This window comes from Lysinibacillus sp. HST-98 (assembly GCF_016757845.1).
Taxonomy (GTDB): domain Bacteria; phylum Bacillota; class Bacilli; order Bacillales_A; family Planococcaceae; genus Lysinibacillus; species Lysinibacillus capsici.
This window is the reverse complement of the sequence record NZ_JAENHX010000014.1, coordinates 57,672-107,559: the sequence shown is the minus strand read 5'-3', so window position 1 is coordinate 107,559 and position 49,888 is coordinate 57,672. Positions and strand designations below refer to the sequence as shown.

Below are 49,888 nucleotides of genomic sequence, written 5' to 3'. Positions count from 1 at the left end.
AGTCTGGGCCGTGTCTCAGTCCCAGTGTGGCCGATCACCCTCTCAGGTCGGCTACGCATCGTCGCCTTGGTGAGCCGTTACCTCACCAACTAGCTAATGCGCCGCGGGCCCATCCTATAGCGACAGCCGAAACCGTCTTTCAGTCTCTTGCCATGAAGCAAAAGAGATTATTCGGTATTAGCCCCGGTTTCCCGGAGTTATCCCAAACTATAGGGTAGGTTGCCCACGTGTTACTCACCCGTCCGCCGCTAACGTCAAAGGAGCAAGCTCCTTTTCTGTTCGCTCGACTTGCATGTATTAGGCACGCCGCCAGCGTTCGTCCTGAGCCAGGATCAAACTCTCCATAAAAGAAATTTGATTAGCTCAAATTGTTTTGCTGGCATCATGTTTGATGTCCAAAATTGTGTTTCGTTCACTAGTAAAACTAGCTACTTAAAACTTTATTGATTACGTTTTGCTTGTTCAGTTTTCAAGGTTCATTTACTAGTTACACTAAGTAACTTTTTATAATTTAACATAATGTCAACTTGTTGTCAACTGTTTATGTTAATATTTTTAAGTTGTTCGTTTGTTTCGTAACAACGTTTTTAAATATATCATCACAAACTTAAGTTTGCAAGTGTTTCATTAAAGTAAAACTATTCACATTATTTAAAACCGAGTTTCTTCTATAATAAATGTAAAAATAATAACTTCTTTTATTTTGGATCAACTCAATAAAAAACACCTCTAATTGTTAGCAACTTACTAACAATTAAAGGTGTCTGTTTAACTATCGTACCCAAATGAAGTATGCAAGGAAAACAAAGAAGAGACCATACATCATTGGATGAATTTCTTTTTTACGACCTGCTAATAACATTGTAATTGGGTAGAATACAAAGCCAATTGCAATACCAGTAGCAATTGAATAACCAAGTGGCATCATTAACACTGTAAAGAATGCAGGTACTGCTATTTCGAATTTGTCCCAATCAATTAAACGTAAGGACGATACCATTAGTACCCCTACGATGACTAAAGCTGGAGCAGTAACTGCTGGTGTTACCACCGCTAGTAATGGTGAGAAGAATAAAGCAACTAAGAACAGTACTGCTGTTACCACTGCTGAAAATCCTGAACGAGCGCCTGCAGCAACTCCAGAAGTTGACTCTACGTACGCTGTTGTTGTTGACGTACCAAATAAAGAACCTATAGTTGTTGCTAGTGCATCTGCCATTAAGGCACGTCCTGCACGCGGTAATTTATTATCTTTTACTAAACCTGCTTGTGTCGCTACAGCCATTAAAGTACCAGCTGTGTCAAAGAAATCAACAAACAAGAATGTTAACACTACTACTAAAAACTTCACGTTAAATAATGTACCGAAGTCACCAAGTGGTTCTAGTGCTACCATGAATGTAGAATCTACACTTGGAATAGCTGATACCACGGCTGTCGGAGGATCGATGATACCTGTGATCATCCCAATAACTGCAGTAATCACCATTCCTAAGAAAATACCGATACTGCGCAATTTAATAATAAGAATAACTGAAAGAATAATTCCGAATACCGCTAATAATGTAGCGCCTGTGAAACTTCCTAAAGTGACTAAAGTAGCTGGGCTATCAACAATGATCCCTGCTCCTTGTAAACCAACAAAAGTGATAAATAAACCAATACCTGCAGAAACTGCATATTTAAGTTGTACTGGAATAGCATTAATAACAGTTTCGCGGATACCAGTTAAAGATAAAATAATAAAGATAATCCCTGAGAAGAACACACCTGTTAAACCAGTTTGCCACGGAATACCGTATGCTCCGACTACAGTAAATGCAAAGAATGCATTTAATCCCATCCCAGGAGCAAGTGAAATCGGGAACTTAGCGAAAATCCCCATAATCAAAGAACCGACTGCTGCTGCTAATGCTGTTGCTACGAAAACAGCACCTTTATCCATCCCTGCATTTTCTAGAATACCTGGGTTAACAGCTAGAATATATGCCATTGCAAGGAAGGTTGTAATACCGCCTATTATTTCGCGGCGATAATTAGTTCCTAATTCATCGAACATGAAATATTTTTTCATTATCAAAAAATCCTCCGTGTGGTCGTCTTCAATATCGAAAACAAAAAAGACACGCTGACTACTCTACTAGTCGCATGTCTACGATATATTTCATCACAATTAGTGTGTGAAACAAATTAGTGTTTATACGTTTATGTATAAACCTAAATCGTAGTCAAGTTATTTACGGTAACTTGGTAGAAACTCACGGGCCTTATCCCCGACATTATACGACGACGTATTTAATTTACATTCGTAATATATCATTTCGTTTTTTAGATTTCAACCCTATTTCCGAACATTTTTCTAAAAAGAAATACGAAAGTTCGTGTAAAATCCTTATTTAATGTTCAGGTTCTATTAAATATATTACTAAAGAGGCTTTGTGCTGAATATTCCACCAATCAGTTTAAAGAAAAAATCCCCTAGGAATTCTAGAGGATCCTCCTTTTGAGCTTATGTTTTAACTCATCACTTTACTTTGCAAGACTTGAATTCTTTTTTCTAATTTTTCTTTCCAATCGTCTGCTAATGCATCTACTGCTTGTATTTGTTTCATAGCGATTGCATCATTGTTTTTGAAGTACACTTCATTGCAATACAAAACAGAGATACGTGCAGGATGCTTTTCTACAAGCTCAATTGTTGAATCTGCACAGATTGCCCCTTCTTCAAGAACACGCGCAAGGAAACCTGTATAGCCAGTTTCGATTAAACGTTTGAGTAATATGTTTGCCTCCGTATATCTATCAATCGTACTACATGGAATACGTCCCTGTGTAATTTGAATGACAGCATCCCCAATTTTATAAATATCACCAATACAAACATCTGCTTCTAACATATTTGTTACGGTTAAATTTTCGCCAAATGCAGCAATGGGTAACGTTTTTCCAAGTTCCTGTTCCCATTGTATGTAATGCTCCGCAGGATATAAACAAACTGCTCGATCAGGGCCACCATGATGTTTTTTATCAGCTACATCATCCCCTTCAAAGCCTTGAGAGGATAAATAAACTTCTTGCACTCGTTGCTTTTCAATCCCTGTAATCATTGAACGTCCTTTGCTATCAATCAATTCTTTTGGCATCCCAACCGTTAATGTATGAATCATTGGTTTATTTTTCTCCATTTAAATCCCCCCTAATCTGAATAGTATAAATTCTTGTGCATTCATTTAGTTTACTACATACAACACTTTACCAGCAATTTTTGCAGTTGAGATACTTCATTTAGCAATAAATTCAGAAGGAATTAAATCAAAAAAAGCCCTAAAAACCTCTCAGGGCTTTTAGGGCTTTTGCTATTATTCCCACTCAATCGTTGCTGGTGGCTTAGATGTAATATCATATAGCACGCGGTTCACGTGTTTTACTTCGTTTACAAGGCGGACAGAGATTTTCTCTAGTACATCCCAAGGAATACGTGCCCAGTCAGAAGTCATACCATCGATAGATGTAACGGCACGGATACCGATTGCATAGTCATACGTACGAGCATCGCCCATTACACCAACTGAACGGATATCAGGTAATACCGTAAAGTACTGCCAAATGTCACGATCAAGGCCAGCTTTGGCGATTTCTTCACGTAGAATGAAATCAGATTCGCGAACGATTTCTAATTTTTCTTCTGTTACTTCACCAAGTACACGGATACCTAATCCAGGACCTGGGAATGGTTGACGCCAAACGATTTTTTCGTCAAGTCCAAGCTCTAAACCTAGCGCACGTACTTCATCTTTAAATAAAGTTTTCAGTGGCTCGATTAGTTGGAATTGCATATCTTCAGGAAGACCACCAACGTTATGGTGTGATTTGATTGTTTGTGCAGTTGAAGTACCAGATTCAATAATATCTGTGTAAAGAGTTCCTTGTGCTAAGAAATCCATACCTTCAAGTTTAGATGCCTCTTCATCAAATACATAAATGAATTCATTACCGATAATTTTACGTTTTTTCTCTGGATCAGAAACGCCAGCAAGTTTGTCCATGAATCGTTTACGTGCATCAATTTTAATAAGATTCATGTCAAAGTCTTCTGTAAATGTTTTCATTACTTGCTCAACTTCACCTTTACGGTTTAAGTTGTGGTCTACGAACATACAAGTTAATTGATCGCCGATTGCTTTATGGATTAACACCGCTACAACTGATGAGTCTACACCACCAGAAAGCGCACATAATACTTTTTTATCGCCAACGATTTCACGAATTTTTGCAATTTCAAGCTCAATGAAGTTTGCCATTGACCAATCGCCTTTCGCTTCACAGATGTCGAATACGAATTGACGTAATAGATCACTACCATATACAGAGTGACGTACTTCTGGATGGAATTGTACAGCATATAGTTTACGTTCAACGTTTGCCATTGCAGCAATCGGACAAGATGCGCTAGTTGCGATGACTTCAAATCCAGCTGGAACTTCTGTTACATGGTCGCCATGGCTCATCCAAACGATTTGTTCTGTAGGTAACTCACCAAATAATTTGTTTGGTGTTGTTACTTGAATTTCAGCTTTACCATACTCGCGTGTTTCAGCACCTTCAACTTTACCACCGTTTGTATGTGCCATTAATTGCATACCATAGCAAATACCTAAAATCGGTAAACCTAATTCGAAAATAGCTGGATCCACATGAAAGGCATTTTCATCATAAACAGAGTTTGGACCACCTGAGAAAATAATACCTGTTGCGTTCATATCTTTAATTTCTTCTGCAGTTACCGTATGTGGATGTAATTCACTAAAAACACCAAATTCACGAATACGACGTGTAATTAATTGGTTAAATTGGCTACCGAAGTCTAGTACAACAATTTTTTCTTGCTCTCTTAATAAAGGGCTAGCTGTCAAAATTTCCACCTCTTCTATTATTTTTAAAGGATATTTTCATGTGTTCAAAGAAAAACGCGAAGAAAGTAAAAAAACTTTCTACGCGTTCATAAGCTCTAGAATATTGATAAAGGCGAATGCGTAGCAAAGTAAAGTGATTTACTATACTTTTCACCTAACGAAAACATCCGCCTTCATAGAGAAATCATTTAAGGTGATTTCGTAGAAACATCCGAACCCTATTATCGAACTTATATGAAAGCAATCCTTGCATTTAATTTTTTTCATTTTACTCTTTGTCTACGTTAAAATCAACTGATAGTGCGATTGATTAAATATTCCCAACTTTCTTTCAGCTTCATAAAATCAACATCTTCTTTGTCTTTCCCATAAATATGTTGCTCGTAGACTACCGTTAGCTTTTGCATTTCATCTGTTTCTAATGCTGCGTCCACACGCTCTGCGAATGCACTTAACGTTTCTCCATCTTTTCTGCGCAAGCCAATACGAGATAATTGCCTCAATAAAACATGGTAAGAAGAATCGAAATTTGACCAATCTGCTACTTTTTTACGGTATGCTCGAACATGCATCTTCGGAATCCACGTTTTACGCTGTAAGAATAAAGAAATACCCATGATTATTAATAATACAACAATTATCACCCAAACATAGGCAAACTTTTTCATCCATAACCACATTGCATCAAAGCTAAATGTTGAGTTCGGTTGTTCCTTCTCGGTTACCTGTTCTTGTGGTTGTGGCTGCTCAGGTTTTTGTTCTGGCTGCAATACTTCTTCCTCGTCAGACGTATCTAACGGGATATCATAATCAATGTTGACATTGCCGGAAAAGCCGATTGTCGGTTCAAACTCCATCCATCCCGTTCCAGGTATAAAAGCTTCTACCCATGAGTGCGCATTGTCATTCGTGATGCGATATTCGCGTAATCCATCTGACATGGGGCCTGCAGTTCCTGGTGCAAAACCCTTTACCCAACGAGCTGGGATCCCTACTGAACGTAAAAGAACCACCATTGACGTGGAGAAATTATCACAATACCCTACTTTTGTATCGAACAAAAATTGATCGACATAATCTTGATTTTCAGCAGGAATAGCGGCTTGCGTTTTATCGTACTTAAAACCATTTGTTCTAAAATAACTTTCTACAGCCTTAATTTGTTCATAAACGGTATCTTTCTTTTGCGTTATTTCAGACGCTAAGTCCCTTACACGCTGGGGAAGTTGGTTTGGTAACTGCAAAAATCGGTCAAAGGAAGAATCCATTGTTTCAAGTGTTGCTGGATATGACAATTGGAGCTGCTCCATACTATAAACAGGCTCGCTATAAGACAATGAATAGTTTGATAATGATTTCGATTCCCCTACCTGTTGTTCTATATTCATTCTTTCAGTCTGCTCATCTTGAATAAATAAAGTGGAATCCTGAGCCGAAACAGCAAGCATACCATATGTTTGAATTAAATATGGCATTGGAACAGCAATATCTAATTGAATCTGACGTTCATTTTCGGGTGGCCCAACTTGTAAAGAAGTCAGAATGGGTGTATTTGACTCATAAACATTTTTCCCAAAGTTCCCCTCTGAAACAACCCAACCTTTCGATGTATACGTATCTTTTGTTTCAATGCGCCAGTAATGGCGATCACGAGAAGAGGCAGTGAAAATTAAAGTATTATCTCCTTGGAACGGACCACCTAACTGACTATCATCTTGGCTATAACCAACTGATTTTTGACCATTTCCATTTCTATCTTGTCCAGTAACCCCTTGGATAAACGGCACAGGATCTGCCCATGTTGGTCCAGTCTTTGGTAAAAAGAATGCTACAGAACTAATGAGCAATACAGATACTAGCATGGGAATAACAATTTTCCATTTCTCCATTGCCGTACTTGTAGTTTCCACTTGAAGCCATAGACGCTTGACAAAAAGAACACCTGTCATGATTAACCCTAAAACAACAACTTTTACAATTGCCGCTTTACCATCATAGTCACTAAATGTATCCAAAGTAGCAATAAAGAATACGGTCATGGCAAAGAAGTAGAATATATTTTTTCGCACCGAAACCCAATGGTGAATTAAATAAACTAGCATCCAAATCAACACAAGGAATAATACTGTTCTGAAAACATCTGAAACCTGTCCAAAGTCACCTGTTAGAATCGTGGCCATGTTCCCTTTCCATTCAGCCAATAAAAAAGGCAATGTATCACCAGATAATACAGGACTAGGGCTATAGATAAAAACGATAAACCAGGTAATATAACCAAACTTCACTAATCCTGATAACAATGGATGTACGCGGAAAAGACTTAGCGCTAAAGACATACCGATAAACACTAAGAAAAGATGCATCCCACCTGTATTCGTTAATTGCATAATGGGAATAAGCCATTCACGCAAAATGAAAAATACAATAACATAAGCTATGGCTAATTCTAAAAATTCTCCTAATGATTGCTTCACGGTCTCATCACCTCCGTGAATAAATGATAGAAATCTGCTGGCTTCACATAAATAACTTGAATATGTTTATACCGCATCGCAAGCTCAGATTGCACTGGTGGCTGCTTTGCCACTACAAAACAAATACAGCTTTTCACTATATTTGCAAGAGTATGTAGTAATTCATCTGAAACATCACTTGTCACGTAAAGCATTGTTGCAACTTGCTTAAAGGCTTGTTGATCATGAAATCGAAACTTGACATTCTCCGTAGGTTTTATCGCAGCTAAATGATACATTACTTGATCTAAATGCTTGTCCCCCTGTATAGCAGGGAATACTTTCGTCATTTCTCCAGCAGAAATAAATGATAAATCTCCTCGTTCTTGAACGATCATCTGTAGCATTGAAGCTACTATTTCCACTTTTTCTTCAAACAATGAGGATTTCGTAGCGTCCAGCACTAACAGTAGTTCTGATGATTGTCGATCCTCAAATTCCTTAGACTGCAACTTTTGCGTACGGGCAAATGATTTCCAATGAATCCAAGAAAAACGATCTCCTGGAACGTACTCTCTTAATCCAACAGCCATGGATGTGTCCTTCACTATAGAGTATGGTGACATCATCGGGCCAACATCATATTTTGTTTGAAGCGCAGCATATTTCATCTCTTGTATTCTTGGGTAAACTAAAATAGTTTGGTCCTTTTCTGCTACGACAACCTTTTTAGCCCAGCCAAAAAAATCGTAGAAAACAATTGTAACACCTAGGTAGCGATGTTCACCGCGTGGCATATTTTCCAATTCATATTGCCAGCTAAAGTTTTTTTTAAATCCAACGAACTTTATGGCATTCGCATTTTGGATTTTAGCTTGCACTAATCCCTCACTATCCACAAGTTCCTCCATTACGATATAGGCAAATGGAAAACGTGTTTTACGTTCTATCGTAATAAGCACCTTCGCTGATTGACCTCGTTCTATATGAATCGGGTCGATCTTGCGTTCGATTAGTAAAATATCTTCTTTAACGACAAAGAACATGAATGCATATACTAAAAACGGACTAACCGTAAAAAATACAAACCAGCTAACAAATCCACCTTGGAACATTGCATAACAAAATGTTACGATCATCAAGAAAGCAATTAATAGGAAATGTTTACTTTTTTCTACAAAAGCTTTCCATTGCCTCATTGTTCTGCAAACCTCTTTGTCGGAACTGGTGTTTTAGCAATGATACGCTGGATAATTTCGTCTGCTGTCACGTTATCATAGCGTGCATCTGGTTTTAAAACTAAACGATGGCTAAAAACAAATGGCACTAAATATTGAACATCATCAGGGGTAACATAGCTTCGTCCTTTCAAAAATGCGTAAGCCTGCGAAGCTTTCATTAGCGCTATTGTGGCACGTGGACTCACGCCTAAAAAGACATAATTATTTTCCCTTGTTAGGGTAGCAAGCTCCACCATATAATTTTTAACAGAATCTTCTACATACACACCTTGAACAAGCTCCTGTAATTCGATTAATTGAGCTACTGTTAATACTGCTTCGATTTTTTCAATGGCTTTACCATTCTCAGCTCTTCGTAAAATTTCAACTTCCTGCCACCTAGATGGATAACCCATTTTTATCTTTAAGAGAAAGCGATCTAGTTGTGCTTCGGGTAAAGGATAGGTACCTTCATGTTCAATGGGATTTTGTGTAGCCATAACAAAAAATGGCTGATTGATCATCAGCGTTTTCCCATCAATTGTAACAGAAGCCTCTTCCATCCCCTCTAACAAGGCTGATTGAGTTTTCGGAGACGTTCGGTTAATTTCATCGGCTAATACCACATCCCCCATAATTGGCCCTGGACGAAATTCAAACTCCATTGTCTTAGGATTATAAATTGAAATACCGACTACATCTGATGGCAATAGATCTGGCGTAAATTGAATACGCTTAAATTGTGCATCAAAAGATTTTGCAAGTGCTCGCACCATCATTGTCTTTCCTACTCCAGGTACATCCTCCAACAAAACATGTCCCCTTGCTAATAATGCGACAATACTGAGCTCAGCAACTTCTCTTTTACCAATCATTACTTTTTCTATATTTTCTAAAACGTTCTGTATTTGAGCATTCATTAATCAAAAAGCCTCCCATTCCATCAAGCAATTGTGTGAATTGCAAGCAAACTTAATCTAAGCATAGCGAAATCTGTCCTGTAAAACAATTATCTGAAACTTCTACTTCCTACGAACATTCATAAAAAAGGCTTGTTTGACAACATTCAAACAAGCCTAATCCTTATTATATAACGTCATTATCCATTAGAATGTTACAAATTCAATCTTTTTAACCATATTTCTTCTAAGGATGTAGAATTTTCTTGTAAGAAAATTTCAGTTATCGCCCCAGAAATAATAATTTCACCTTCATGTAAAACTAATAGATCATCTGCTATTTCTTCAGCAAATGACAGCAGATAGTAGAGAAGATAACTGTATTACCTTTTCCCTTCTCCTCCAACATCATATTTTTCAACTGTGCTATCCATATTCTGCATATACCGTTTGACTTGTAATTAGAAAAAACAAAAAGAACAACATGATTTGCTTCATCACTTTCCACCTCCTCATTGAGCAAGAAAAGACTAGAGGATTTCCCCTAGTCTTTGATTTAATGACTGTGCCCTTCTTCATTCATTTCATTCGAATGCATAGAGCCGGATGCATCTTTTTCATCCTCAGCCTTTTTTTGCATCTTTTTCTTACGTCTCTCCAATGCATCATCTTTAATTTTTTGTAGTTCCTCCACATAAGCTTTCGAATTTTCTTGCATATATTTATCTGCTTCAGCCTTGTCCACGAAATAAATATAGCCCCAGTTCATGGGAGATTTCAGCTCCGTTTTTATAATTGTTACATCTTCAATCTTTGCCCAATCTTTCGTTACAAAATCACGTACAAACTTTTCGTTTTTTTCTTCATTAGCAACCTCTGCATTTAATAAACAGCCAATATCGTCATAAAAAGCGATTGTTCCATCTTCTTTTATTGCCTGTGCTGAAAATACACCCATCTCATGGTCTTTCATATAAACTTTCATATTACACATTTCACAAATTGTATCTTCTCCTGGCTCTTGTAACCGTGTATCTACTAGTGAAGCAACTTGTACGGTTTCTGATTCATTTTTCGTAGTTTCTTGCTCCATTCCCTTTTCTTCTACCTGTTTTTTTTCGCTACCACAAGCTGCAAGTACAAATAATAATATTAGTGCAGGTAACCATAATTTTTTCACAACTTTATCCTCCTAAGTTTAGTTTAGTTTAGTTTTTTATTGCCATCTCCTACATTACAGATTAGTTGTGAAATTAGTTGAAAATCGCTGTGAAGAAATGGAAAAATTACCTTGAACATTCCATGAACATCTTCACTTCAAATATTTTGAACTTAGTGCTTTCACTTACTTCTCCTCAATAATAAAAAAACTCCCCACACTGATGTGGAGAGTTTAGCTTATATGGAAGAACGATAACTATTGAGTCGCTTCTTTTGTTTGTTTAAACGACTGAGCTTTAGTGCCGTTTCATTTAATTCACGGCGAATTTCCAAATCACTAGCGCTATCTACATGGATAGGTGCAATCGGTTGCTGCTGTTGTGAATTTACAGAAATAGCTGTTGAATTGTACGTCTTCTCTTTATTTTTTTGTAATCTATTTCGAAATTGCTTTTGTGGATTTTGCCCAAAGTTATGGCTGAGATCACCAGCATGTAAATACTGTTGTTCCTGCCGAAAAACACTACTTGTCGTTGCACTCACTCTAGAAGTCCTCATAAAAAGTTACCCTCCTCTACATTTTACTATCCTTATAGGTAATTATATCGACATTATATGCTGACAATTAACAACATAGAACCATAATTCATAAAAAAAGAGTGAAAAGAGCTATTTTTAAAAGTGTAAACACTTTCCTTATAACCCTTTTCACTCATCTTACTTCCAAAAATCGTCAAATATTGTTATTGGCATATGACGCTTATGTTGGGAACGCAAATAATACCCTTCTAATCTTTGGCGAGGTTCTTCTGGAATTTCTTTCCCCTCTAAATAATCATCTATTTGATCATACGACACACCTAGCGCCACTTCGTCTGGCAATGAGGGACGATCTTCTTCTAAATCTGCTGTAGGCACCTTTTTATATAGATGCTCAGGGCATTGAAGTTCAGCTAGCAATTGCTTTCCTTGTCGTTTATTTAAACGAAAGATTGGCATCAAGTCTGCTCCACCATCTCCAAACTTTGTATAGAAGCCTGTAACAGCTTCCGCAGCATGATCTGTTCCTAATACAACCGCTCCATTCATTGCAGCAATGGAATATTGGACCTTCATACGCTCACGAGCCTTTTCATTCCCTTTCACAAAGTCATTCAGCTCAACACCTGCATTTGTTAGAGCTCTCACACTAGCATCCACTGCGTCTTTTATATTTACTGTATAAACCTTCGTTGGCTTTATATAATCAATGGCATCTTGGCAATCTTGTTCATCAGCTTGTACGCCATATGGTAATCGTACAGCGAAAAACGAATACTTCATTTCTCCCTCTTCTGCATTTAATTCATCAATCGCCAATTGCGCTAGTTTACCTGTTAATGTTGAATCTTGACCACCAGAAATACCAAGAACAAACCCTTTTACAAAACTATAGCGTTTTGCATATTCCTTTAAAAAATCAATGGATTTACGTATTTCCCCCTGTACATCAATGTTAGGCAATACGCGTAATTCCTCAATAATTTGTTGCTGTAAAGTCATTGCACCTGTCACTCCTTTTTACATTCGTTTAACCATCGCATGCACTTCTTCAATATTACGCATCTTATTATCCCAGCATTTTTGACTGAGATCGACTGGATATTCTTCAGGATTCATCGCACGCTTATATTCATCCCATAACAGCTCTAAATTCTCCGCCGCGTAATCACGCATTTCCTCTAATGTAGGGTTTTGATAGTTGATCGCTCCAGTTTTAATAACATGCTGATGTAAATTCTTGGCATCAAAATTTGTAACAAACTTTGAGACAAACGTATGAATCGGATGGAACATTTTGATACGTTCCTCAGCTTGAGGATTTTCATCGTGCATTGTGATGTAGTCTCCTTCTGCCTTTCCGTTCTTTTTATCGATAATACGATAGACATTTTTCAAGCCTGGCGTTGATACCTTTTCCGCATTAGCTGAGATTTTTATCGTATCTTCAAGTTGCCCTTCGCTATTCTCGATGGCCACCATTTTATATACTGCACCTAACGCAGGTTGGTCATAAGCTGTAATAAGCTTTGTACCGATTCCCCAAACATCCACTTTTGCTCCTTGAGCTTTTAAATTTAAGATGGTGTATTCATCTAAATCGTTTGAAACAATGATTTTAGCATCATGGAAGCCTGCAGCATCCAACATACGGCGAGCTTCTTTCGACAAGAAAGCAATATCGCCGCTATCTAAACGTATGCCAATAAAGTTAATTTTGTCTCCTAGCTCTTTAGCTACTTTAATAGCAGTTGGCACCCCTGATTTCAATGTATTATAAGTATCTACCAAAAACACACAATCGCGATGACGTTTAGCATAAGCATGGAATGCATCATAATCATTTTTATAAGCTTGTACTAATGCATGGGCATGTGTACCAGAGACAGGAATTTTAAAAAGCTTACCTGCCCGCACATTACTTGTGGAAGCAAAACCACCGATAAACGCTGCACGTGTTCCCCAAATAGCAGCATCCATTTCTTGTGCACGCCTTGTACCAAATTCCATCGCCACTTCATTTTTAATAATTTGTTTGATACGGCTAGCCTTTGTAGCAATTAATGTTTGATAGTTAACAATATTAAGTAATGCTGTTTCAATTAGCTGCGCTTCTACTAATGGAGCTTCGATTCGGACAATTGGTTCATTTGCGAAAACTAGTTCCCCTTCTACCATGGAATACATATCTCCTGTAAATCGGATGTTCTTTAAATACTGGATAAAGTCCTCTTTATAACCTACTTCATCACGTAAATACGCAATATCCGATTCACTAAAATGAAAATCACGTAGATAATCAAGCATTCGCTCTAACCCAGCAAATATGGCATAGCCATTACCAAAAGGTAATTTTCTAAAATACAATTCAAAAACTGCTTTTTTATTATGTATGCCATCCGCCCAGTAGGATTCTGCCATATTGATTTGATATAAGTCTGTGTGTAGCGCTAAGCTATCATCTGCATAGTTTGATCTCAAAAGAAACCCCTTCTTCCGCTTTGATAATTAGTCCTAGTATACACTATATACCCAAATTCTTGCGTATTACATTCCCTCTTATAGATGTTAGGTTTTCTAACATAAATAGTCAGAAAATTTAGAACTGTACACATTTTAGACACAAATTTTAATACCGCTTTCATTCCCTTTATAAAAACCTTTTTTCCAAAATATTTCGGGACTAGAAATAATTAATGTAAACTAACCTTACATATAATCTAAAAAAACAATTGCACTGTTTTTAATACCGTTTTAACATGTAAATTAAATTCACGCAAGGAGCTGGTACACATGAAAAAAATTGAAGTAATCATTCGTCCTGAAGTTTTTGGAGCAGTTCGGGATGGTCTTGCACAGGAAGGAATTGCAGGGTTAAGCGTTTCTGAAATCGCTGGTTGTGGACGTCAGCTAGGTCGAACAGGACTCTTCCGCGGCAATACGTATGAAATTGAATTTTTACCTAAATTAAAATTAGAAATGATTGTAGACGATGGCAAAGTTGATGCCATTGTAGAGATTTTATTGCGTGAAGCAGCAACCGGTAAAGTTGGGGACGGGAAGATTTTCATTTATCCAGTAGAACAAGCAATTCGTATCCGAACAAAAGAAGTCGGATCGATTGCAGTAGAATAAAGGGGGCGATATAGATGGATGAAGTACTATTATCTGTTAATTTAATTTGGGTGATGCTTGGCGCTATTTTAGTATTCTTTATGCATGCAGGTTTTGCTATGGTTGAGGCTGGATTTACCCGCTCAAAAAATGCAGTCAATATCATCATGAAGAATTTTCTTACTATTTCTCTTGGTGGGATCGTCTATTTTTTATGTGGCTATGCCATTATGTTCGGAGACTCAGTAGGTGGCATTTTCGGCACAAGTGGCTTTGCTTTAAAAGGAGTAGATGATCTTTCTTTCTTTATCTTCCAAACAATGTTTGCTGCAACTGGAGCAACTATTTTATCGGGGGCTGTTGCAGAACGTACTAATATTTTCGCTTATGTTGGAGTTATTATACTTATGTCTTTAGTTGTTTATCCTGTAGTAGGCCACTGGGTTTGGAGTGGGCAAGGTTGGTTAACAGATTTAGGTTTTGTTGATTTTGCTGGCTCGACAGTTGTTCACTTAACAGGGGCTGTTGCAGCATTTGTCGCAGCAGTTATGGTTGGACCTCGACTAGGCAAATATGAAAATGGTCGAGTAAATGTTATTACAGGACACAGTATTCCATTAGGTGCATTAGGCGTATTTTTACTTTGGTTTGGCTGGTTCGGCTTCAATGGTGCTTCTACATTAGCTGCTGATCCAGAGCTAGTTCCTAGTGTTATTGCTAATACGTTTTTTGCAGCTGCAGCTGGTGTCGTTGCCACTGCTTTCTATACAAAATTTCGATACGGACATATTGATGGTTCTCTTACATTAAATGGTGCATTAGCTGGGCTTGTAGGGATTACTGCTGGTGCAGCGAATGTCAGCATTTTTGGCTCGCTTATCATTGGTTTAATTGCTGCACCTTTACTTGTGGAATGTGTACGCTTCCTAGAGTGGAAGCTAAAAGTTGATGATCCTGTTGGAGCAATTGCTGTTCATGGTATTTGTGGTATTTGGGGAACGCTGGCAGTTGGCCTATTTGATATTGGTGGGCAAGGTTTATTTTATGGTGGGGGTTTTGGTCTATTAGGTATTCAAGCAATTGGCGTTATTGCAACTATTGCTTGGGTTAGTGTATCTGTAGCAGCAGGTTTATTGATCATCAAAGCATTTGTCCCATTACGAGTAACGGCTGAAGAAGAAATTGCTGGATTAGATGTAATGGAACACGGAACGCCTGCGTACGAATACCAAGATATTTTTAAAAGCTCCGCTGTACGAGGCGAAACCTTCGCTCATCGTTTAACACATTTCGGTAAAACACAGAACAATGTTCAAGAAGAACAACATGTATAGCTAGTGATCTGCTCCTTTATCTCTGGATAATGGGGCAGATTTCTTTTGGTGTACTCCTACATTGGAAACCGTTCATTTACAGATGAAGTAGGTTACTTTGTTTGAAGTAATCAAGTCTATAGAAAAAGCGCTCTTTCCATCATTTAGCAAGAGATTAACATTTACCACTTCTATCGAGCGATTCCTTCTCTAACTCAAGTAAAAATTGTTTCATAGCTAAGCCGCTTCTAAAGCCTGTTAATTGACCATTTTTGCCAATGACCCGATGACATGGAATAATCGCCAGGATTGGGTTTGCTCCAATAGCAGTCCCTACTGCTCGAACCGCTTTGGGATTACCAATGCGTTGAGCAATATTTCCGTAAGTTGTTGTTGTACCATAGGGTAATTCTTTTAGTGCATCCCACACTGCTAATTGAAATGCTGTCCCTTTTACATGGATTGGAAGATTAAATTCAATAAGTTCCTTCTTAAAATAGGCTGTTAACTGCTCTTTATATGGGAGCAACTTTTCTGAATCCTCTTCAAAGCAATATCCTTTAAATGGTTTTTCAGCCCACTCCTTTACTTCTTCGAATGATGCATTTGGTGTACCTATATATACAAGTCCTTTGTCTGAAGCCACTACATACATATCACCTTGTGCATAGGTTAATGTATCGAAATACAATATTTCCATTCCCAAATCCCCTTCTTTCTTTTTTCCACACCATCTTCCAATCATTTCATGCTACAGTTATTTTACTGACTAAAGTAAAGGAGTTTCAATAGATGAATATGTTATATGAACCTGCCATTCACTTTCAACAAGTTCAATTTTCAGTAAATGACAAAATGATATTAAAGTCAATTACTGGGTCATTTCCAAAAGGGCAAATTACCACTCTCGTTGGTCCCTCTGGCGCTGGTAAAACAACTTTACTTAAATTATGTAATGGCCTTCTCTCACCATCAAATGGGCATATACTCGTTGATAATCAACCTATTTCTACATATGATCCAACAGCTTTAAGAAGGCATGTTGGTATTGCTTTACAGGCAGCTCCTATGATAGCAGGTACAGTGTTAGAGAATCTTGCACTTCCTCGTACACTGCAAGGACAAAAACTTTTGCAGCAGGAGGCTATTCAATATTTAGAGGACGTTGGGTTAAACGAAAGCTTCCTGCATCAATCTACAAATAATCTATCAGGCGGACAACGTCAAAAGGTATCCATCGCTCGAACACTTATCAATCAATCCTCTATTTTATTATTAGACGAAATAACATCTGCCTTGGATCGTCAATCCGTACAGGATATTGAAGAATTGATTGTCACCATTAACAAAAAATACAATGTCACCATGATTTGGATTACCCATAATTTGCAACAAGCTCTAACGCTTGGTCACTATACATGGGTTATGATGAATGGGGAGCTCGTTGAAACTGGTAAAAGTTCATTACTCAATGAACCCACAAATCCACGTGTTGCTGAGTTTGTACAGGGGGTAAACAAATGACATTTCCAGCCTTATCACTGACATTAATTTTTGTTTGTATTCCTTTACTACTATCCAAAATATTAAAGTTAGACCTTGAAAAAGATACACTTATTGCAACATTACGCTCCATCATTCAATTGCTTGCTGTCGGCTATATATTAAAATTTGTGTTTGATGCAAATAGTTATAGCTATATTTTCCTGATGGTAGCACTAATGATTATCGTGGCCACGTTAAATGCACGAAAAAAAGGAGCAGGTATTAAAGGAATCACCTGGAAAATAGCACTGACTCTTCTCATGATAGAAATAATTACACAAGGTGTTTTGCTAGGCTTTCAAATTGTTCCAGCAACTGCCCAGTATATCATTCCCATTAGCGGGATGCTAATTGGTAATTCCATGGTGCTATCCATTTTATTCTTAAATCGTTTTACAGCTGAAATTACTAACCATAAGGATCAAATGGAACTAATACTATCCCTGGGTGGCACACCAAAACAGGCTATTCATCGCCAATTAATTAATGCCATAAAAGCTAGTATGATTCCTACGATTGAGAGTCAAAAAACAATCGGACTAGTACAGCTACCAGGGATGATGAGTGGTCAAATTATTGGGGGAGCCGACCCTCTTCAGGCAGTCCAATTTCAACTCTTAATTATCTTTGCTCTCTTAACAACTGCAACATTATCCAGCGTTATGATAGGCTTTTTAAGTTATCCTGCACTATTTAATGAACGTATGCAAATACTTGATATGAAATAATTGTTAGGCTGAATGTAATATAGTTTAAATAATTTATGTTATACTAAAAAGAAAATGCAGTTAGGAGAATGACCATGTTATTACGCGATTTTTTCATCCACTTATCTGAGAACCAACTATTAAATAGTGCTGCAAAGAAATATGGCCTAAAATTAGGAGCACAAAGTGTAGTAGCTGGTACAAATATCGAAGAAACAATTGCAAGCATCAAAGAACTAAATGCACATAATATTTCTTGTACAGTAGATAACTTAGGTGAATTTGTTTCAAGTAAAGAAGAAGCGACTGCTGCTAAAGAAAAAATCCTTACTGTGATCGAAGCTATTAACGAAAATGGTGTAGCTGCACATATTTCATTAAAGCCATCTCAATTAGGCTTAGATATTGATGTTGATTTTTGTTATGACAATCTGTATGAGATTGTAGAAAAAGCCGCTTCATATGATATCTTTGTTAACTTTGATATGGAAGACTATGGACGCCTACAAACTTCCTTCGATATGGTGGAAGAATTATCGAAAACATTTAATAATGTTGGTACGGTCATCCAATCATACTTTTACCGTGCAAAAGATGATATTGAAAAATTTAAGGACTACCGTTTACGTATCGTAAAAGGTGCTTATAAAGAGCCAGTTGAAGTAGCCTATCAAGACAAATTAGATATTGATTTAAACTTTATTGAGTTGATTGAATATCACCTACTAAACGGTAAATTTACATCAATCGCAACTCATGATCACAATATCATTGCGCACGTAAAACGCTTTGTAGCTGATCATAATATTCCGCTTGATAAATTTGAATTCCAAATGCTATATGGTTTCCGTACAGAAATGCAAAAAGAGCTTGCAAAAGAGGGCTATAACTTCTGTGTATACGTTCCATTCGGCGAAGATTGGTACGGGTATTTCATGCGCCGTTTAGCTGAGCGTCCTCAAAACCTTAATCTTGTCACAAAACAAGTATTTACGAAAAAAACGAATACTGTTCTTGCAGTAGCAGCAGGTGCATTCGTTCTTGGTCGTTTAACTAAACGCAATAAGTAAAAAAATGAGAACCTTTTCGCTTATGATGCGATAAGGTTCTCATTTTATTTATTCCATCCTTTTTCTTTAAAGCGTGCAATGGCCTCAATTCGATTGCCAACGTTTAGTTTTTCTAAAATCGTCGAAATATAATTACGAACTGTGCCAGCAGACAAAAACAGCTCAGCAGCAATTTCCTTTGTCGTCTTGCCCTCTGCTACAAGTGTCAGAACTTGACTCTCTCGCTCCGTTAAAGGATTTTCACTATCATCTTCATAGACAAAATCAACGAGCTCTGGCGCATAAATGCGTTTACCGTCCATTATTGTACGGATTGCGCTCACTAACTCCTCTATAGGGCTATCCTTTAATAAATAGCCTCTGACACTCGCTTTTCTAGCACGTTCGAAATAACCAGGTCTAGCAAATGTAGTTAAAATAATGACTTTACAACCTGAGCCAGTGCTATGCATTTCTTCTGCTGCGTCTAGTCCCGTTTTCACCGGCATTTCAATATCCATAACACAAATATCAGGCTGATGCTCTTCCACAAGCATCAATGCTTCCTCACCATTTTTTGCTAAGCCAACAACCTCCATATCCTCCTCCATACTAAGTAAAGAGCGAAGTGCGCCTAATAGCATCCCCTGATCTTCAGCAATCACAATTCGTATCATGTCACAATCCTCTTTTCTATATGTTCTTCAAATTGTCTTTGACATTCTGATGCGTAATAGCTACTGGGATAGTTACCGTTAATGTAGTGCCCTCAACACTTTCAATTTTAAAGGACCCATTAATAAACTCTAAACGTTCCCGCATTCCTTTCAATCCATTACCAGTTCTCCAGGCTTGTTTTTTCGTAATACCCTGTCCGTTATCTCGCACTACCAAATAAACTTCTTTAAAATTTTGATGGAAAGCAATTTCACATTTTGTTGCTCCACTATGTTTGACAACATTATTAACCGCCTCTTTTAAGCACATTGATAAAACATTCTCTACAAGTGGTGGAACTTGCAATGCGTTTTTATCACCCTCAAAGACAAACTCCATTTCAGCTGCCTTTAGTATTTGTGAAATACGCATGATCTCATCTTCAAATTTTGCCGTACGCATATCTGAAACTAATTCCCGAACCTCTTTTAAGGCAATACTAGCCGTCTGGCGTATATCCTTAATCTCAATCAAGGCTTGCTGGGGATCTCGTTCAATCAACCTAGAAGCTAGATCACTCTTCAAACCTATCATGGACAATTTTTGTCCTAATGTATCATGCAAATCTCGAGCTATTCTTTGTCGTTCTTCAAAAACAATTAATTCAGCAATACGTTCATTGGCTGTTTCTAACTGTCCCTCTAAATTTTCACGTTTATTTTTGGAATAAAGCGTTAGCGGTAAAAGGACAACAGCTAAAATAGTTAATACAACGAAAGGCAACTGTGATAAAAATAGGTTGAGCTCTACAAAGAATCCAGCACCAGTTGAAATAACTGTAAATCCAATATGTAGACCATACATAATATAAAAGCCGACGGGTCTTCGGATATTCCCAATAAAAAATGCTGTGAAAATGGACAAATAGACATAGCCATACAAGATGGTCATAATAATGTTTATAACCATTTCAAAGCTAATCCACATATAAACTAAACCGCTTTTCGAATTCATAGCAAATCGATAGAAGATAAAATAAAGCATTAAAAATGTAATGCCTATCGATATTTCGATATAAGATGATTTCCTAAAAATGAAGAAAAACGGTAGGAAACAAAAAATTATCCACAAATATACACTGAGCATCGGACTATTCGGAATAATACTATGCCATTTCCTCAACATAATCTCACGCTCTTTCCTACTTTTCCCTTATTATAACAAGAAAATTAAATTTATGCCTGTGCATGCTTTGACCCATAGTCTTCTCTTTACATAAAACAGCCATCTCTCTTGCAGAGATGGCTGTTATCAACTAAGCGGCAATACTGCCTCTTGCTTTACGTTTTATAATTTCATTTACTTCTTTATACGTCACAAATTTACCTTGATCTTCATCATATAACTTGTAACGTAGTGATTCTAAACTCGTACGTAAAGTAATCGTTGTTGCCATGTGTAATGGCGGTGTCTCATTGTGTGCCTTTTCAAGATTATAATTAGGTACACGAGGAGCTAAGTGATGAACATGATGGAAACCAATATTCCCTGTTACCCATTGTAAAAGTTTTGGCAATTTATAATAGGAGCTTCCTTCAACTGCAGCTTTCACATAATCCCACTCTGAATCGTGTTCAAAATAAGAATCTTCATACGTGTGTTGGATGTAAAATAACCAAATTCCTAAAGAACCTGCAATAAATAAAGTAACGCCTTGCACTAATAAAAACGCTTGCCAGCCCATGAAGAAAATTAAAGCGGCACAAATTCCCACCATGACAATATTCGTTAAAATTGTATTGAGACGTTCCTTCTTCTTCGCATCCTTACGATTAAAACGATTTAAGACAAGAACCATATAAAGTGGGCCTAATCCAAACATCACAAATGGATTACGATAGAAGCGGTACCATAGACGCTGCCCTTTTGAGGCTTGCATATATTCTTCAACTGTCATCATATCAATATCACCGATACCACGCTTGTCTAAGTTTGAGCTTGTTGCATGGTGAATTGTATGCTCACGTTTCCATTTTTCATAAGGGAATGATGTTAGCACCCCAGTAAAAAATCCAACCCAGTCGTTTGCCTTTTTACTTTTGAAAAATGACCCGTGTGTACAATCATGAAAAATAATAAAAGTTCGTACGACAAAACCTGCTGAAATGGCACTTAAGCCAACTGTTAGCCAAGGTGATACATCCACTAACAAGTAACCAGCCACCCATAATGCAATTAACGGTACAATTGTATTTATAATCTGAAAAACACTTTTACGCGTATCTGATTTGGCAAATGGCGCTACATCTTGGCGTAACTTTTTTGTTTTTTCTTTAATAGTTGCCATCTTTTACTCCCTCGTTTCTTTTTTTCTTATGATCTCATCATAAAACAAGAACACAAGTCAATAACAGACGCAAACATCACAAAAAGGATATGACATTTGTCATATCCTTTTATGATTTCGGTCCAGTCAAATGAAGTTGATAGAACACAAGGTCTAGCCATTGTTCAAATTTATAGCCTGCATTTTTAATGGTTCCTGCATATTCAAAGCCTAATTTTTCATGTGCTTTAATACTACCAATGTTTTCTCCATCAATACCAGCAACAAGCGTTTTGACCCCATTTTCTTCAGCCATCGCTATCAGCTTGTTCATGAGTTTTGTCGCAATCCCTTTTTGATAATGCTCTTTATGCACATAGACAGAGTGCTCCATTGTATATTTATAACCTGGATAAGGACGGAATTGACTATAGGTAGCAAAGCCAGCAACAAGCCCATTATCCTCAAATACAAGTAAAGGATTATCTAATGCTTGTTGTTCCTTAAACCACTGTACTTTTTCATCAAAAGTTTGTATTTCGTATCGATAAACAGCCTTGCTTGTTAAAATAATATCATTATAGATAGCCAAAACCTCAGGAATATCTTTTTCTTCCATGAATCGTATCATTCTGCTCACTTCCCTTAACCAAATTGTTTTCTTCTATAAAGAAACAGAGATAGACAGTCCTTGAATAGACTATCTATCTCCTCTTATTTTATGCCTTAAACATTGAAGTAGCGAGCATCAGGATGAGCAAAAACGATTGCAGATACAGATGCTTCTGGCTCCATCATAAAGCCTTCTGTAAGATGGACACCAATATCCTCAGGTTTTAATAGGCCGAATAGTTTCTCTTGATCCTCCAAGTTAGGACATGCAGGATATCCGAATGAAAACCGTTGACCTTGATATTTTGCAGCAAAACGATCTCTCATAGTGAAATCTGTTGCATCAGGGAAGCCCCATTGATCACGAATTTCTTGATGCATACGTTCAGCAAAGCCCTCTGCTAATTCTAAAGCAGTGGATTGCAAGGCATGACTTTCAAGGAATTTCCCATCCTCTTTTAACTGGCGGGCTTTAGCCATAACTCCTTGACCTGCTGTTACAACCATGAGTGCAATATAGTCCATTTCACCGCTCTCTACCGTTTTTAAGAAATCTGCAAGACATAAAAATGGTTCAACCTGCTGACGAGGGAAGGTAAAACGCTCAATTTCTGTCTTACTATCAGCAGGGTCATACACAACGACATCATCACCATCTGCTTGAGCAGGGAAAAATTGATACAAACCAGATGGCTTTAATAGATCACTTTTTAAATAATCATCTACTAAATCCTTGAGCTCTGTTGCTCTTGAATCACCCGCATCAAGCAATTGCTGAACTTGCCCTTTCAAGCCTAAATGGTGTCCCAGTAATGTACGCATATTAACATAAGGATATAAATGAGATACAGAATATTCTTTTTTCACATGACGTCGTAAATCAGCTGGTAAAAATACTGGCGCATCTTTTACTGTTCGTGCAGGCTTTATTGTTACCTCTTTTGCCGGCCGAGCAGCTCGTTTTTCATCGGCCTCTAAACGTTTTTGACGGGATTCTTCAATTTCTGCTAAGAAATTTTCACGTGTCCCTTCACCCATTAATAGATTCGCTTGCTCTAAGCCTTGCATAGCATCCTTTGAATAAATAACAGGACCACCATATTCATCTGCAATTTTTGTTTCAGTAAAACGACGTGAAAGTGCAGCACCACCAACTAAAATAGGAACATCAATTCCTGCCTCTTTAAAATCCTGAGCAGTAATGACCATCTGTTGCGCTGATTTCACGAGTAAACCTGACAGCCCAATAAAATCCGGTTTTTCCTTACGAATCGCTTCAATCAATTGGGCAGGGGTTACTTTAATGCCCAAATCGACTACCTTATAGCCATTATTACTTAATATAATATCAACAAGGTTTTTCCCAATATCGTGAACATCGCCTTTTACCGTAGCAAGTACCATTTTCCCTTTTCCAGCACTCTCTTCATCCTTCTCCATGAATTGCTCTAAATGAGCAACTGCGGCCTTCATCACACCTGCTGATTGTAAAACCTCTGCCACAATGAGTTGATTATCATTAAATAATCGACCTACCTCAGCCATGCCCTCCATTAAAGGACCATTAATTATATCAAGTGGCGCCTCGAAGATTTCCCGTGCAGCGTCTAAATCCTCAATTAGCCCTTCTTTGGTACCTTCTAATATATAGTAAGCTAAACGACCTTCAACCGTTTTCGGAATATCAGCTTCCGTTTTTTCCTTCTTTTTATCTCGATAAAAATCTGTAAACACTGCTAATGTTTCATCATTAGTATTAAAGAGCAGGTCATTTGCGAGTTTGATTTCTTCTTCTGGGATGGATGCATAACGCTCCAATTTCTCTGTATTAACAATGGCATAATCTAAGCCCGCCTGTGTACAATGATAGAGATAAACAGCATTCAGTACTTCACGGCCAACTGGTGGTAAGCCAAATGAGATATTACTTACGCCAAGTACCGTCAATGTCTGCGGCAATTTTTCTTTGATGAGACGAATGCCTTCAATCGTTTCTAACGCTGAGCCAATATACTGCTCATCCCCAGTTCCTACAGGGAACATTAATGGGTCGAAAATGATATCCTCTGGTGCAATCCCCCATTTCTCCGTTAAAAGTTGATAGGAGCGCTCGGCAATTTCGAGCTTTCGATGACGGTCAACCGCCATTCCCTTTTCATCTATCGTTCCGACAACTAACGATGCACCATATTTTTTCACGAGTGGTAATACTGCATCAAATCGTTCTTCACCATCCTCTAGATTAATAGAGTTAATGATGGCTTTCCCTTGTGAAAACTTTAATGCTTCCTCAATTACTTTTTCATCAGTTGAGTCAATTACAAGAGGCACCTTAACCTTTTTTACAACCTCCTGCATAAAACCACGCATATCTGCTAATTCATCGCGATCAGGGTTGGCTAAACAAATATCAATAACATGTGCACCATTTTTGACTTGAGCACGTGCAATCTCTGCGGCCTCCTCAAATTTACCATCGATGATTAAATTCTTAAATTTACGAGAGCCGATTACATTGGTTCTCTCCCCAATAAATAATGGACGCATAGAATCGTCATACAATAATGGTTCAATTCCTGATACCGCATGACCATGTGTTTTTTCCGGTAATTGACGAGGTTTTTCATCTTTTAAGACCTCACGAATGGCTGCAATATGAGCCGGTGTCGTCCCACAACATCCACCTACAATATTAAGCCAACCTTTTTCTGCAAAACCTTTTAATTTTTGCGATAGTGATTCTGGTGATTCGTGATAACACCCTTCTTCATCTGGCAAGCCAGCATTTGGATAACAGCTAATATAGCCTGTTGAAAGCTCTGCTAATGAACGAATGTGATCCGTCATAAACTCAGGTCCTGTCGCACAGTTTAGGCCAACTGATAATGGTTTAATATGCTCGATCGAAATATAAAAGGCATCGATTGTTTGCCCTGCAAGCGTTGTACCCATCGGTTCTATTGTTCCTGAAATCATGACGGGTAGCTCTTTTCCCGTTGATGCAAAAGCGCGCTGTACGCCAAGTGTGCCTGCTTTGACATTGAGCATATCCTGACTTGTTTCTAATAACAAAACGTCGGCTCCTGCCTCAATTAATGCCTTTGCCTGTACATAAAAATTTTCCTCTAGTTCATCAAAAGTAATACCACCTGTTACTGATAACGTTTTTGTTGTTGGCCCCATAGCACCTGCGACAAAACGTGGCCAATCCGATGTGGTATAACGATCTACTGCTTGGCGAGCAATTTCCACTGCACGCTTATTAATTTCTTCTGCTTTTGTGCCAAGATCATATTCATTTAACACAAGAGGCGTCCCACCAAATGTATTTGTACAAATAATATCTGCGCCTGCCTCTAGGTATTTATGGTGAATTTTTTCAATAACATCTGGTCTAGTAAGCACAAGATTTTCATTACAGCCATCAAATTCCTCGCCACCAAAATCCTCTGCTGCTAAATTTTCATTTTGTAGCATTGTTCCCATTGCGCCATCAAGAATTAAAATACGTTTCTCTAATTGCTCTTCAATCGAGTGCTTAGCCATGTATACTTACTCCTTTTTTCTGTTCATCCAATTGCTCTATATATTTCATCAACTCTAATGTCACATCGTAACGTAAAAATGGTGTAATAAGGTAAATCCCATTGAAATATTGCGTAGCCACTTCTACTAATTCTTTTGCTATGGAAATCCCTTCCAATACCGCCCTTTCCTTATCTTCTCCACATGCTTTCATTCTTGTTAAGGCATCTTCAGATAATTTGATACCTGGCACTTCATGATGTAAAAATTCAGCACTTTTATAACTCGTAACAGGCATAATACCGATATAAATGGGAGCTTGTAAATGCTTTGTTGCCTCATAAATCTCTACAATTTTCTCTTTCGTATATACTGGTTGAGAAATGAAGTAGTCTGCCCCATGCTCAATTTTATTCTCCAAGCGTTTCACAGCACGTTCTAACACACGGACGTTTGGATTAAATGCAGCAGCAACTGAAAAATTTGCTTTTTTACGAAGTGGCTTACCTGAGAAAGAGACCCCTTCATTTAATTGCTTAATTAATTGGATTAGCTCCATGGAAGATACATCATAAACACTTGTCGCACCTGGGAAATCTCCTACTTTCGTTGGATCACCCGTAACGGCCAACACATCATGAATACCTAAAGCATTTAACCCCATTAAATGAGATTGTAGACCAATTAAATTACGGTCTCGACATGTAATATGAGTTAGTGGGCGTACACCATGTGAACTCTTCAACAATGCGCCCATTGCAATATTGCTAATACGTGGAGAGGCCAATGAATTGTCTGCCATCATAACTACATCTGCACCTGCATCATATAATTGCTTTGCTCCTTCAAGGAACCCGTCAATCTCTAAATGTCTAGGTGTATCCAACTCTACTATGACAGAGCGTTCACGTTTAACTTTTTCATGAAGAGGCTCATACTTTGTTGGCTCCGCTTCCCGAACAATCTCAATCTTTTTAGGCTTCGCATGCTTCTCCTGAACCGGTGATAACTCTTCTAAATACTTCTTTGCTGCTGCAATATGTTTGGGTGTTGTACCACAGCAGCCCCCTATTAGGCGTACACCTTGATCACGCAATTCAACAGCCGCTCGACCAAAATAATCAGCTTCTGACTCATAAACGACACGCCCATCCTCTAAGTCCAGAAGTGATGCATTCGGGTAGGCCGACATAAATGCCTTATGAGGAAGTTCTACACCTTCAAATGCCTGAATTGTATGGTGTGGACCTAGTCGACAATTGACACCAACAATATCCGCACCTAAGACTTCAAGCTCATGGAGAGCATTATTTAAAGACACCCCATTTTGTAAAACACCAGGCTCATGCATAGAAACTTGTGCAATAATCGGCAATTTTGTTTTTTCTCGTAGCATCTTTAAGGTTGCTGTTAATTCTTCAAAATCATAATAAGTTTCAAGTAAAAGGCCATCTGGATTCCCTGCAAGTAAGACTCTTGCTTGTTCTTCAATAGTCGCTAATATTTCATCCAAGGTTGCATCACTTTTACGAATTCCCCGAATACCACCAATTGTTCCTAAAACAAATTGACCGCCATCAGCCGCTGCTCGTTTTGCGATGGTGATAGCAGCTTCATTAAATTGTTGAACACGTGATTCTAATCCATAGCGAGCTAATTTAATGGCATTTGCACCGTACGTATTCGTTTGAATGATGTCAGCACCAGCTGCAATATATTCTCTATGAATCTTTTCAATTAACTCGGGTCTCTGAACATTCATTTCCTCATGGCAATACTCCAATCCATAGCCGTATAGCACTGTGCCTATTGCACCGTCTGCCGTCAATACATGCGTTTTTAACCTTTCAAGCAATCCCATAAAATTAGCCTCGCTTCCTATGTCTCTATATAATAAAAAGCCTTCTTTCATAAAAAAAGAAGGCTTTAACGATTCATCATTGTTGTTCCTTCTCATCTTCGACTCAACGGTCTTCTGGATTTAGCACCTGACAATAAAGTTGGTTGCTGAAGCTTCAATGGGCCAGTCCCTCTGCTTCTCTTGATAAGAATTAAGTATGAATTTTTTAAATAATTAAAAGAATCATATCGTTTACTGACGAATGAGTCAAGACTATTTCACATAACAAAGTTTTTTTCCACTTAAAAACTTAGAAATTGGCAAGCTCCTTTGCAAGCTCTTCGCCAATTTTTTTCCCGTTTTGAATGCAAGCACCAATACCTACGCCAAAATATGAGCACCCTGCAATCGATAAATTAGGATATTTCTCATGTAATTCTTGTAGTAACCCTTGTAATGCCTCACGATGCGCTAGATCATATTTAGGCATTTGATCAATCCATTTTGTTACATTCACAACGGTTGGCTGCTCTTCTATTCCTAGGCTCTTTCTCACATCTTCTAAAGCAACTGCTGCCAATTCTTCATCCGTCATGGCACGTAGTTGCTCATAGGCTGGATTGATGCTCTTATAAAAGAGTCGCACAAGTAATTTATTTTCTTTCGATGTATGCTTCCATTTACGACTAGTCCAAGTTGCTGCATTACAAGTAACGTCTGAATTATGGGAAACAATATAACCTGTTCCATCTGCTGGCAATTTAGCATCTGGCACATCAAAACCTAGATAGATAGTAATCGCTGATGCTGTCGTAAATCGATCAAAATAGCGGTTTAAAGATTCATCCTGTAGCAGATTTTGGACAGTATCGTTCGGTAATGCTAAAACGACATAATCTGACTCAATAATTTCACCATTAGCTAAGGAAATAGTGTATTTCTTATCTTGTTTTTGAACATTTAAAGTAGTAACACCCTTGATAATTTCTACATCGGATAAGGTTTGTTCAAGTCGATCAATTAAAGAAGATAAACCTTTTTTAAAGGATATAAATTTTTTGTTCGCTGCTTTAACAAATTGCTCACGATTCGCATCAAAGCCTTTAATAATACTTCCATAATCATTCTTATAATCAATCAAATACGGTAAAGTAGAGCCAATAGAAAGCTGATGTAAATCTCCCGAATAAACACCTGCAAGGACTGGTGCAATTTGATTTTTCACCAGTTCCTCTCCTAAATAGTAAGTTAAAAATTCACCGATTGAACTTTCCTTTGTGAAGCTATTGTTTGGCAATGTTAAATCCTTCAACGCTTCTTTTTTTCCTTGCTCGGAAATAAGTGTACTTTCCTCTAAGGATGCTAAACTCATCGGTATTCCAAAAGTTGAATCTGCCGGAATAGCATGTAACTCATTATTCGTATAAATATAAGAAATACCTGTTTCGTTGTAAACTAGTTCCGCCTCAAAATCAAGCTCCCGCACGAGTTCCATAACGCCTTGATGACGGGCTACAATAGAATCAGCACCCGTTTCCATGATGAAACCTTTTTCATGTGCTGAATATAATTTGCCTCCTAAATATGTATTTTTTTCTATAAGCACTAGACGAACATCTAAATTATGTTCCTTTACTTGACGTTGCAAATAATGCATTGTACATAGTCCTGTAATACCGCCGCCTAAAACAACAACTGTTTTCATCATAACCGCCCCTATTATTCATTCTTTCTACAGTATAATCCTTTTTTCATTGAAAATTACGTTAAACCCTTTACAAATTTAGCAAAAATAGAGCTATTTCATCAGTGAAATAGCTCTTACTTTATAAATCTCTATAAGATTGATCCTCTATAGTAATGACTTCACAACAAACATTTTAATAGGTACTATAGTGTTTATTACGTCTAAAAACATAAAAAATAGGATGTAAATGTTAGTAGTCTATCCTTTTAAATTTTGCGCAAAGCTCGCTAATTTTTCTGCTGAATTTGTTACCTCAGTAAATGAAGTGCCTAATTCACTTAATATGCCTACAATTGCTTGTATTTTTGTTGCCATACACTCATTTTGATCTTTTGCTTCTGTCATGGCTCCCAATATACTCGTAAATTGGCCTTCAGTTTGTAACATATTTTCTTCACCTGCTGCAACTTCATCTTGAATATTTGTCAAAGAATACTCTAATTTCTCTGTTCGTTCTCCTGTCTTTTTCAATAACAAAGCCACCGCTGTAACAGATTCTTTTGTCTGAATTGATAATTTACGTACTTCATCGGCCACTACGCTAAAGCCCTTTCCCGCTTCCCCAGCACGTGCTGCTTCAATTGCAGCATTTAAAGCCAATAGATTCGTTTGATTCGCAATATTGGTCACAACACTCATGATTGTTTCCATTTCCTTAGACATACCTGATAATTGTTCAATATTTTCCTCTATATCATGAAGAGAATGACTAATATTGAGCATATTTTGTGATTGATTTTTTAAACGCTCGCGACCCTCAAGTGCTTGGTTTTCAGCCAGTGTAGACACATCGAGTGATTTTTTTGCCAAATGTTTAATTTCGTCAGATTGCTTACTTAAGCAGGAAAATGAATTATTGGTTTCCTGCGAGATCGTTGCAAGTGCTTCAGAAGAATCTACAATCTGTCGTTCAATCACTTCTTTTTCATGAACCATTTTTTCTTTCAGTTGTTCCACAGTGTTTTCAAAAGCTTCTAAAACGAGTTGTTGCTCAAAATTACAAATTTTCGATATAGCTCTGATCGTATTAAATTGATCTTGTGGAAATTCTATATTTTTTTCGACTAAATCAATAAATGATACCGATAAATCTTGGAATGCACAGATATACCACTGTGTTCTAAGCCCAATGTGGACATGCACCTTTGCAATTTTTACACGCCTTTGGTAATACATCTCATCAATGGTCCCGTTAAACATTTCAATAATATGTTGCCGTAATGTTACTTTAAGCTTTTCTACAGAACTATGATGACTGATAATATCTACCAAATGATGCTCTGTTCCAATCATGTTGTAAAAACGGTTTACGATGTGATCTACATTATCCATAACTATTGGCTGGAAAGCTTTTAAATATTGTAAGTCGTTCTTCGTTAAGTTCAGCATTTCAATTTGCTTCGCCATCGATTGACGAGAGGACAAATCCATTTTCACTGTGTATTGCTGTAAATCCAATACCTTCGTCTTTCTCTGTTTTTGAAAAATCACACATCTTCCCTCTTTCATTCCGTTTACTTTCATCAGGCTGAGAAACATCAAATCCCTTTTAACATATTGATGGATACACGAAAAAATACCGATAAAATCAGATTAGTCAGATTTAATGGTTACATTCAATAGCGCAATTCCGTATGACAGACTTCCTCCAAAAGTATGTCGGGTACCCCTTTACTCAATTTATCCTAAGATTATATGCTTTCAGCAAACAGATATAGTCACTACATGACTATCAGTAAATTATTTACGTATGCTTCTTTTCAAAATCACTCATTTACATTAATCATTTTATAAATGACTGTCAATCTTATGAGTACCATTTTTTTACACAAAATGTATAAAAAGTCCTTGTTGTTAAATAAAGCGTAATAAACAATGAAAAAGCTACCACAATATTATTGGGTAGCTTTTTTAACTATTTTTTTGTTTATTATGCTTACTTGTTTTATATTTATTCTACTTTTTTATTGATCATCTTCAAATTTCACTATACTAATATTTTTTTTCCTCAATCATCATCTATCTAAATACTCGTAAAAAGCAGTCTAATTTAGACCAAAATACTCACGAGTTGCAGCATTATAAATAATTCTAAAAACCTATGTTTTTTTAACACTAAATTTACAATCCTTTAAGTTCCTGTAATATTTTAGCTGCTTCTTCGGATCCTGCATCTGCCGCGAGTCCAAACCATTTAATAGCTTCTTTCAGATTTCTATCTAACCCTGTATCTTTATTAAAAATATGCCCTAACTGTAGCTTGGCTTCTACATCTCCTTGAAGTGCGGCCTGCTTAAACCAATGAATACCTTTTTCGAGATTGCGAATTCCAGCCAGACCATTACTCCATATATAACCTAAATCATAAAAGGCATCTACATGATATTGCTCTGCAGCTCTTTCATACCAAAACAGACCACGATTGACATCTTTCACTTGGCCTAAGCGACCCTCTAAATAAATTCCACCAAGTCGATATTGTGCTTCCACATACCCTGCCTCAGCTGATTTTTTATAGGCGTTAAAAGCCTCTTTCACATCTACCTCAACACCTAGCCCCTGCTCATAAATAATCCCTAACGTAAACATTGCCTCTGCCACATTCTTTTGTGCAGCATAATCAAACCATTTTTTTGCTAATGTATAATCCGTTGATACACCCTCGCCATTAAAGTACATATCTGCTAAATTATTGGCAGCATCCGCATGTCCCTGTAAAGCTGCTTTTTCATAGTATGAAAAGGCAAGGGAATAATTTTCCTCCATACCTATGCCCCCGAAGCAAAAATTCCCAAGCATATATTGAGCATCTGCATTTCCTTGGGCAGCAGCTAGCTCAAACCATTTCAATGATTTTTCAGGTTGAAAATGTTTACCCTCTCTAGAATTATAGTATTCGCCCAGTTGATATTGGGCATCACCATCCTGCTCTTCAACCGCTTCCTTATACAAATCAATAATGAGCTCATGATCTAAGTCCTCTTCATCTAGAACAGCAACTTGTTCATCTTGATGGCGAAAATACCATTCTACAATATCAAGCACATCATCTACTACTTCTATACTGTTTTTTAACTTTTCTAGCGAAGAAATTTGCCAAATGAGTATATAGATAGGCTGTGGAATGGCATCGCGCAAGACATCATCATATTCTGCCAACAGCGTTAATACATTCTCCTGAATCGATTGAGATTGCACTGTATGGACAATCTGCAAATGACGTTGTTGCTGTTCTTTTAATAATCCTCGTACTACTTGATACAGTATTTTCTGCAAGGCTGTTAGGTTAACTTCAGCGAATGTAAGTAATTTTATATTTTGAGCAAACCACTGATCTTGAGTTTGTGTAAGATTTTGTAGGGAAATTATTCGTTCTTTATTTCGCTTGGCTAAAATTTGCTCGTACATTATTTTCCTCCCTTGCACACTATGTAAAAAACTGCCTTACCACTATTATATGGAAGACAGTTGAAGTTTGGTTACACATATGCTCTCAATAGTAAGCCTACGATAAGCGTAATAATTAAAAATACTGTGACATGGGTCCATTTATACATGGCTAATAAGCCTATAAATTCCCGTGTAAATGCATTAGGAACATAGTAAAAAGCAGTTTTTGAGCCAATTCCCTCGGCATCTAATGCTGCTTTCCTAGCATAAATACTTGCGCGAAACACATGGAAATTATTCGTAACAAAAATGGAACGATAATTCTCTCCATGAGAATGGTGGTCCATTATTTGCTTTGAAAAGATCATATTTTGTTCTGTATTGGCTGAACGATCCTCCATTACTATCTTGTCAGTCGGAATATGATGTACTTTTATTAGGTATTGTTTCATTGCATATGCTTCTGATACCTTTTCATCATTTCCTTGACCACCGGAGACAATGATATAAGGCTTCATCTCATACTTTATATATTGCTTTACTGCTTCATCTAAACGACTTGCTAAAAGCGGAGGTACTGTATCGCCAATTAACCCTGAACCTAATGCAATAATGTAATTTGGTTCATAACGTATTGGTGTAAGAAGATACAATATTGAATAAGCAAGGACACTAGTATATAAGAACATTGTATAGCCAAAAATCAAAAACGCATAGAAGAAAAGAATATGCCAAAATACATTTTCAATTTCAATAAAAATGACGAATACATACCATATCATCATAATAACAAAACTTAGCCCCAATATAGCTAACATTAAGTTACGAAATTTGCGTCCTTCCTTTTCCAATAATACTTTACTATTGAAAAACATGGCTATCGATAAAATAAACATAATGCTTGGAAAGCTTCCTAATATAATGAATATCCCCATTTCGGAAATAATCCCCTGATCATTCGGTAGCAATAAAGGATAATGAATAATGAACGCTCTGACAATATACATACCTATCAGGCCAAGGGCTACCGCGTTAAGAAATCGCCTTTTTTCTGTTAGGTACAAAATAATAAAAATGGTAAGGAAGATTGATAAAGTTAGTAGCATTTTTTCACTCCTTTCTATTGTATAATTTCTGCAATCATTACATCTGCCACTATTTGTCCATATTTTTTGATATAGCTTAATTTTTGAAAGCGTTTGTTTTATTTTTTAATATAGTTCATGTAATATTACTATATAAGAACTAGTTTATGATTAGATTAAAAATTATATTGGAGGAATGTATGTAATGAAAAAAATTCTTGCCGCTCTTTTTGCAGCGACACTGATATTTTCAACTGTTGGTGCAACATTATTTATTTCTGATACGCCAACGGCAGAAGCTAAATCCTATAAATCGGGTAAAAAGGGCTTCTCTAACAATAATAATAGCTCGAATATCCAAAAATCGGATACTACTAAAGATCAAAACAATGCAACAACAAATAAAAACAACTCAACATCTACTAATAAAGCAGATACTCCTAAAAAAGGTGGCTTTTTCTCAGGTGGTCTGATGAAAGGATTAATGCTTGGTGGACTTGCTGGATTATTATTCGGTAGTCTATTTAGTGGTATGGGTATACTGGGAAATATTTTAGGTTTACTTATTAATGTCGCAGCAATTGTTGTTATTGTGATGCTTGTTGTGAAGATAATAAATATGTTTAAAGATAAAAAGCGCAAAGAGGAAGCACAATGGCACAAATAATCAACGAACAAGATATTATTAATGCTATTTGTTTATCTCAAGCCTACTATCAAAACATTCGACCCGAGGATGTTCTTGTTGAATTGACTTACGAGGATGATGCAGGCTTTGGTGCGGAGGTCGAAGTCAACGGTCAAATCGAGGTGCTTAATACAGCAGCCATGATTGGTGCCTTACGTGTTTGGATCAAGGATGTTCTACACGGTGATCCATTCTCAACAGGGATTGAACTTGTTTTAGATGACGAAGAAGGCATTATTGCCAAACTATCATAAAAAAATAGCAGTACAATGAATCGTCCAAAAGAATTCATTGTGCTGCTATTTTACTTTTTCAAACGTTTTTTAACCTCTTCTTTTTCTTCTTCATTAAGAGAAAAATCTACGATAGAGCGTCCCAGCATTAATAACATGATAAACATTACTCCTGTACCAACAATTAAATAAATCATTGTAAAAACTTTAGAATAAGCCGTTGTTGGAAATAGTCCTGTTTCGACTCCAGTTGGAATTAAGCTCACTACAGCAAAATACATGGCATCCAACCAGTACCACCCTTCTGTCCCCTTGTAGAATAGAGTGCCTGATAGAATGATTAAAAATAGTGTAGTAAATAATGATAAGAACTGTGGACGTTTAAAGGACCTCCACAAACCTTTTACTAATCTTTTAGCAGATAATATAAATGACAGCATCCCATTCTCCTTTATTAATGGACGTACAACAGCTTAGTTAGACTATACTTCGTTTTTTACGAAAACGTCAAAAGGTAGAGGAGACAATTCCCCTACCTTCTAATTATTATTGAATGAGTAGCTGACTAAGATTGGTAAATATTTTAGCTGCTTGACCTCTTGTTGTGACAGCCTCAGGTGAAAATTTCCCTCCATCCCCTGTCACAATTTCTAATTCATACAGCATTGTGATGGCACGTTTGGTTTCTGCATTATAAGAAGCAACATCTCTAAATGGCACATTGCCTTTTGCAATATACGGCTGATTAGATTGCTGTTCATAGGCGCGATGAATCATTAAAGCTAATTGAGCACGTGTCACAGGGTGTCCAGGCTTAAACTTCCCATCTGTTCCTTTAATAAGACCATGTACATATGCTGCCGCAATTTCTGCCTGTGTTGCTGCATCATAATTTGCGATATCAGTAAATGGTGCTTTTTCTTCAGTAGTTAAGCCAAGACTTCTTACAAGAATGGCTGCAGCTTGGGCACGTGTTACACTACTCTCAGGTCTAAATGTCCCATCTGTATAGCCATTCATTATACCTGTATTTGCGGCTTTTTGGATATACTCTTTTGCCCAGTGATTCTGTGTATCTGTAAAGCTAACGGTTCCTTTCGTAGTGAAAGTTACTGTAGGATTTTGAACACTTTCATTACCAGCACCATCAATGGCTTTGATAGATACATTGTAGGTTGTATTTTCTATTAAATCTTTGAGCGTAATTGTAGTAGTGTCAGCATTTAAAGTTGAAGTTAATTTTCCATTCACATAGACAAGGTAATTTGCTACGCCTACATTATCTGTCGCTTCTTGCCAGCTAACCTTAACAGATGTATGATCTTTTACCTCTACTCCTATAGCCTGCGTGACATCCCATAAAGAGCTTGTTTTAATAATTGGTAAAAATGCTTCATTTGCTACCGCTAAATAACCAGCTTCACTTAAATGAATATTTTCAGGGTTTGGTAGATAGTTGGCAACATCCTTTGCAACAACATCATATGTAGGAACAAAAATAGCGCCCGCTTTTTCAGTAGTTGTTTTGATTGTTGAATTCAAAGTAGCTAATAACAGATTAAATTGTTTTTGTAAGTTCGCACTATAGTATGGGAAGGAATTATAATAGCCCATTACATATACTTCAGCTTGTGGATTAATTTTTTTGATTTCAGATAGAATAGTAGCAATGTTCGATACAGCTTCTTTAGTAGCTTTTATGATAGCCACAGTGTCAATTCCCGTTGTTTGAGATTCTTTTAATATTGGCAATAGATCATTTGCCCCAGCTGTTAATGTGATGATTTCAGCTTCCTTAATAGAAGCTCGTAACTTTGCCTGTTCCTCTGTATAGCCAAAACCAGTCACTGTTTTTGCAACATCATTTTGTAGATCAACTAAAACATTTTTAGTTGTGTAGCCTGACATAGCAAAGCCCTTATTAAAGGAAGTAAGGAAGCCGTCTTGCTGTAATGCCTGTGCAATAAAATCGGTATAGCCTAATCCAATTACACCTACTTCATTCATCCCATGTGCTAATGAATCACCAAGAGCCACATAATCGGTTTGTACAATCCAACTTGGTGCTATACGGTCACCCTGTCCTTCTTCTGCACTAGCTGCTACAGGTATAGCTAATTGCAAAGCCAATATACTTGAAGCTAAAAAACGAAATTTCTTTGATAATCTCATTTACTCTCTCCTCTACTTATAAAATAGTCGTTGTTTTCACTATTTTACTAGAGGAGCGATAAAAATAGGTTAAATTACAACAATCTTTTTAAAACATTTCATTTTTTATCTAATCAACCTGTATCTTTCCATAAATCCCACCACCACCAACTTCAATGGCTAATTGACCCGTTCTCGCTAAATCGATTAATTGGGCTAGTTTATGTGGCACAATTTGTTCAAGCTGGTCGATTGTTACACGATGCAAAATATTCATTTCTGTACCAAATGCTCTGATTAAACGTTCCATCATTTTAGGACCTATACCTGGAATGAAATCAAGTGGTATCTGATGAATGTAAGGTGGTCTATTTCGCTTATTGGGAAAGTCTTCAGATAGCTCCTGTATACGGGTAGCTACTCCCTTTATAATATGAGTACTCCCACATTCTGTACAAATGATAGCTTCTTTACTTAGCTGTTGACTACATTTTGAACAAACTGTTTGATGATATTTGCCAAGTAAAGGATTCAGGCCATAATTGGCTATTACCGCTCGTCCCTCTTGCTCATGCAGAGCCATTTTTAATTCTGTAAAATTCGCTTCTGCTAATCGTAACTTTTGATATTCTCGTGCTAATTTTCCAAGGGAATGCGCATCGGAATTGCTAACGAATGTATATGCTTGTAATTCTTTAATATGACGTACCATATTTGTATCAGAGCTTAAACCTAATTCAATGCCATCAATAAGGTGCGGATCAAAGACTTCAGTTAAACTTCGACGAACCCCTTTGCCAAACAAACTTTTAAATGGTGTAAATACATGTGCAGGAATAAAAATACCTCCCAATTCATGCACCTTTTGCTGCAATGTCTGGCCATCACAATAAATACGCTGTGAACTTAAATGGATATTCTTCATATGTTGTGACATCCATTCTGAGAACTGCTTCATGAGCTCTAGTGTAGGAAAGTAAGCAAGCACATGAATAGGACCCTGACAATGTTGATCATAAATTTCGATCTCTGATCCGGGAATCAAAGTTGTTTCCTGAAATCGCAGACCACCTTCTTTAAGTTCTTGCAGTTCTCCGTGTTCAATCATCCTCACCATTTCTTCGATTACTTCTGGTGAGTGACAGTCAATGATCCCAATGATGTCTAATCCTTTTCTTGCACTAGCCGTCTCTAAAATTCGTGCTAATGTTAACGTTTTACTGCCAGTAATTTTCACTGCCCTTCCACTAGAAGTACGTCCAATATGAATATGTAAATCAGCATAAAATTCATTCAATTCAAACACTCCTTTTAGTACATCTATAAAACGAAAATACCTTACATTACTGCAAGGCATTTCTCTTCATTATGATGGATGGTTTGTGGTAGTGCTATTATTTGACTCCAAAGCTCCAGAACCGTGTGATGGTGTGGAGGAAGCATCATAGGCAACTAATGTTACACCAATCTTTTCTTCAAGCTCATTGATTTTTTCTAGTTGCTGCGGGTCTAATTGTGCAAACTTAATTTCTGTCATGGCCATCAATCCTTTCAATTATACAATTCCCCGAAATATAGAAAATATACTTCTTCGCATAATTGCGGAACATGGAAAATAAAAATGACTGATTATCAGTCATTTTTATTGACATTATTTTTCTTATTCTATAACATAATAATTAAGTAAGGCAAAAGTGAGGGATTGCATGTCAAAAGAAGAAAAAATTATTCAAGCTGCCATTGAGGTTTTTCGAGAAAAAGGAATAGAAAAAACAAAGGTTTCAGATATCGTTAAAGCTGCTGGGATCGCTCAAGGAACATTTTATCTTTATTTCCCATCACGCCTTTCTGTGATGCCAGCTATTGCTAAAAATATGGTAGAAAAAATTATTGCTACCTTAGATGAAGGTATTTCAAGTCATAAGCCCTTTGAACAGCAACTTGAAGAGGTTGTGGAAATGGTTTTCTTAATCACGAAAGATTATGGAGATATCGTTGCACTTATTTATGCAGGCATTGCGCAAACTGAGCATTTAAAAGAATGGGAAAATATATATGCACCCTATTATGAATGGATGAGTCATTTCTTATTATCTGGCCAGCAACAGGGAATGATACGTGATTCAATTGACCCAACACGTTCTGCTAAACTGATGATTGGTCTAATTGAATCTGCTGCTGAACAAATTTATTTATTTGACGATAGCAAGGATGAAACAATGAAATTGCTCAAGCTTGAGCTTATAGACTTCCTATCTCACGCACTTGGCCTACGTCACCCATAAAAGTGACGTTCTTTTTTACTTCAAAAATGACTGAATGTCAGTCATTTCATTACCTAATAGAAAGGATTTTATTTATGAAAAAAGAATGGATGTACGTCGTTTTAACAAGTTTATTTGAATTGCTTTGGGTATTTGGCTTTAACGTAGCAAGCTCATGGTGGCATTGGATAATTATTGTGACAATCATTGCTATAGATTTTCATTTCTTATCGAAGGCTTGTGAGAGCTTACCTACTGGTACAGTCTATGCTATTTTCGCCGGAGCAGGTGCAATTGGTACTACATTAATGGATATTTTCATTTTCGAAGGAGAATTTAATGCCATTAAAGGACTGTTCATGATTATTTTAATATTAGGTGTGATTGGTCTAAAATTAGCGGATAATTCTTCTAAAGTGCAGGTGCAAACGAAAGGAGAGAATGTATAATGGGTTGGGTACTTATTATCTTAGCTGCATTGTCTGAAATTATAGGTGTGATTGGCTTACGCTTCTATAGTCAGCAGAAAACATTACAAAACTTAATTTTATATATTGGTGGTTTTGGTGTGTCCTTTGCCCTTTTATATGCATCCTTCAACTATTTGCAGTTAAGTATTGCCTATGTTGTTTGGGTAGGAATTGGTACTGTTGGAGCTGTACTCGTAAATATCATTTTCTTTGGTGAATCTAAAAATCTATCACGTATTATCAGTATCATAGCAATTATCATAGGTGTAGCAGGCTTAAAAGCAGTATCTTAATGGCTCTACAATACAGGACGCCACTCTTAAATCGGAGGCTTCCTGTATTCATTTTATTTAATATGGCATGACGAAGAAGGATTGGAGTAATTAAGATAAAAATTCATAAATTCCATCCGCAATAAATTCCGCAGGACCACGCATCCAGATATGGTCATTGTCAGCCCATCGTATGACTAAGTCACCGCCACTAAGTTGGACTACTATCTCTTCTCCCTTCTGACAAAAACCATTTAATATAGCAGCCACTACCGCTGCACAAGCACCTGTCCCACATGCCTCTGTTATACCCGAACCTCGTTCCCAAACGCAGCATTTCAACGCCTTCTCATGAACAATCTCTACAAACTCAACATTGCAACGATAAGGAAATCTTATATCATTTGCTATATCACCAAGTGTTCTTAATGGTGCTTGCTCGATTGCATTCACAAAAAATACGGCATTCGGGTTGCCCAAAAACAAAGCTGTTACCAAAAGAGATTGTTGGGGTAACGGAAAAATCTCATTGATGACAAGCTCATTTGGATTTCCTAACATCGGAATGTCTTTGCGCAATAAGAGAGGTTTGCCCATATCGACTATCACCTCTATTACACGATTGTCTTGCACCACTACCTGAGCCAGCATAATCCCGGATTTCGTTTCAATCGTAATTAGCTCTTGTCGTACAATATGACGTTCAAAAACATACTTAGCAACACAGCGAAGACCGTTACCGCAATTTGTCCCCTCAGAGCCATCTTTATTAAATACACGCATACCACAGTCAGCAATTTTAGATGGTTGGATAATAATCAATCCATCCGAGCCAATACCAGTATGGACATTGGCCATTTTTTGAGCCAATTCACAAAAGATATCTTCCTTGTAATTATGTTGGAAAAGATCAAGATAGATATAGCTGTTGCCAATACCATGCATTTTCGTAAAGGCTATTTGCATACAGTCACTCCTTAAAGGATGTTTTATGTATCTAATAGAAGATCTCACTTTCTATATTTGGCTAAACCTCTTCGTGAACTGTTCAGGAACATATGTAAGATACGGCTTCCCTGTCAGTGGATGTATTTGAATATCCGCAAAAACACCGAATACATCTTGTAGCACTGTTGGGGTAAGTACTTCCTCTGGTGTACCATGGCAAACTATTCGCCCTTGCTGTAAAACGTAAATTTGATCGCAATACATAGCAGCGATATTTAAATCATGTAAAGCTGCTACTACGGTTAAATGCAAGGTCTGAATTAAATCCATAAGTTGAAGTTGATGTTGAATATCTAAATGATTCGTCGGCTCATCCAATATTAATACCTGTGCTTGTTGAGCGAGTGCCCTTGCAACCATGACACGCTTTTTCTCGCCACCAGAAAGCGAACTAAAGCTTCGTTTCTCTAAATGCGATATGCCCGTTTGGCTAAGAGCCTCTTTAACAATTTGAAAATCTTTCTCTTGATCAAGCTCTAACAGCTTTTTATGTGGTGTTCTTCCCATACTGACTAAATCATGCACAGTGAAATCAAATAATACGGGTGTCTCTTGGCTTACAACAGCCAAATTTTTCGCAATTGATTTACTTGATTGCTTTAATATATCTTGCTCATTTAATACTACCGTTCCGCTTTCAGGTTTTAGGAGACGATACATATTTTTTAACAATGTTGATTTTCCGCTCCCATTAGGACCAATTAATCCAACAAATTGCTTTTCTTTTATTTGAATGCTTACATCATGTAGTATACGCTGATCGTAAATGGAGAATGATACTCGTTTCGCTTCTAATGTCATGGACGTTAATCTCCTTCACCGAAAGAATAGTTGTTACGACGGAGAAGCCAAATGAAAAATGGTCCCCCGCAAAAAGCTGTAATAATACCAATTGGCATTTCCTGAGGAGAAATAATGATTCGAGCAAAGGCATCTGCCCACACTAAGAATATTCCACCTATTAAAGCACTAATAGGTATGACGTATTTATAGTTTGAGCCCACAATTAAACGCACAATATGGGGAATAATCAATCCCACAAATCCTATAGAACCACTAACTGCGACAAGCACACCAGTTAATAGAGATACTAATAGTATTAACTGAATACGGAATTGCTGAAGATTAACGCCTAATGTCACTGCCGCCTCTTCTCCTAGTAATAATAAATTTAAATTGCGATAGTGTAGCCAGAGTAGCCCAAATACAACCAAGAATACGAAGGCTGGAATCACAATATTATTCCATTTGGCTCCAGCTAAACTACCTAGCATCCAAAACATAACAGCCTTTAAGGCCCCTTCTTGCTTTGACATCATTAAAATAAAATTAGAGATAGCCGTTAAGATAAAGGACACAGCCATGCCTGCCAATAGCAAGCGGAAAATAGAGACACGTCCCCCAACACGTGACAAGAAAAAAACAAGTGTAATCGCAAGTAATGAACCAAGGAATGCGGATACCGAAAGAGCGTAAATACCTAAAAATGAAAAGGCTCCTAAAATAATCACAGAAGTAGCTCCGACAGCTGCACCTGAAGAAATCCCTAGAATATACGGGTCTGCAATAGAGTTACGTACAAGTGCCTGAATGGCTGCCCCTGCAATGGCTAACCCAGCTCCTACTATAGCAGCTAGCAAAACACGAGGTGCTCTTATTTGCCAGATGATGATTTCCTGAGAGCGACTCCAATCTTGCTCGATTGAATTTTGTATAAAAGGAATCTTAGAAAGAATAACTTTCCATACATATAACGGTGTAACTGAAACTGAGCCAACCATTACAGCAAAGGTCATTGAAACAATTAATACCATAAAAAGTACGAAGGAAAATAACATAAATTTTTTATTCATCTGTTTTAAACTCCTACTGAATATTGATGAATGAAGCAATAAAAAAAGGTATCTCATGCGAAAATGCGCATAGAAATACCCTAGATTAAACAAAGTCAGAAAAATATCCAGCTATTGTCCGTAATTGCTTGCATCCTCGTGGGCATTACAGGTATTACTAAATGGCAGGTCTCCTGGCTTCGATTCACTATCCTATAATTACCTTCCCATTCTTAAACAGTGGCAAATCATATTATAGGATTCCTCGTTACAGTTGCGGGACAGCGTCGGACTTCCACCGACTTCCCTTTTAAGTGACATTCAAAAATGTCGCACCAATAGTATTTGAAGTTATAAAATTGTGACGATTCTATCATACATTTTTATAGATAGATAGTCTACTTCTATTTAACTCAACATTTGAGTTAACCAAAAACGATAATAAGGTTGACACAATAGTATTCGTTTTTTACACTAGCAGTAATAACTTATAAAACGAGGTGAAAATCATGGCAACTGTTACTCAACATAGTCACCATAAATTAAGAACTATTGACATTACCTACATTGGGTTGTTTTCAACGCTAATGATGGTGGGTGCTAATATCACTTCCTTTGCACCCTTTATGGTAGTTGGTGGTGTACCCATTACGCTTCAAACCTTCTTTGCAATTTTAGCAGGGCTTATTCTTGGTAGTAGAAAAGGTGCGCTCGCCTGTACAATTTATATGTGCGTAGGATTGGCAGGAGCTCCTGTCTTTGCTCGTTTCGGTGGTGGAATTGGCCAAATTTTAAGCCCTACCTTTGGGTTTATTATTACATTTATATTAGCAGCATTTGTTGCAGGGCTAATCGTGGAACGAAGCGGGACAAAGAAAAGTTTTATCGTAGCTGCTTTGGTAGCAACGGCTATAAATTATTTGATAGGAACAAATTGGATGTTTTTTGCATATAAACTTTGGGCAAGTGCGCCAGAGAATTTTTCATATAAGCTCGCTTGGCTTTGGATGATTCCTCCACTACCAAAAGATATTATTTTAGCTATTTTTGCTGGTATCTTCGCCCATAGATTACAAAAAACATTGAAGATCCTGCCCATTCAATAGCATATCTCCCCACCTAATTGTTCCAGACTAAAGAAATGTTTTTCATAGGGTCATATCCATCGTTTCTGCACATTTATTTGCTACATTAGGAGCACATAGTGAGGAGGATATCATATGAAATTCAATAAAAGATGGTCAGTCGGACTATTATCAGTAGTCGCTTTAATTAGTTTATCGGCTTGTACAGAGGATCAAACAGAACCAGCGTCCACTTCTAATGAAACTGCTGAAAAAATGGATCATTCTACAATGAACCATTCAAGTTCTGGCGATGTACCAGTAACGTTAAAAAAAGCTGAAAACCCGAAATTTCCTGTAGGGAGCACAGCCATTATTACAGATGGACATATGGAAGGTATGAAAGGGGCAGAAGCAACAATAGTAGGTGCCTATAATACAACTGCCTATGTTATTTCCTATGAGCCTACATCTGGTGGAAAGCGAATAGAAAAGCATAAGTGGGTGATTCATGAAGAATTAATTGACCCACAAGAAGCACCACTGGCTCCTGGAACAGAAGTAAAAACGGACGCAACACATATGGAAGGTATGGAAAATGCGACTGTCCTTATTGACGAGGCTGTGCAAACAACTGTATATATGGTTGATTATACTTCCACTACAAGTGGTGAAGCTGTAACAAATCATAAATGGGTAACAGAAGAAGAGCTTAGTCCAAAATAATAGAAATAACCTCTACCTTCAATTCTGGTAGAGGTTATTTCTAGCTTTTATGTTCCATTCGCTTTCTATTCGCAGACTTATGCCATTTATAGCCGATGCCCCAAACGGTTTGCAAGTAATCATCCGCCGGAAAACCACTTTTTCTTAATTTTTCTCGTAAATTACGTACATGTGAATCAATGGTACGATCTTCAATCGTTACATCATATCCCCAAACGGCATGTATAAGGTGTTCTCTAGAAAATGCTCTATTTTGATAATCTAAAAATAGGGCGAGCATGGCAAATTCCTTTGGTGTTAATGGGATTGCCTTATGTTGAAAATATACTTCAAAGGACTCTCTATCTAAACAAAGCCCTTCAAAGATAATCAATTTTTCTTCAGATATCGTTCTTCTTAATACAGCATGTATGCGTGCTAACAACTCCTCCTCATCAAAAGGCTTTAAAATGTAGTCATCAGCACCAAGGTTTAAACCTTTTACAATATCAGCGTGTTCTCCTTTTGCAGTAAGCATAATGATAGGAACATCCCAAAACTTCCTAATTTCCTGGCAAACCTGCCACCCACTCATCTCTGGCATCATAATATCCAAAAGAACTAAATCCACATGTTCTTCTTCTAAAAAATCCAATGCCTCTTGTATAGAAGTCATTGCTCTACAAAGAAATAGTGGTTCCAAATAAAGGGTTAATAAATCTAACATTCTTGGTTCATCATCAATGCATAAAATCGTTTTCATTCGTTTCTACTCCTTTAAATGATAATTCAAAAGTAGTCCCTTTATTGATTTCACTTCTAACCTCTATTTCTCCCCCATGTGCTTGTACAAGCTCCTTGACAATAGCAAGCCCAAGTCCAGATCCACCTAAAGCACGACTACGTGATTTTTCCACTCGATAAAACCGATCAAAAATATATGGTAAATCCTTCTTTGGAATTCCTTTCCCTGTGTCTTCAACGGTGATGCTTAAAGTTCCACTGTCTTTTTTTACAGTGACTGTAGTCATATCTCCTGGCGCACAATAGATTAATGCATTATTTAATAGATTAATCAGGATTTGCTCAAGTCTTGCTTCATCTGCATATAGTGTTAAGCCATTATCACAACGGACAACCAAATAGATACCTTTATCTTGAAAAGCGGGACTTAATTTTTCTTCAATGCTTGTAAAAAACGGCTCTAAATGTAAGTAATGTTTTTCAATTACAAATGAGTTTTCATCCATTTTCGCTAAATCAAATAAATCTTTAATTAATCTAGAAAGTCTATTTGTTTCTTCTATTATAATAGCTAAATACTTTTGACGATCTTGCTCTGTTAAATCTCGTTTAGCAAGAATGTCTGTATAGCCTTTAATAAAAGTTAGCGGTGTACGAAGCTCATGTGCAATACTCGATAAAAACTCCTTACGCTCTTGCCTCAGATGATTTAAATCATTGGATAAAAGCTGGATAGCATTTGATAAATCCCCAAGCTCGTCTTTTCCATTCGTAGAAAGAGCGACTGTAAAATCACCCTTACTCATTTTCAATGTAGCCTCTTTCATTTGAATAAGTGGTTTAGCCAACTTGCGAGATAGAACAACAATGACTGCAATACTGACAAGACCAGATACAATACCCACGATGAGAAAATGCTTATTGAGCCGTTTCATTAATGCATGGATGGAATCGGTATTTTGAAACATAAATACATAGCCAATCGTTCCTTGCTGATTTTGAATAGGGCTTATGGTCGCAATAGCTTTAACTTCTTGCCAATTGTCTTGTAAAACCCTTCCTTCATAAGGTATTTCCCCCTCTATCTCACGAATCAGATCACTGATTTCTTGATGTGGTTGTGAGGATGCAAGGATTGTCCCGAAATGGTCAGTCACCACGACATCTGTACTTGCTTCTGATTCCATAAGAACGACATGTGCTAATGTTTCATTATTGAAGTTCTGTTCTAATATAGTACGATGTGAATTTCCTCTCGCTTGTAAACGCTCTAGTTCCTCTTCCACTCTAGAATTTGTCAGGGAAACATGCAAAAAAAACATCATAAAGGTTTCAATACAAAATAATGTGATGAAAAAGATAATGCCAAGCTTTAATGATAATTTTCTCATCCGTAACCACCATTTTAGAATTTCTTAAAAGTATATCTTGAAAGTGTGAAGATTTCATGCAGAAGTAGCATCTTTCCAAACAAAAAATGCCCATAAGTATATTGTATACTTATGGGTTAGATTTTAATTAAACGTATTTTTTTGCCCAGCTTAAGAAATTATCAATGACTACGTCAAGGAATTTCACTGTACCTTCATCAGTTAAATTGCCTTGTTCATCAAATTTAGTGTGAACAGCACCAATATAAACGTCATTGCCGCTAAGTAATGGTGAGTTAATGCCTGGAGAGAATAAAATATCACGTAAATGTAATTGTGCTTTTACAGTACCTAAGTTCCCCATTGATGCACCCATAATGATGGATGGCTTGCCAATCATTACTTTATCTACACGAGATAGCCAATCAATAGCATTTACCATAACCCCTGGAACTGTACCATTATATTCTGGTGTAACCCAAAGTACAGCGTCTGCAGCTTTTACTTTTGCTTTAAAATCAAGAACTGCTTGTGGAGCCTCATTTTCAATATCTTGATTATACATTGGTAGGTCCTTTAAGCTTAATACTTCAAGGTCTAACTTTTCTGTATAACGTTTTTGAATAAATTGAGCTAATTGCATATTATAAGATTCTTTACGAATACTACCTACGATTGCTACTACCTTCATGATGTTTCCTCCTAAATGCACATTATTCATAGTATTTGTATAGCTATTGTATTTTATACCATTTCAATAATAAATGGCAAATTCTTCAACTGGCTTACGATACCCACGTAATCGACGACTGCTCTCTTTTTCTTTCCCAATCGTAATCATTAAGGCTATTTCATGTGTTTCTGGCACATTGAAAAGCTCACGCATTTTCTGATTATCAAAGCCAATCATTGGGCAAGTGTCCCAACCACGATTTTTTGCAGCTAGCATGAACAACATAGCAGACAAAGAAGCATTACGAATGGCTTCATCTTTCATGAATCCTTCACCACGATCCTCATAAAATCTTGTATTCTCTGCTACAATATCCTCTAGTTCACCCGCTGTAATTATGCCTAAATCCACCATGCCTTGACTTAGCTCAGCAGTATTTTTATATGCTTCCTTGTCACCTAGTACAAGAATTACACCTGAAGCTGAATGTACTTTATATTGACCATATGCTGCCTCTCTCACCTTTTCTTTCATATCCTCATCCAGCACAACAATATAATTAGCATGCTGTAGGTTAAATGCTGAAGGGGCAAGCTTAACATCCTCCAAAATAGAGCGTATATCTTCTTCAGTCATCTTAACGTCCTTGATAAAATTATTAGCAGAGCGACGCTTATCAATCAGTTTGGAAAATTCCATTTTTTATCCCCCAATATAGTTATGTAAACATCCAGTGGGGCTTTTCTTTCCCAACTGGATGAAATGGTATTACTCATATTCTTTATCGAACATAATGGAACTTCTTACAGTGTCAATCGGACGAACAAGACTTTCAATCTGTTCACGTTTTGGTTCTAAAAACGGTGGTAATGACAGTTTTTCTCCTAATGTTTCATATGGCTCATCGCCCATAAATCCTGGACCATCTGTAGCCAATTCAAATAAAATCTGCGGAGCTACTCGTGCATACAATGATTCAAAGAAATGACGATTTACATAGCCAGAAGTGTGGAAACCAAAACTTTCAAAGCGTGCAGTCCATTCATCTAATACCGCACGATCCTCTACACGAAAGGCAGCATGGTGAACAGTCCCAAAACCTTGACGAGCAACGGGTAACACTGTGTTGTGCTCGACAATAATCTGGGCGCCATTTCCTCCCTCACCTACTTCAAATAAATGGAAGTCCCCTTCATCTGCAATCTCTGTAAAGAGCATTACCTTTTCTAACACATCTTTAAAGTATTTAAAATTAGCGACACGGACAAATACTGGCCCTAAACCTGTAATGGCATACTCAAGTGGGATGGGGCCATCCTGCCAAGGCGTACCTGCCGCCACACCTGTATTGTGCTCATCAGAAATTAACTGATAGTGCTGATCATCAAAATCTATGAAAGATAGTGTTTTCTTACCAAACTGTTCTTTCATACCTGTATGCTTCACATTTAAACGGTCAAAGCGCTTTATCCAATAATCTAAAGCAGCATCCGTTGGTACACGGAAAGAAATCTTTGAAATTTCATTTGTACCATGTACACCTTTTGGGATATTAGGGAAATCAAAGAACGTCATATCTGTACCCGCACTACCCTTATCATCTGCAAAAAATAAATGGTATGTTTGAATGTCATCCTGATTCACTGTTTTCTTTATTAAGCGCATTCCTAAAACATAGGTAAAGAATTTATAATTTTCTTCAGCACTACTTGTGATAGCCGTTACATGGTGTACACCTTTTAAATGATTCATAGTATGCTCCTCCTATATATCTCGATATCGAGATATATATTTAAATTTTTTTATTGGTTAGTGGCGTTCTTGCCAACTTTTTTAAGTGATAAAATCATGTTGTCCAGCTCCTGGGCTTCCAATACTTCAAATATCTCATTTATTTTCTGTTCATGCTTAGGGAATATTTCCTCCATCAAAACCTGTCCCTCAAGCGTTAGTAATACGTACGTAACACGACGATCTCTTGGACATGCCTTACGGTACACATAGCCCTTTTGCTCGAGCTTATCAATCACATAAGTAATACTACTGCTTGCAATTAATATTTTTTTACCAATCATTTGAACTGGTTGTTCTCCATGGTGATACAAAAATTCAAGAACCGAAAATTCAGTTTGATTTAAATCGAATTGAAGTAAATCTCTTCTAGTTGCATCTTGAATCGTTTGATATGCACGGAACAAGACCGTAAATGCTTTTAAGTTACGATTGTTTTGCTTCATACGACTCCCTCTTTTTACTTCGAATTTAATTATCTCTAATTCGAGATAATAATAACATATACATTTTTAAACAGCAATCAA

The 49,888-nt window shown here is 37.2% G+C and carries 46 protein-coding genes, 1 rRNA gene, 1 pseudogene and 4 riboswitches; of the genes and pseudogenes, 12 read left to right on the top strand and 36 right to left on the bottom strand.

All coding sequences use genetic code 11. The annotated features are described in order from the left end of the window. The 11 genes from JIN86_RS22310 to JIN86_RS22260 all read right to left on the bottom strand — a co-directional run. A 16S ribosomal RNA gene (locus JIN86_RS22310) occupies window positions 1-348 on the bottom strand; the annotation flags it as partial. Window positions 349-772: 424 nt separating this feature from the next. Next, window positions 773-2,074 carry an NCS2 family permease gene (locus JIN86_RS22305; RefSeq protein ID WP_004230532.1) on the bottom strand — a complete coding sequence of 434 codons (1,302 nt, stop codon included), beginning with the start codon at window positions 2,072-2,074 and terminating at the stop codon, window positions 773-775. 131 nt (window positions 2,075-2,205) lie between these two features. Then, window positions 2,206-2,307, bottom strand: a riboswitch (purine riboswitch). Window positions 2,308-2,516: 209 nt separating this feature from the next. After that, the gene (locus JIN86_RS22300) at window positions 2,517-3,185 is read right to left on the bottom strand and encodes an MOSC domain-containing protein (protein ID WP_202342914.1); all 669 of its coding nucleotides are present in this window, start codon (window positions 3,183-3,185) and stop codon (window positions 2,517-2,519) included. A gap of 174 nt (window positions 3,186-3,359) precedes the next feature. Next, entirely contained in the window at window positions 3,360-4,913 is a 1,554-nt protein-coding gene (gene guaA, locus JIN86_RS22295) for a glutamine-hydrolyzing GMP synthase (RefSeq protein WP_004230525.1), read from the bottom strand. A 156-nt stretch (window positions 4,914-5,069) separates the two neighbouring features. Continuing rightward, window positions 5,070-5,171: riboswitch (purine riboswitch) on the bottom strand. Window positions 5,172-5,203: 32 nt separating this feature from the next. Then, on the bottom strand, window positions 5,204-7,387 hold the full coding sequence (locus JIN86_RS24030) for a transglutaminase TgpA family protein (RefSeq protein WP_202342913.1): 2,184 nt from the start codon (window positions 7,385-7,387) through the stop codon (window positions 5,204-5,206). Beyond that, window positions 7,384-8,565, bottom strand: coding sequence for a DUF58 domain-containing protein (locus tag JIN86_RS22285; RefSeq protein WP_004230521.1), 1,182 nt, complete (start codon window positions 8,563-8,565; stop codon window positions 7,384-7,386). Before JIN86_RS22285 ends, JIN86_RS24030 begins: the two co-directional genes overlap by 4 nt. Then, window positions 8,562-9,506 (bottom strand): AAA family ATPase, encoded by a 945-nt coding sequence (locus tag JIN86_RS22280; protein WP_202342912.1) that lies wholly within the window; start codon window positions 9,504-9,506, stop codon window positions 8,562-8,564. The genes JIN86_RS22285 and JIN86_RS22280 overlap by 4 nt, the downstream gene beginning before the upstream one ends. Window positions 9,507-10,041: 535 nt before the next feature. After that, the gene (locus tag JIN86_RS22275) at window positions 10,042-10,665 is read right to left on the bottom strand and encodes a hypothetical protein (RefSeq protein ID WP_202342911.1); all 624 of its coding nucleotides are present in this window, start codon (window positions 10,663-10,665) and stop codon (window positions 10,042-10,044) included. Between the two features lie 218 nt (window positions 10,666-10,883). Next, window positions 10,884-11,204, bottom strand: a complete 321-nt coding sequence (locus JIN86_RS22270; RefSeq protein ID WP_202342910.1) for an NAD synthetase — start codon at window positions 11,202-11,204, stop codon at window positions 10,884-10,886. 159 nt (window positions 11,205-11,363) lie between these two features. Next, complete coding sequence (gene nadE, locus JIN86_RS22265) at window positions 11,364-12,188, bottom strand: ammonia-dependent NAD(+) synthetase (protein WP_004224483.1); 825 nt, start codon at window positions 12,186-12,188, stop codon at window positions 11,364-11,366. A gap of 18 nt (window positions 12,189-12,206) precedes the next feature. Further along, window positions 12,207-13,667 carry a nicotinate phosphoribosyltransferase gene (locus JIN86_RS22260; RefSeq protein WP_202342909.1) on the bottom strand — a complete coding sequence of 487 codons (1,461 nt, stop codon included), beginning with the start codon at window positions 13,665-13,667 and terminating at the stop codon, window positions 12,207-12,209. Between the two features lie 312 nt (window positions 13,668-13,979). On the opposite strand from JIN86_RS22260, the gene JIN86_RS22255 reads away from it, so the two are divergent. Next, on the top strand, window positions 13,980-14,321 hold the full coding sequence (locus tag JIN86_RS22255) for a P-II family nitrogen regulator (protein ID WP_004224478.1): 342 nt from the start codon (window positions 13,980-13,982) through the stop codon (window positions 14,319-14,321). A 14-nt stretch (window positions 14,322-14,335) separates the two neighbouring features. Continuing rightward, window positions 14,336-15,634, top strand: coding sequence for an ammonium transporter (locus JIN86_RS22250; protein ID WP_004224475.1), 1,299 nt, complete (start codon window positions 14,336-14,338; stop codon window positions 15,632-15,634). Window positions 15,635-15,788: 154 nt separating this feature from the next. Here JIN86_RS22250 and JIN86_RS22245 read toward each other — a convergent pair whose 3' ends face one another. Continuing rightward, entirely contained in the window at window positions 15,789-16,313 is a 525-nt protein-coding gene (locus tag JIN86_RS22245; RefSeq protein WP_004224473.1) for a methylated-DNA--[protein]-cysteine S-methyltransferase, read from the bottom strand. 92 nt (window positions 16,314-16,405) lie between these two features. Here JIN86_RS22245 and JIN86_RS22240 point away from each other — a divergent pair, with 92 nt between their 5' ends. The 3 genes from JIN86_RS22240 (at window position 16,406) to JIN86_RS22230 (ending at window position 18,935) form a co-directional block, all read left to right on the top strand. Then, window positions 16,406-17,137: an ABC transporter ATP-binding protein gene (locus JIN86_RS22240; protein ID WP_202342908.1), complete on the top strand. Its 732-nt coding sequence runs from the start codon at window positions 16,406-16,408 to the stop codon at window positions 17,135-17,137. After that, on the top strand, window positions 17,134-17,886 hold the full coding sequence (locus tag JIN86_RS22235; RefSeq protein WP_004224467.1) for an ABC transporter permease: 753 nt from the start codon (window positions 17,134-17,136) through the stop codon (window positions 17,884-17,886). Before JIN86_RS22240 ends, JIN86_RS22235 begins: the two co-directional genes overlap by 4 nt. Before the next feature lie 74 nt (window positions 17,887-17,960). Next, entirely contained in the window at window positions 17,961-18,935 is a 975-nt protein-coding gene (locus JIN86_RS22230) for a proline dehydrogenase family protein (protein WP_202342907.1), read from the top strand. A gap of 44 nt (window positions 18,936-18,979) precedes the next feature. On the opposite strand, the gene JIN86_RS22225 is transcribed toward JIN86_RS22230, so the two are convergent. The 11 genes and pseudogenes from JIN86_RS22225 to JIN86_RS22180 form a co-directional block, all read right to left on the bottom strand. Further along, window positions 18,980-19,591, bottom strand: a complete 612-nt coding sequence (locus JIN86_RS22225) for a response regulator transcription factor (protein WP_004224461.1) — start codon at window positions 19,589-19,591, stop codon at window positions 18,980-18,982. A 16-nt stretch (window positions 19,592-19,607) separates the two neighbouring features. Beyond that, window positions 19,608-20,756, bottom strand: coding sequence for a sensor histidine kinase (locus tag JIN86_RS22220; protein ID WP_009374109.1), 1,149 nt, complete (start codon window positions 20,754-20,756; stop codon window positions 19,608-19,610). 130 nt (window positions 20,757-20,886) lie between these two features. Further along, entirely contained in the window at window positions 20,887-21,918 is a 1,032-nt protein-coding gene (gene desA / locus JIN86_RS22215; protein ID WP_004224454.1) for a Delta(5) desaturase DesA, read from the bottom strand. Window positions 21,919-22,027: 109 nt separating this feature from the next. After that, window positions 22,028-22,528, bottom strand: coding sequence for a GNAT family N-acetyltransferase (locus tag JIN86_RS22210; protein ID WP_004224452.1), 501 nt, complete (start codon window positions 22,526-22,528; stop codon window positions 22,028-22,030). A gap of 95 nt (window positions 22,529-22,623) precedes the next feature. Then, window positions 22,624-26,055 carry a methionine synthase gene (metH, locus tag JIN86_RS22205; RefSeq protein ID WP_202342906.1) on the bottom strand — a complete coding sequence of 1,144 codons (3,432 nt, stop codon included), beginning with the start codon at window positions 26,053-26,055 and terminating at the stop codon, window positions 22,624-22,626. Continuing rightward, on the bottom strand, window positions 26,048-27,895 hold the full coding sequence (locus JIN86_RS22200; RefSeq protein ID WP_202342905.1) for a bifunctional homocysteine S-methyltransferase/methylenetetrahydrofolate reductase: 1,848 nt from the start codon (window positions 27,893-27,895) through the stop codon (window positions 26,048-26,050). Before JIN86_RS22200 ends, metH begins: the two co-directional genes overlap by 8 nt. 89 nt (window positions 27,896-27,984) lie before the next feature. Beyond that, window positions 27,985-28,085, bottom strand: a riboswitch (SAM riboswitch). Between the two features lie 99 nt (window positions 28,086-28,184). After that, complete coding sequence (locus JIN86_RS22195) at window positions 28,185-29,579, bottom strand: protoporphyrinogen oxidase (protein ID WP_202342904.1); 1,395 nt, start codon at window positions 29,577-29,579, stop codon at window positions 28,185-28,187. Between the two features lie 240 nt (window positions 29,580-29,819). Then, complete coding sequence (locus JIN86_RS24025) at window positions 29,820-30,557, bottom strand: methyl-accepting chemotaxis protein (RefSeq protein ID WP_370568743.1); 738 nt, start codon at window positions 30,555-30,557, stop codon at window positions 29,820-29,822. A gap of 33 nt (window positions 30,558-30,590) precedes the next feature. Continuing rightward, window positions 30,591-31,028: pseudogene (locus JIN86_RS24020) on the bottom strand (protoglobin domain-containing protein); the annotation flags it as partial. 714 nt (window positions 31,029-31,742) lie between these two features. Beyond that, complete coding sequence (locus JIN86_RS22185; protein WP_202342902.1) at window positions 31,743-33,029, bottom strand: tetratricopeptide repeat protein; 1,287 nt, start codon at window positions 33,027-33,029, stop codon at window positions 31,743-31,745. A gap of 71 nt (window positions 33,030-33,100) precedes the next feature. Continuing rightward, window positions 33,101-34,117 carry a YdcF family protein gene (locus JIN86_RS22180; protein ID WP_202342901.1) on the bottom strand — a complete coding sequence of 339 codons (1,017 nt, stop codon included), beginning with the start codon at window positions 34,115-34,117 and terminating at the stop codon, window positions 33,101-33,103. A 184-nt stretch (window positions 34,118-34,301) separates the two neighbouring features. Here JIN86_RS22180 and JIN86_RS22175 point away from each other — a divergent pair, with 184 nt between their 5' ends. Together JIN86_RS22175 and JIN86_RS22170 are read left to right on the top strand one after the other, a co-directional pair. Then, complete coding sequence (locus JIN86_RS22175) at window positions 34,302-34,763, top strand: hypothetical protein (protein WP_202342900.1); 462 nt, start codon at window positions 34,302-34,304, stop codon at window positions 34,761-34,763. Beyond that, window positions 34,751-35,038: a DUF2653 family protein gene (locus JIN86_RS22170; RefSeq protein ID WP_004224435.1), complete on the top strand. Its 288-nt coding sequence runs from the start codon at window positions 34,751-34,753 to the stop codon at window positions 35,036-35,038. Before JIN86_RS22175 ends, JIN86_RS22170 begins: the two co-directional genes overlap by 13 nt. A 50-nt stretch (window positions 35,039-35,088) precedes the next feature. Here JIN86_RS22170 and JIN86_RS22165 read toward each other — a convergent pair whose 3' ends face one another. The 4 genes from JIN86_RS22165 to JIN86_RS22150 form a co-directional block, all read right to left on the bottom strand. Beyond that, the gene (locus JIN86_RS22165) at window positions 35,089-35,457 is read right to left on the bottom strand and encodes an ion channel (RefSeq protein WP_009374114.1); all 369 of its coding nucleotides are present in this window, start codon (window positions 35,455-35,457) and stop codon (window positions 35,089-35,091) included. Between the two features lie 106 nt (window positions 35,458-35,563). Then, entirely contained in the window at window positions 35,564-37,189 is a 1,626-nt protein-coding gene (locus JIN86_RS22160) for an S-layer homology domain-containing protein (RefSeq protein ID WP_202342899.1), read from the bottom strand. A gap of 109 nt (window positions 37,190-37,298) precedes the next feature. Beyond that, window positions 37,299-38,465 carry an endonuclease Q family protein gene (locus JIN86_RS22155; protein ID WP_202342898.1) on the bottom strand — a complete coding sequence of 389 codons (1,167 nt, stop codon included), beginning with the start codon at window positions 38,463-38,465 and terminating at the stop codon, window positions 37,299-37,301. A gap of 69 nt (window positions 38,466-38,534) precedes the next feature. Further along, window positions 38,535-38,705 carry a hypothetical protein gene (locus tag JIN86_RS22150; RefSeq protein WP_202342897.1) on the bottom strand — a complete coding sequence of 57 codons (171 nt, stop codon included), beginning with the start codon at window positions 38,703-38,705 and terminating at the stop codon, window positions 38,535-38,537. Window positions 38,706-38,874: 169 nt separating this feature from the next. On the opposite strand from JIN86_RS22150, the gene JIN86_RS22145 reads away from it, so the two are divergent. The 3 genes from JIN86_RS22145 (at window position 38,875) to JIN86_RS22135 (ending at window position 40,195) form a co-directional block, all read left to right on the top strand. Beyond that, window positions 38,875-39,453 carry a TetR/AcrR family transcriptional regulator gene (locus JIN86_RS22145; protein WP_009374117.1) on the top strand — a complete coding sequence of 193 codons (579 nt, stop codon included), beginning with the start codon at window positions 38,875-38,877 and terminating at the stop codon, window positions 39,451-39,453. A 74-nt stretch (window positions 39,454-39,527) separates the two neighbouring features. Further along, window positions 39,528-39,881: a DMT family transporter gene (locus tag JIN86_RS22140; RefSeq protein ID WP_004224419.1), complete on the top strand. Its 354-nt coding sequence runs from the start codon at window positions 39,528-39,530 to the stop codon at window positions 39,879-39,881. Beyond that, on the top strand, window positions 39,881-40,195 hold the full coding sequence (locus JIN86_RS22135; protein WP_004224417.1) for a DMT family transporter: 315 nt from the start codon (window positions 39,881-39,883) through the stop codon (window positions 40,193-40,195). The genes JIN86_RS22140 and JIN86_RS22135 overlap by 1 nt, the downstream gene beginning before the upstream one ends. 90 nt (window positions 40,196-40,285) lie before the next feature. Here JIN86_RS22135 and dapF read toward each other — a convergent pair whose 3' ends face one another. The 3 genes from dapF to JIN86_RS22120 are packed head-to-tail and all read right to left on the bottom strand — an operon-like array spanning window position 40,286 to window position 43,035. Continuing rightward, window positions 40,286-41,140 carry a diaminopimelate epimerase gene (gene dapF, locus JIN86_RS22130; RefSeq protein WP_004224415.1) on the bottom strand — a complete coding sequence of 285 codons (855 nt, stop codon included), beginning with the start codon at window positions 41,138-41,140 and terminating at the stop codon, window positions 40,286-40,288. Between the two features lie 51 nt (window positions 41,141-41,191). After that, window positions 41,192-41,983, bottom strand: a complete 792-nt coding sequence (locus JIN86_RS22125; RefSeq protein WP_004224412.1) for a heme ABC transporter ATP-binding protein — start codon at window positions 41,981-41,983, stop codon at window positions 41,192-41,194. 5 nt (window positions 41,984-41,988) lie between these two features. Continuing rightward, window positions 41,989-43,035 (bottom strand): FecCD family ABC transporter permease, encoded by a 1,047-nt coding sequence (locus tag JIN86_RS22120; RefSeq protein ID WP_004224410.1) that lies wholly within the window; start codon window positions 43,033-43,035, stop codon window positions 41,989-41,991. A gap of 146 nt (window positions 43,036-43,181) precedes the next feature. After that, a riboswitch (cobalamin riboswitch) is annotated at window positions 43,182-43,369 on the bottom strand. Window positions 43,370-43,523: 154 nt separating this feature from the next. Between JIN86_RS22120 and JIN86_RS22115 the strand changes: the two genes are divergently transcribed. Both JIN86_RS22115 and JIN86_RS22110 read left to right on the top strand, forming a co-directional pair. Further along, window positions 43,524-44,120 (top strand): biotin transporter BioY, encoded by a 597-nt coding sequence (locus JIN86_RS22115; protein WP_004224408.1) that lies wholly within the window; start codon window positions 43,524-43,526, stop codon window positions 44,118-44,120. Between the two features lie 114 nt (window positions 44,121-44,234). Next, window positions 44,235-44,804, top strand: a complete 570-nt coding sequence (locus tag JIN86_RS22110; RefSeq protein ID WP_004224407.1) for a YdhK family protein — start codon at window positions 44,235-44,237, stop codon at window positions 44,802-44,804. A 40-nt stretch (window positions 44,805-44,844) separates the two neighbouring features. On the opposite strand, the gene JIN86_RS22105 is transcribed toward JIN86_RS22110, so the two are convergent. The 6 genes from JIN86_RS22105 to JIN86_RS22080 form a co-directional block, all read right to left on the bottom strand. After that, on the bottom strand, window positions 44,845-45,546 hold the full coding sequence (locus tag JIN86_RS22105; RefSeq protein WP_202342896.1) for a response regulator transcription factor: 702 nt from the start codon (window positions 45,544-45,546) through the stop codon (window positions 44,845-44,847). Continuing rightward, the gene (locus JIN86_RS22100; RefSeq protein WP_202342895.1) at window positions 45,524-46,918 is read right to left on the bottom strand and encodes a HAMP domain-containing sensor histidine kinase; all 1,395 of its coding nucleotides are present in this window, start codon (window positions 46,916-46,918) and stop codon (window positions 45,524-45,526) included. Before JIN86_RS22100 ends, JIN86_RS22105 begins: the two co-directional genes overlap by 23 nt. Before the next feature lie 127 nt (window positions 46,919-47,045). Beyond that, the gene (locus JIN86_RS22095) at window positions 47,046-47,588 is read right to left on the bottom strand and encodes an NADPH-dependent FMN reductase (protein ID WP_202342894.1); all 543 of its coding nucleotides are present in this window, start codon (window positions 47,586-47,588) and stop codon (window positions 47,046-47,048) included. Window positions 47,589-47,651: 63 nt separating this feature from the next. Beyond that, the gene (locus JIN86_RS22090; protein WP_131522348.1) at window positions 47,652-48,269 is read right to left on the bottom strand and encodes a nitroreductase family protein; all 618 of its coding nucleotides are present in this window, start codon (window positions 48,267-48,269) and stop codon (window positions 47,652-47,654) included. A 69-nt stretch (window positions 48,270-48,338) separates the two neighbouring features. Next, on the bottom strand, window positions 48,339-49,322 hold the full coding sequence (locus JIN86_RS22085; RefSeq protein WP_202342893.1) for a ring-cleaving dioxygenase: 984 nt from the start codon (window positions 49,320-49,322) through the stop codon (window positions 48,339-48,341). Between the two features lie 50 nt (window positions 49,323-49,372). Beyond that, window positions 49,373-49,807: a MarR family winged helix-turn-helix transcriptional regulator gene (locus tag JIN86_RS22080; protein WP_004224400.1), complete on the bottom strand. Its 435-nt coding sequence runs from the start codon at window positions 49,805-49,807 to the stop codon at window positions 49,373-49,375. Window positions 49,808-49,888 lie beyond the last annotated feature (81 nt).

Bases quoted from the DNA above. Each gene is read 5' to 3' on its own strand.
- JIN86_RS22280 (WP_202342912.1), bottom strand. From the start codon at position 9,506: ATGAATGCTCAAATACAGAACGTTTTAGAAAATATAGAAAAAGTAATG.
- JIN86_RS22200 (WP_202342905.1), bottom strand. From the start codon at position 27,895: ATGGGATTGCTTGAAAGGTTAAAAACGCATGTATTGACGGCAGACGGT.
- nadE (WP_004224483.1), bottom strand. From the start codon at position 12,188: ATGACTTTACAGCAACAAATTATTGAGGAATTACGCGTATTGCCTAAC.
- desA (WP_004224454.1), bottom strand. From the start codon at position 21,918: ATGGCAACTATTAAAGAAAAAACAAAAAAGTTACGCCAAGATGTAGCG.
- JIN86_RS22105 (WP_202342896.1), bottom strand. From the start codon at position 45,546: ATGAAAACGATTTTATGCATTGATGATGAACCAAGAATGTTAGATTTA.
- JIN86_RS22270 (WP_202342910.1), bottom strand. From the start codon at position 11,204: ATGAGGACTTCTAGAGTGAGTGCAACGACAAGTAGTGTTTTTCGGCAG.
- JIN86_RS22235 (WP_004224467.1), top strand. From the start codon at position 17,134: ATGACATTTCCAGCCTTATCACTGACATTAATTTTTGTTTGTATTCCT.
- JIN86_RS22115 (WP_004224408.1), top strand. From the start codon at position 43,524: ATGGCAACTGTTACTCAACATAGTCACCATAAATTAAGAACTATTGAC.
- JIN86_RS22230 (WP_202342907.1), top strand. From the start codon at position 17,961: ATGTTATTACGCGATTTTTTCATCCACTTATCTGAGAACCAACTATTA.
- JIN86_RS22175 (WP_202342900.1), top strand. From the start codon at position 34,302: ATGAAAAAAATTCTTGCCGCTCTTTTTGCAGCGACACTGATATTTTCA.
- JIN86_RS22135 (WP_004224417.1), top strand. From the start codon at position 39,881: ATGGGTTGGGTACTTATTATCTTAGCTGCATTGTCTGAAATTATAGGT.
- JIN86_RS22245 (WP_004224473.1), bottom strand. From the start codon at position 16,313: ATGGAAATATTGTATTTCGATACATTAACCTATGCACAAGGTGATATG.
- JIN86_RS22165 (WP_009374114.1), bottom strand. From the start codon at position 35,457: ATGCTGTCATTTATATTATCTGCTAAAAGATTAGTAAAAGGTTTGTGG.
- metH (WP_202342906.1), bottom strand. From the start codon at position 26,055: ATGGCTAAGCACTCGATTGAAGAGCAATTAGAGAAACGTATTTTAATT.
- JIN86_RS22185 (WP_202342902.1), bottom strand. From the start codon at position 33,029: ATGTACGAGCAAATTTTAGCCAAGCGAAATAAAGAACGAATAATTTCC.
- JIN86_RS22195 (WP_202342904.1), bottom strand. From the start codon at position 29,579: ATGAAAACAGTTGTTGTTTTAGGCGGCGGTATTACAGGACTATGTACA.
- JIN86_RS22300 (WP_202342914.1), bottom strand. From the start codon at position 3,185: ATGGAGAAAAATAAACCAATGATTCATACATTAACGGTTGGGATGCCA.
- JIN86_RS22180 (WP_202342901.1), bottom strand. From the start codon at position 34,117: ATGCTACTAACTTTATCAATCTTCCTTACCATTTTTATTATTTTGTAC.
- JIN86_RS22090 (WP_131522348.1), bottom strand. From the start codon at position 48,269: ATGGAATTTTCCAAACTGATTGATAAGCGTCGCTCTGCTAATAATTTT.
- JIN86_RS22170 (WP_004224435.1), top strand. From the start codon at position 34,751: ATGGCACAAATAATCAACGAACAAGATATTATTAATGCTATTTGTTTA.
- JIN86_RS22305 (WP_004230532.1), bottom strand. From the start codon at position 2,074: ATGAAAAAATATTTCATGTTCGATGAATTAGGAACTAATTATCGCCGC.
- JIN86_RS24025 (WP_370568743.1), bottom strand. From the start codon at position 30,557: ATGGTTCATGAAAAAGAAGTGATTGAACGACAGATTGTAGATTCTTCT.
- JIN86_RS22250 (WP_004224475.1), top strand. From the start codon at position 14,336: ATGGATGAAGTACTATTATCTGTTAATTTAATTTGGGTGATGCTTGGC.
- JIN86_RS22095 (WP_202342894.1), bottom strand. From the start codon at position 47,588: ATGAAGGTAGTAGCAATCGTAGGTAGTATTCGTAAAGAATCTTATAAT.
- JIN86_RS22080 (WP_004224400.1), bottom strand. From the start codon at position 49,807: ATGAAGCAAAACAATCGTAACTTAAAAGCATTTACGGTCTTGTTCCGT.
- JIN86_RS22100 (WP_202342895.1), bottom strand. From the start codon at position 46,918: ATGAGAAAATTATCATTAAAGCTTGGCATTATCTTTTTCATCACATTA.
- JIN86_RS22140 (WP_004224419.1), top strand. From the start codon at position 39,528: ATGAAAAAAGAATGGATGTACGTCGTTTTAACAAGTTTATTTGAATTG.
- JIN86_RS22225 (WP_004224461.1), bottom strand. From the start codon at position 19,591: ATGATACGAATTGTGATTGCTGAAGATCAGGGGATGCTATTAGGCGCA.
- JIN86_RS22240 (WP_202342908.1), top strand. From the start codon at position 16,406: ATGAATATGTTATATGAACCTGCCATTCACTTTCAACAAGTTCAATTT.
- JIN86_RS22220 (WP_009374109.1), bottom strand. From the start codon at position 20,756: ATGTTGAGGAAATGGCATAGTATTATTCCGAATAGTCCGATGCTCAGT.
- JIN86_RS22160 (WP_202342899.1), bottom strand. From the start codon at position 37,189: ATGAGATTATCAAAGAAATTTCGTTTTTTAGCTTCAAGTATATTGGCT.
- JIN86_RS22120 (WP_004224410.1), bottom strand. From the start codon at position 43,035: ATGAATAAAAAATTTATGTTATTTTCCTTCGTACTTTTTATGGTATTA.
- dapF (WP_004224415.1), bottom strand. From the start codon at position 41,140: ATGCAAATAGCCTTTACGAAAATGCATGGTATTGGCAACAGCTATATC.
- JIN86_RS22150 (WP_202342897.1), bottom strand. From the start codon at position 38,705: ATGACAGAAATTAAGTTTGCACAATTAGACCCGCAGCAACTAGAAAAA.
- JIN86_RS22085 (WP_202342893.1), bottom strand. From the start codon at position 49,322: ATGAATCATTTAAAAGGTGTACACCATGTAACGGCTATCACAAGTAGT.
- JIN86_RS22210 (WP_004224452.1), bottom strand. From the start codon at position 22,528: ATGATACGATTCATGGAAGAAAAAGATATTCCTGAGGTTTTGGCTATC.
- JIN86_RS22145 (WP_009374117.1), top strand. From the start codon at position 38,875: ATGTCAAAAGAAGAAAAAATTATTCAAGCTGCCATTGAGGTTTTTCGA.
- JIN86_RS22110 (WP_004224407.1), top strand. From the start codon at position 44,235: ATGAAATTCAATAAAAGATGGTCAGTCGGACTATTATCAGTAGTCGCT.
- JIN86_RS22125 (WP_004224412.1), bottom strand. From the start codon at position 41,983: ATGACATTAGAAGCGAAACGAGTATCATTCTCCATTTACGATCAGCGT.
- JIN86_RS22285 (WP_004230521.1), bottom strand. From the start codon at position 8,565: ATGAGGCAATGGAAAGCTTTTGTAGAAAAAAGTAAACATTTCCTATTA.
- JIN86_RS22255 (WP_004224478.1), top strand. From the start codon at position 13,980: ATGAAAAAAATTGAAGTAATCATTCGTCCTGAAGTTTTTGGAGCAGTT.